This window comes from Pseudomonas medicaginis (assembly GCF_965119365.1).
Lineage (GTDB): Bacteria > Pseudomonadota > Gammaproteobacteria > Pseudomonadales > Pseudomonadaceae > Aquipseudomonas.
Genome location: NZ_OZ221631.1, coordinates 3,778,162 through 3,834,359, shown reverse-complemented (window position 1 = coordinate 3,834,359; position 56,198 = coordinate 3,778,162). Strand labels below are relative to the sequence as shown.

At 55.8% G+C, this 56,198-nt stretch carries 49 protein-coding genes and 11 pseudogenes (2 of these 60 only partly in view); 17 read left to right on the top strand and 43 right to left on the bottom strand.

Going from position 1 to position 56,198, the window contains the following annotated elements:
* The 8 genes and pseudogenes from ACMTA2_RS16785 to ACMTA2_RS16750 form a co-directional block, all read right to left on the bottom strand.
* A protein-coding gene (locus ACMTA2_RS16785) for a methyl-accepting chemotaxis protein (protein ID WP_413795672.1) crosses the window boundary here: on the bottom strand, positions 1–653 show its 5' portion. 112 nt of this gene lie to the left of the window's left edge; only the first 653 of its 765 coding nucleotides appear in the window; the start codon lies at positions 651–653; the stop codon falls past the left edge of the window.
* A 93-nt stretch (positions 654–746) separates the two neighbouring features.
* Positions 747–1,766, bottom strand: a pseudogene (locus ACMTA2_RS16780) (HAMP domain-containing protein); the annotation flags it as partial.
* Positions 1,767–2,083: 317 nt separating this feature from the next.
* Positions 2,084–2,487: pseudogene (locus ACMTA2_RS16775) on the bottom strand (transposase); the annotation flags it as partial.
* Positions 2,488–2,551: 64 nt separating this feature from the next.
* Positions 2,552–3,955 (bottom strand): amino acid permease, encoded by a 1,404-nt coding sequence (locus ACMTA2_RS16770; RefSeq protein WP_208555563.1) that lies wholly within the window; start codon positions 3,953–3,955, stop codon positions 2,552–2,554.
* Positions 3,956–3,997: 42 nt separating this feature from the next.
* On the bottom strand, positions 3,998–4,327 hold the full coding sequence (locus ACMTA2_RS16765; protein WP_413790877.1) for a Rossmann-fold NAD(P)-binding domain-containing protein: 330 nt from the start codon (positions 4,325–4,327) through the stop codon (positions 3,998–4,000).
* 244 nt (positions 4,328–4,571) lie between these two features.
* On the bottom strand, positions 4,572–5,606 hold the full coding sequence (locus ACMTA2_RS16760) for an ABC transporter substrate-binding protein (protein ID WP_208555562.1): 1,035 nt from the start codon (positions 5,604–5,606) through the stop codon (positions 4,572–4,574).
* A gap of 287 nt (positions 5,607–5,893) precedes the next feature.
* The gene (locus tag ACMTA2_RS16755; protein ID WP_208555561.1) at positions 5,894–7,213 is read right to left on the bottom strand and encodes an aspartate aminotransferase family protein; all 1,320 of its coding nucleotides are present in this window, start codon (positions 7,211–7,213) and stop codon (positions 5,894–5,896) included.
* The gene (locus tag ACMTA2_RS16750) at positions 7,210–8,277 is read right to left on the bottom strand and encodes a phosphotransferase (RefSeq protein ID WP_413790876.1); all 1,068 of its coding nucleotides are present in this window, start codon (positions 8,275–8,277) and stop codon (positions 7,210–7,212) included. Before ACMTA2_RS16750 ends, ACMTA2_RS16755 begins: the two co-directional genes overlap by 4 nt.
* A 296-nt stretch (positions 8,278–8,573) precedes the next feature.
* Between ACMTA2_RS16750 and pdxR the strand changes: the two genes are divergently transcribed.
* Entirely contained in the window at positions 8,574–10,040 is a 1,467-nt protein-coding gene (gene pdxR / locus ACMTA2_RS16745) for a MocR-like pyridoxine biosynthesis transcription factor PdxR (RefSeq protein WP_413790875.1), read from the top strand.
* 201 nt (positions 10,041–10,241) lie between these two features.
* Here pdxR and ptrR read toward each other — a convergent pair whose 3' ends face one another.
* On the bottom strand, positions 10,242–11,153 hold the full coding sequence (ptrR, locus tag ACMTA2_RS16740) for a putrescine utilization regulator PtrR (RefSeq protein WP_208555558.1): 912 nt from the start codon (positions 11,151–11,153) through the stop codon (positions 10,242–10,244).
* A gap of 100 nt (positions 11,154–11,253) precedes the next feature.
* On the opposite strand from ptrR, the gene ACMTA2_RS16735 reads away from it, so the two are divergent.
* Together ACMTA2_RS16735 and ACMTA2_RS16730 are read left to right on the top strand one after the other, a co-directional pair.
* The gene (locus ACMTA2_RS16735) at positions 11,254–12,645 is read left to right on the top strand and encodes an aldehyde dehydrogenase family protein (protein ID WP_208555557.1); all 1,392 of its coding nucleotides are present in this window, start codon (positions 11,254–11,256) and stop codon (positions 12,643–12,645) included.
* 181 nt (positions 12,646–12,826) lie between these two features.
* Entirely contained in the window at positions 12,827–13,462 is a 636-nt protein-coding gene (locus ACMTA2_RS16730; RefSeq protein WP_413790874.1) for a LysE family translocator, read from the top strand.
* Between the two features lie 47 nt (positions 13,463–13,509).
* On the opposite strand, the pseudogene ACMTA2_RS16725 reads toward ACMTA2_RS16730, so the two are convergent.
* The 14 genes and pseudogenes from ACMTA2_RS16725 to thrC form a co-directional block, all read right to left on the bottom strand.
* Positions 13,510–13,716: pseudogene (locus tag ACMTA2_RS16725) on the bottom strand (chemotaxis protein); the annotation flags it as partial.
* Positions 13,717–13,783: 67 nt separating this feature from the next.
* Positions 13,784–13,966, bottom strand: a complete 183-nt coding sequence (locus tag ACMTA2_RS16720) for a hypothetical protein (protein ID WP_413790873.1) — start codon at positions 13,964–13,966, stop codon at positions 13,784–13,786.
* Between the two features lie 259 nt (positions 13,967–14,225).
* Positions 14,226–14,475 (bottom strand): annotated as a pseudogene (locus ACMTA2_RS16715) (Lrp/AsnC family transcriptional regulator); the annotation flags it as partial.
* Positions 14,476–14,487: 12 nt separating this feature from the next.
* Positions 14,488–15,249, bottom strand: a complete 762-nt coding sequence (locus tag ACMTA2_RS16710) for an ABC transporter ATP-binding protein (protein ID WP_208555760.1) — start codon at positions 15,247–15,249, stop codon at positions 14,488–14,490.
* A gap of 52 nt (positions 15,250–15,301) precedes the next feature.
* On the bottom strand, positions 15,302–16,012 hold the full coding sequence (locus tag ACMTA2_RS16705) for an ABC transporter permease (protein WP_208555555.1): 711 nt from the start codon (positions 16,010–16,012) through the stop codon (positions 15,302–15,304).
* On the bottom strand, positions 16,009–16,737 hold the full coding sequence (locus ACMTA2_RS16700; RefSeq protein WP_413790872.1) for an ABC transporter permease: 729 nt from the start codon (positions 16,735–16,737) through the stop codon (positions 16,009–16,011). Before ACMTA2_RS16700 ends, ACMTA2_RS16705 begins: the two co-directional genes overlap by 4 nt.
* 52 nt (positions 16,738–16,789) lie before the next feature.
* Positions 16,790–17,554, bottom strand: coding sequence for a transporter substrate-binding domain-containing protein (locus ACMTA2_RS16695; protein ID WP_208555759.1), 765 nt, complete (start codon positions 17,552–17,554; stop codon positions 16,790–16,792).
* Positions 17,555–17,748: 194 nt separating this feature from the next.
* Positions 17,749–18,066, bottom strand: a complete 318-nt coding sequence (locus tag ACMTA2_RS16690) for a DMT family transporter (protein WP_208555553.1) — start codon at positions 18,064–18,066, stop codon at positions 17,749–17,751.
* A 187-nt stretch (positions 18,067–18,253) separates the two neighbouring features.
* Positions 18,254–19,456, bottom strand: coding sequence for a trans-sulfuration enzyme family protein (locus ACMTA2_RS16685; RefSeq protein ID WP_413790871.1), 1,203 nt, complete (start codon positions 19,454–19,456; stop codon positions 18,254–18,256).
* A 38-nt stretch (positions 19,457–19,494) separates the two neighbouring features.
* A complete protein-coding gene (locus tag ACMTA2_RS16680; RefSeq protein ID WP_413790870.1) occupies positions 19,495–21,030 on the bottom strand; it encodes an amino acid permease in 1,536 nt (511 codons plus the stop codon).
* A 101-nt stretch (positions 21,031–21,131) separates the two neighbouring features.
* Positions 21,132–22,550 carry an aldehyde dehydrogenase family protein gene (locus tag ACMTA2_RS16675; protein WP_413790869.1) on the bottom strand — a complete coding sequence of 473 codons (1,419 nt, stop codon included), beginning with the start codon at positions 22,548–22,550 and terminating at the stop codon, positions 21,132–21,134.
* Between the two features lie 2 nt (positions 22,551–22,552).
* Positions 22,553–23,602: a homoserine dehydrogenase gene (locus ACMTA2_RS16670; RefSeq protein ID WP_208555758.1), complete on the bottom strand. Its 1,050-nt coding sequence runs from the start codon at positions 23,600–23,602 to the stop codon at positions 22,553–22,555.
* Between the two features lie 127 nt (positions 23,603–23,729).
* Positions 23,730–24,167, bottom strand: a complete 438-nt coding sequence (locus tag ACMTA2_RS16665) for an Lrp/AsnC family transcriptional regulator (RefSeq protein ID WP_208555549.1) — start codon at positions 24,165–24,167, stop codon at positions 23,730–23,732.
* Positions 24,168–24,181: 14 nt separating this feature from the next.
* Complete coding sequence (thrC, locus tag ACMTA2_RS16660) at positions 24,182–25,582, bottom strand: threonine synthase (protein WP_413790868.1); 1,401 nt, start codon at positions 25,580–25,582, stop codon at positions 24,182–24,184.
* Between the two features lie 240 nt (positions 25,583–25,822).
* Here thrC and ACMTA2_RS16655 point away from each other — a divergent pair, with 240 nt between their 5' ends.
* On the top strand, positions 25,823–26,305 hold the full coding sequence (locus ACMTA2_RS16655; RefSeq protein ID WP_413790867.1) for a DinB family protein: 483 nt from the start codon (positions 25,823–25,825) through the stop codon (positions 26,303–26,305).
* Between the two features lie 59 nt (positions 26,306–26,364).
* Here the strand turns inward: ACMTA2_RS16655 and ACMTA2_RS16650 are convergent, their stop codons facing one another.
* Entirely contained in the window at positions 26,365–27,261 is an 897-nt protein-coding gene (locus ACMTA2_RS16650; RefSeq protein ID WP_413790866.1) for a dihydrodipicolinate synthase family protein, read from the bottom strand.
* 27 nt (positions 27,262–27,288) lie between these two features.
* Positions 27,289–27,984 (bottom strand): B3/B4 domain-containing protein, encoded by a 696-nt coding sequence (locus ACMTA2_RS16645; RefSeq protein ID WP_413790865.1) that lies wholly within the window; start codon positions 27,982–27,984, stop codon positions 27,289–27,291.
* Between the two features lie 159 nt (positions 27,985–28,143).
* Between ACMTA2_RS16645 and ACMTA2_RS16640 the strand changes: the two genes are divergently transcribed.
* Complete coding sequence (locus tag ACMTA2_RS16640; protein WP_413790864.1) at positions 28,144–28,746, top strand: helix-turn-helix domain-containing protein; 603 nt, start codon at positions 28,144–28,146, stop codon at positions 28,744–28,746.
* A 3-nt stretch (positions 28,747–28,749) separates the two neighbouring features.
* On the opposite strand, the pseudogene ACMTA2_RS16635 reads toward ACMTA2_RS16640, so the two are convergent.
* From ACMTA2_RS16635 to ACMTA2_RS16605, 7 genes and pseudogenes are all read right to left on the bottom strand, one after another.
* Positions 28,750–29,257, bottom strand: a pseudogene (locus ACMTA2_RS16635) (tyrosine-type recombinase/integrase); the annotation flags it as partial.
* A gap of 576 nt (positions 29,258–29,833) precedes the next feature.
* A pseudogene (locus tag ACMTA2_RS16630) lies at positions 29,834–30,334 on the bottom strand (AMP-binding enzyme); the annotation flags it as partial.
* A gap of 209 nt (positions 30,335–30,543) precedes the next feature.
* A pseudogene (locus tag ACMTA2_RS16625) lies at positions 30,544–30,714 on the bottom strand (type II toxin-antitoxin system HipA family toxin); the annotation flags it as partial.
* A 153-nt stretch (positions 30,715–30,867) separates the two neighbouring features.
* Positions 30,868–31,893 carry a histone deacetylase family protein gene (locus ACMTA2_RS16620; RefSeq protein WP_413790863.1) on the bottom strand — a complete coding sequence of 342 codons (1,026 nt, stop codon included), beginning with the start codon at positions 31,891–31,893 and terminating at the stop codon, positions 30,868–30,870.
* 87 nt (positions 31,894–31,980) lie between these two features.
* Positions 31,981–32,913, bottom strand: coding sequence for a 2-hydroxyacid dehydrogenase (locus ACMTA2_RS16615; protein ID WP_413790862.1), 933 nt, complete (start codon positions 32,911–32,913; stop codon positions 31,981–31,983).
* 2 nt (positions 32,914–32,915) lie between these two features.
* Positions 32,916–33,671 carry a class II aldolase/adducin family protein gene (locus tag ACMTA2_RS16610; RefSeq protein WP_413790861.1) on the bottom strand — a complete coding sequence of 252 codons (756 nt, stop codon included), beginning with the start codon at positions 33,669–33,671 and terminating at the stop codon, positions 32,916–32,918.
* The gene (locus tag ACMTA2_RS16605) at positions 33,671–34,981 is read right to left on the bottom strand and encodes an MFS transporter (protein ID WP_413790860.1); all 1,311 of its coding nucleotides are present in this window, start codon (positions 34,979–34,981) and stop codon (positions 33,671–33,673) included. The genes ACMTA2_RS16610 and ACMTA2_RS16605 overlap by 1 nt, the downstream gene beginning before the upstream one ends.
* 152 nt (positions 34,982–35,133) lie before the next feature.
* On the opposite strand from ACMTA2_RS16605, the gene ACMTA2_RS16600 reads away from it, so the two are divergent.
* Positions 35,134–36,111 (top strand): LysR family transcriptional regulator, encoded by a 978-nt coding sequence (locus tag ACMTA2_RS16600; protein WP_413790859.1) that lies wholly within the window; start codon positions 35,134–35,136, stop codon positions 36,109–36,111.
* 29 nt (positions 36,112–36,140) lie between these two features.
* Here ACMTA2_RS16600 and ACMTA2_RS16595 read toward each other — a convergent pair whose 3' ends face one another.
* Positions 36,141–36,641 carry an Lrp/AsnC family transcriptional regulator gene (locus ACMTA2_RS16595; RefSeq protein WP_024778535.1) on the bottom strand — a complete coding sequence of 167 codons (501 nt, stop codon included), beginning with the start codon at positions 36,639–36,641 and terminating at the stop codon, positions 36,141–36,143.
* A 119-nt stretch (positions 36,642–36,760) separates the two neighbouring features.
* Between ACMTA2_RS16595 and ACMTA2_RS16590 the strand changes: the two genes are divergently transcribed.
* The 3 genes from ACMTA2_RS16590 to ACMTA2_RS16580 all read left to right on the top strand — a co-directional run bounded on the left by ACMTA2_RS16590 (position 36,761) and on the right by ACMTA2_RS16580 (position 40,457).
* Positions 36,761–37,795 carry a histone deacetylase family protein gene (locus tag ACMTA2_RS16590; RefSeq protein ID WP_413790858.1) on the top strand — a complete coding sequence of 345 codons (1,035 nt, stop codon included), beginning with the start codon at positions 36,761–36,763 and terminating at the stop codon, positions 37,793–37,795.
* 50 nt (positions 37,796–37,845) lie between these two features.
* A complete protein-coding gene (gene ocd, locus ACMTA2_RS16585; RefSeq protein WP_413795671.1) occupies positions 37,846–38,898 on the top strand; it encodes an ornithine cyclodeaminase in 1,053 nt (350 codons plus the stop codon).
* 143 nt (positions 38,899–39,041) lie between these two features.
* Entirely contained in the window at positions 39,042–40,457 is a 1,416-nt protein-coding gene (locus ACMTA2_RS16580) for an amino acid permease (RefSeq protein WP_413790857.1), read from the top strand.
* 101 nt (positions 40,458–40,558) lie between these two features.
* On the opposite strand, the pseudogene ACMTA2_RS16575 reads toward ACMTA2_RS16580, so the two are convergent.
* The 4 genes and pseudogenes from ACMTA2_RS16575 to ACMTA2_RS16560 form a co-directional block, all read right to left on the bottom strand.
* Positions 40,559–40,798: pseudogene (locus tag ACMTA2_RS16575) on the bottom strand (type II toxin-antitoxin system HipA family toxin); the annotation flags it as partial.
* Between the two features lie 823 nt (positions 40,799–41,621).
* Positions 41,622–42,392: a molybdopterin-dependent oxidoreductase gene (locus tag ACMTA2_RS16570; RefSeq protein ID WP_413790856.1), complete on the bottom strand. Its 771-nt coding sequence runs from the start codon at positions 42,390–42,392 to the stop codon at positions 41,622–41,624.
* A complete protein-coding gene (locus tag ACMTA2_RS16565; RefSeq protein ID WP_413790855.1) occupies positions 42,385–43,029 on the bottom strand; it encodes a cytochrome b/b6 domain-containing protein in 645 nt (214 codons plus the stop codon). The genes ACMTA2_RS16570 and ACMTA2_RS16565 overlap by 8 nt, the downstream gene beginning before the upstream one ends.
* A 50-nt stretch (positions 43,030–43,079) precedes the next feature.
* Complete coding sequence (locus ACMTA2_RS16560; protein WP_109755454.1) at positions 43,080–43,691, bottom strand: hypothetical protein; 612 nt, start codon at positions 43,689–43,691, stop codon at positions 43,080–43,082.
* 216 nt (positions 43,692–43,907) lie between these two features.
* Here ACMTA2_RS16560 and ACMTA2_RS16555 point away from each other — a divergent pair, with 216 nt between their 5' ends.
* A complete protein-coding gene (locus tag ACMTA2_RS16555) occupies positions 43,908–44,603 on the top strand; it encodes a heavy metal response regulator transcription factor (RefSeq protein WP_413795670.1) in 696 nt (231 codons plus the stop codon).
* Complete coding sequence (locus ACMTA2_RS16550) at positions 44,576–45,970, top strand: heavy metal sensor histidine kinase (RefSeq protein WP_413790854.1); 1,395 nt, start codon at positions 44,576–44,578, stop codon at positions 45,968–45,970. Before ACMTA2_RS16555 ends, ACMTA2_RS16550 begins: the two co-directional genes overlap by 28 nt.
* A gap of 55 nt (positions 45,971–46,025) precedes the next feature.
* On the opposite strand, the gene ACMTA2_RS16545 is transcribed toward ACMTA2_RS16550, so the two are convergent.
* Positions 46,026–46,532, bottom strand: coding sequence for a nuclear transport factor 2 family protein (locus ACMTA2_RS16545; protein ID WP_413790853.1), 507 nt, complete (start codon positions 46,530–46,532; stop codon positions 46,026–46,028).
* An 81-nt stretch (positions 46,533–46,613) separates the two neighbouring features.
* Positions 46,614–47,372, bottom strand: coding sequence for an SDR family oxidoreductase (locus ACMTA2_RS16540; RefSeq protein ID WP_413790852.1), 759 nt, complete (start codon positions 47,370–47,372; stop codon positions 46,614–46,616).
* 222 nt (positions 47,373–47,594) lie between these two features.
* On the opposite strand from ACMTA2_RS16540, the gene ACMTA2_RS16535 reads away from it, so the two are divergent.
* Positions 47,595–49,052, top strand: a complete 1,458-nt coding sequence (locus tag ACMTA2_RS16535) for an MFS transporter (protein WP_413790851.1) — start codon at positions 47,595–47,597, stop codon at positions 49,050–49,052.
* A gap of 1 nt (position 49,053) precedes the next feature.
* Here ACMTA2_RS16535 and ACMTA2_RS16530 read toward each other — a convergent pair whose 3' ends face one another.
* Positions 49,054–49,914, bottom strand: coding sequence for a LysR family transcriptional regulator (locus ACMTA2_RS16530; protein ID WP_413790850.1), 861 nt, complete (start codon positions 49,912–49,914; stop codon positions 49,054–49,056).
* 117 nt (positions 49,915–50,031) lie between these two features.
* Here ACMTA2_RS16530 and ACMTA2_RS16525 point away from each other — a divergent pair, with 117 nt between their 5' ends.
* The gene (locus ACMTA2_RS16525; RefSeq protein ID WP_413790849.1) at positions 50,032–51,966 is read left to right on the top strand and encodes an NAD(P)-binding domain-containing protein; all 1,935 of its coding nucleotides are present in this window, start codon (positions 50,032–50,034) and stop codon (positions 51,964–51,966) included.
* A complete protein-coding gene (locus ACMTA2_RS16520) occupies positions 51,963–52,616 on the top strand; it encodes a hypothetical protein (RefSeq protein WP_413790848.1) in 654 nt (217 codons plus the stop codon). Before ACMTA2_RS16525 ends, ACMTA2_RS16520 begins: the two co-directional genes overlap by 4 nt.
* A 112-nt stretch (positions 52,617–52,728) precedes the next feature.
* Here ACMTA2_RS16520 and ACMTA2_RS16515 read toward each other — a convergent pair whose 3' ends face one another.
* Positions 52,729–53,436: a haloacid dehalogenase type II gene (locus ACMTA2_RS16515; protein ID WP_413790847.1), complete on the bottom strand. Its 708-nt coding sequence runs from the start codon at positions 53,434–53,436 to the stop codon at positions 52,729–52,731.
* 121 nt (positions 53,437–53,557) lie between these two features.
* A pseudogene (locus ACMTA2_RS16510) lies at positions 53,558–53,746 on the bottom strand (amino acid permease); the annotation flags it as partial.
* A 96-nt stretch (positions 53,747–53,842) separates the two neighbouring features.
* Here ACMTA2_RS16510 and ACMTA2_RS16505 point away from each other — a divergent pair.
* A pseudogene (locus ACMTA2_RS16505) lies at positions 53,843–54,015 on the top strand (aldehyde dehydrogenase family protein); the annotation flags it as partial.
* Between the two features lie 100 nt (positions 54,016–54,115).
* Positions 54,116–54,379: pseudogene (locus tag ACMTA2_RS16500) on the top strand (MerR family transcriptional regulator); the annotation flags it as partial.
* A 58-nt stretch (positions 54,380–54,437) separates the two neighbouring features.
* On the opposite strand, the gene ACMTA2_RS16495 reads toward ACMTA2_RS16500, so the two are convergent.
* Complete coding sequence (locus tag ACMTA2_RS16495) at positions 54,438–55,481, bottom strand: NAD-dependent epimerase/dehydratase family protein (protein WP_413790846.1); 1,044 nt, start codon at positions 55,479–55,481, stop codon at positions 54,438–54,440.
* 698 nt (positions 55,482–56,179) lie between these two features.
* On the opposite strand from ACMTA2_RS16495, the gene ACMTA2_RS16490 reads away from it, so the two are divergent.
* Positions 56,180–56,198 carry the start of a DUF1302 family protein gene (locus ACMTA2_RS16490; RefSeq protein ID WP_413790845.1) on the top strand. The gene runs 1,232 nt beyond the window's last position, so only the first 19 of its 1,251 coding nucleotides appear in the window; the start codon lies at positions 56,180–56,182; the stop codon falls past the right edge of the window.

The following is a 56,198-nucleotide window of genomic DNA, read 5'->3' as shown; positions in this document are numbered from 1 at the left end:
TTGATCTCGGTGATATCGACGTTGATCGATTCCACCACGGCGTTCTGTTCCTCGGTGGCGGTGGCCACCGATTGGTTCATGCTGTCGATTTCGCCGATACGCAAGGTCACGCTGTTCAGGCGTTTACCGGCGAGGTTGGCGATCTCCACGCTGTCCTGGCTATGACGCTGGCTGTCGCTCATGGTGCTGACTGACTCGCGGGCGCCGACTTGCAACTCCTCGATCATGGTCTGCACTTGTTGCGCCGACTCCTGGGTGCGGTGCGCCAGGTTGCGGACTTCGTCGGCGACCACCGCGAAACCACGTCCGGCCTCACCAGCCCGCGCCGCTTCAATGGCCGCGTTGAGCGCTAGCAGGTTGGTTTGCTGGGAGATGCTGGTGATCACTTCGAGAATCTGCCCGATGTTCACCGTCTTGCTGTTCAGCGACTCAATGTTGTTGCTGGAGGCACTGAGCATGCTCGACAGCTGATTCATCGCCACGATACTGCGATCCACCACTTGCTGGCCATCCTCGGCCAGGCTGCGGGCAGCGCTGGCCTCGCTCGATGCCTGGGCGGCGTTGCGGGCAATTTCCTGGGCGGCTGCGCCAAGCTGGTTGATGGCGGCTGCTACGCTGCTGGTGCGCGAGGCTTGCTGGTCGGAGTTGACCATCGACGAGTTGGAAGCCGCGACCACACGCAACGCCACTTCGTTGACTCGCTCGGTGGCCGAGGACACTTCGCGTATCGAGCCGTGAATGCGCTCGACGAAGCGGTTGAACTCAGTGCCGAGGGTGCCGAACTCATCGTTGCTCTGGATGGTCAGACGCTTGGTCAGGTCGCCTTCGCCGTTGGCGATGTCGGCCATGGTGCGGGTCATGACGTGCAATGGCTGGATCAGGATGCGAATCAGCAGGCCCAGCAGGGCGATGATGATGGCCACAGTAATGATCGTCGCTATCACTGCCGAGGTACGGAAATCGCTGAGCATCGAGTAGGCCTTTTCCTTGTCGACCGAAACAGCGATGTACCAGTTGACCGATGACAAGCCTTTGATCGGGGTGAAAGTCACAATGTGGGTTTTGCCGTCGACCTGAATTTCGTTTATTTCGCTGCTGATGGCCGGCGTGTCTTGTGGGTAGATATCCTGGAGCGACTTCATTGCCAGCGCTTTGTCGGGATGTACCAGGATCTTGCCTTCGGAACTGACCAGGAAGGCATAACCCATGCCGTTGAAATTCAGGGTGCCAAGGCTGTCGGCGATCGCCTGCAAAGTCAGGTCGCCACAGACCACTCCGATATTTTGGCCGTCTTTGATAACACTGTCGACAATGGAAATTATCAGTTGTCCGGAGGCCAGATCCATATAGGGCTCGGTTAATACCGAACCGCTGCTGCCTTGCGCGATCTTGTACCAAGGTCGTACACGCGGGTCATAGCCATCGGGCATCTTGCTGTCCGGACGAATGATGAAAGAGCCGTCCTTGCTGCCGAGGCAGGCTCCCCTGAAGGTCGAGGTCACGGCTTTTTGCTCTAGCAGTCTGGCAACGTTGTCGGCATCGGAATTCAGGGCAACCGATTGCGAGAGGTTCTCGATCAGCAGACTGCGCCCGTTCAACCAGGTCTGGATATTGTTGGCGGTCACTCCGCCCATTTCCTGCAGATAGTTTTCCAGGTTTTTACGAATGGCAGTGCGCTGCAAATAGTCGTTGTACAACGTGAACGAGGCAAAGGCAGCAAGGACGATGAAGGCGGCGGCAAGCAGGATTTTATGGCTGAAACGCATATTTTTTTTCATTGCTAGGGGTTCTCGAAGGTCTTGATGTCCAGTGCGCGCGTTTATAAAGGGACGCACGATGGGTAAGATTGAAAGCAAGTGAGTGTCCCGATTTTCCTTAGGGATGCTCCGATCAACTCGTCATCTCTGAGTGACGAGTTGAAAAAGTCGCAGCGCTCTACGGTCTTTGCCGAGAAACACCCCATACCGTCTGTTTTGGCGGGCTTCTACGCCCAGTTCTCCGCGTTAAGCGCGCAATTCGCCCATAGCCACCAGCCGTTTTCGAGCCATCCACAGGTTTGACAGAGCGAACAACGTGGTCAGCTGAGGGAGAGACCCTTTTCCTGCAAATAACCGTTGATGACCGCGAGGATTGCTGGGGCCAACTGGTGCTTTTCCAGCAGGTGTCGGAAGTTCATGATCGTGGTGTCTTCGGGGATCGGCGCGCTCAGCGTCAGGCGTGCGAACTGACGCATGGGCGTGATTTCATACAGCGCCTCTTCCATGGCCGGATCGCTCAGCGAGAACCAGTTCTGCAACAGATGAGTACGCAGCATTGTTTCCAGCGGGTAAGGTTTACGTCCGCCACCGGCCTTTGGTAGAACGGCTCGATCAGCCCCAGCAAGCCACTCCAGGGCACCACCTGATCCATCTCGGCGAGGAACCGTTCGCGGCGGGTCTGCTTGCGCTTGCCCGCATGTTCGAAGTCGGAAAAGCTCATCTGGCTCATGTCTGGCTCGGATCAGGTGGTAAGGGCGTATTTCAGCACGCCTGAGGACTTGCTCGGAGTTTCCTTAGCGATAGTTGCTGCGTAGTTGATGGACGACACCGATCAGTGCGACGAGGATCGCTGCACCACCGGTAGATACAATCAGGATTTGGTATTCAGGCATACAAGCCATGATCACGATGCACGCCAGAATGAATACAATCACTGCCCAGGTAAGCCAAGGATAGAGCCACATTTTGAGCGGGATATCTTGGCTCTGGTTTTTGAGCTTGCGACGCATTTTAAGCTGCGAATACGCAATCACCAGATAAACCAGCAAAGCAATCATGCCGGTAGTGTTCATCAGCGTATCGAGCACATCTTTGGGGCGCAGAGTTTCGCTGAAGTTAATGAACGCTAGAACGATGGCAATCGCGCAAGAACCGATGACGGCATAGATAGGCACACCGGTTTTTTGCCAAGTAATTTTGAAAACAGCCGGTGCGTCACCACGACTCGCGAGCGAGAACAGCATACGGGACGCCGTGTAATGGGCAGAGATCATGCAACTACTTACAGATGTCAGCACGACAGCATTCATAATCAGCTCAGCCCCAGGGATGCCAAGCAGTTCGAGAGTACGGCGGTACGAGCCGTAGCCGGATTCGCCCAGCATCGGGTCATTCCACGGGACAAGGCATACGATCAGGAAGATGGAGCCGACATAGAACAGTGCGACACGCCAGATCACCGATTTAGTGGTCTTGACAATTTGACGGGACGGGTTGTCAGACTCTGATGCTGCGATCGTCGCGATTTCCGCACCAAGGAAGCCGAACATAACCCCGAGCATGGCCCCTGCTACGGGATCAAAGCCATTCGGCATAAATCCATGTTCGGTTAGATTGCTGATTCCGCTAACAGGGCCGAAACTCCAGATATTGAGCACTGCAAGGCTGCCAATTGCCAGGAAGCTGAAGATGGCCACTACCTTGATCAAGGCAAACCAGAACTCAAACTCTCCGTAGTTTTTAACATTGAAGAAATTGATACTGATCAGCACGAGAGTCGTGGCCAGCACGAAAACGTTAACGCTTATGCCGGGGGCCCAGTTGTGCAGGATCTTTCCGGCCACGTAGGCTTCCCAGGCCATGAGGATTACCCAGTAACCCCAATACAGCCAACCGATGGTGAATCCCGCCCAGCGCCCGATAGCGCGGTCGGCGTAGGTAGAAAATGATCCAGTGTCGGGGGAAGAGGTTGCCATCTCACCGAGCATTCTCATGATGAGCATCATGAGAATCCCGCCAGCAAGATAAGCTAGAACTGCCGCGGGGCCGGCACTATGAATGACGCTACCAGAGCCCACGAACAGAGAACCCCCGATAACACCCGCGATAGACATCATCGTCAAATGTCGGGGCTTTAATCCCGACTTCAGGCTGCTCTCCTGGCCCTGATCTTTACTTACAGCAAAACTTGCATCCATCGTACTACTACCTCTGATTATTGTATTGGTAGAAGGTTAAGCCTATACATGCTTTACGCCGCCACCGAGTTGAGCCAGGCAACATTTAAAAATTCCACAAGGAATAACTGATACCCCTTGGAGAGACCAACTTATTCGTGGCACTAAACCTTCGAGAGCAAGCTTGATGTTCTTTGGCAGTTGCTGGGATGCACTAGTTGGCGTTGAAAATCCAGTGATGTGCAGATTGATAAAAATATCAGTTCCACAGGGGCTTTCTGCGAGTAAGGATTCGACAGAAGCTACGTTCAACATCGTACCAGCAATAAGCTCTGCATCTATGGCATACGGCAGTTCAGTCTCCAGCAGGTGCGCACCGCGCCCAATATTCATGAGCGGTACTGGACGTTTGCAACATTCGACAATCTGAGATTAAAAATTCCGCGCGTGGCTGGAGTCAGCGGAATTATGTTGATCAGCATGTCTACATATACCGCCAACTATTCGAGCTCGTTAACTCCAATGGACGTGATATTTAGAGGTTGTGACGTAATGCTCCACCCCAGTAGTTGGAATCCATCTCCGATGGAGCCGACTTTTTTTCCAAGGGATGGAGCTTACGGTGACCCGGTGCTGATTATTTGCTGGCCCAAGACATAAAGCGTTGCTCCAGAGACTCGCCGTTATCGGTCCAGAACTCGACGTCCATTTGCAACGCGTTCTTCATGTTTTCCGGATGCGTCGGCAGCTCGCTGGCAAGCTTTTCATCAAGCAGCGCCGCAACTGCAGTGTTGGTGGGGCCGTATGCCATTTTTTCGGTGTACAGTTTTTGCTGCTCCGGCTGCATGGCAAACGAAATGAACTTATAGGCCAGATCCAGGTTGGGAGTCCCTTTAGGAATGGCCCATTCATCAAATTGGTAGAGACTGCCATCCCACACGATTTTCAGATTGGCCCCGTTCTGCTGAGCAACATGTATGCGGCCGTTATAAGAAGAGCTCATCACGACGTCACCGGACACGAGGTATTGCGGCGGCTGGGCGCCAGCTTCCCACCACTGAATGTTCGGCTTGATCTCATCTAGTTTCTTGAAGGCACGATCGACGCCTGCCGGCGTAGAGAGCACCTTGTAAATATCAGCTGGAGCTACGCCATCCGCCATGAGGGCGAATTCAAGGGCGCCGCGTGCAGACTTGCGCAAGCTGCGCTTGCCAGGAAACTTCTTCAAGTCCCAGAAATCTTTCCACCCAGTGGGTGCGACCTTGAGCTTGTCAGCGTTGTACGCGAGCACATTCGACCAAACGAAAATGCCTACGCCGCATTCGGTCTGCGCGCCGTTGACCAGAGGCTCCTTAATCCCTAGACGCTTGTAGTCGAGCTGCTCGAAGAGCCCATCGCCACAACCCCGCGCGAGATCGTTGTCCTCCACGTCCAAGATGTCCCAGTTCACGCTCTTGGTGTCTACCATGGCTTTTACCTTGGCCATCTCACCGTTCCACTCACCGGCGATCACCTTCGTACCGGTCTCCTTCTCGAATGGCTTGTAGAAAGCCGCTATCTGAGCATCCTTACTAGCCCCGCCGTATGAGATAACCGTGACGCTCTCTGCCATCGCATTCCCCGCGATTGCCAACCCACTCAGTGCCACAAGACCCAGTATTTTCGCCTTCATTGCCGCGCTCCTATAAAGCTGCGAGTAATTGTTTTAGTTAGTAAAAGGCAGAATTGGAGAACAGGAAGATCTCTTAGCAGTGAGTGGAAACCTATTTCCTCACGACCGCTACAACAGAGATCTGGATGGCACTGAAGCAAATAACATCGTTTGCAGAGCCCACCTGTCCCGGTTAATCGCATGCAAATTATCTGGGGAGAAACCACGTACCTCCGTTACTAGAAAGTGATCAAAATCTCCTTCGCGAAGTGGGAGCATCTCGCACCCCACTTCGGCCTTGGCAGCACTTACTTAAGATCACCAAGTACCCTGTCGAGGGTTTCGATGAAGATGTCCGCCTGCTCTCGCTGGAAGATCAGCTGAGGACGAACCTTCAGAATGTTTTCCATCGGACCGGCAGAGCTGATCAGCACGCCGCGCTCACGCAGCCCGTTGACCACCTGGCGCGTGGCGTCAGCGTCGGGGGCTTTGGTGGAGCGATCGCTAACCAGCTCAACCCCTAGGAACAGGCCTGCGCCACGAACGTCGCCGATGACTTCGTAACGCTTGGCAAGCTCCTCGATTCCAGCCTTCAGGTAAGCACCGACCGACGCACAGTTGCGCAGCAGTCCTTCGTTCTGGATGAAGTCCAACACGGCATTAGCCGCAGCACAGGAAACCGGGTTGCCACCGAAGGTGTTGAAGTAGCGAGCGATACGGCCGAACTCTTCGACGACATCAGAGCGCATGACCGCGGCGGCGATCGGCTGACCATTGCCCATGGGTTTACCCATGGTCACGATATCGGGTTCGACGCCGTGGCGCTGGAAGCCCCAGAGATGGGAGCCAGTGCGCCCGAAACCGGATTGGACTTCGTCGGCGATGTACAGCAGGCCTTCCTGCTTCGCCAGGGCGATTGCATCCTTCGCAAAGCCGGCAGGGTCGGACAGAACGCCATCGCTGGCAAAAATGCCGTCGAAGAGAATGGCCGCAGGCTTTATGCCGTTGGCGCGCATGTCATCGATGGCCGCGCGGACATCCTCCGCGAAGACCCGCGCAACATTTTCGACGCCTAGCCGGTAGGCATCAGGTGCGCGGACTTTGCGGACGAACGTGCCCAGCTCGACGCCTGCTCCCAACGAGGGAGAGACAGCAGACACCAGGTCAGTGATGCCGTGGTAGGCGAGTTCGGTAACGATCACACCAGTACCGCCGGTGTACTGCTTGGCGATTCGCAAGGCCAGGTCGTTCGCTTCGCTGCCGGTACAGGTGAACATCACGTGGTTCAAGTAAGACGGGAACGTCGCCAGCAGCTTGTCTGCATAGTTCAGGATGCCCTCGTGCAGATAGCGCGTATGCGTGTTCAACACCTTCACCTGCTCGCAGATCGCGTTGACCACGTGCGGATTGCAGTGACCGATCGATGCGACGTTGTTGTAAGCGTCCAGGTAGCGCTTGCCGTCGGCGTCGTAGAGCCATACACCCTCGCCCTTCACGATGTGCAGGGGGCGCTCGTAGAAGAGGCGATATGCCGGGCCGAGGGTCTGGTCGCGGCGCGCGATGAGTTCGCGCTCTTGCTGGGAGAGATGTTCGGCGTCGGTCGCCGTGAAGCCATTAACCATTGTCATGCCATTGCCTCCATGGAGCAGATGCGAGCGATTTGTTCTTGAGCGAGTCCACGGGGAATGTTTGAGAAGCCACGGAGGCCGACCCACGCGGATGGGGCATTGCGCAAGATGTACGCGCGGTTTTCCGGATACATCGTCGCCCGCCAGTTCGTGATGGCGACGGTCATCACCATGCGTGCAGCAATGAGATCGAAGAGGATCTCCTGCTCGACCTCTTCCAGCGGGCATACGCTGTTGTACGCACCGATGAAGGGCAGCGCCTGGGATAGAACGTGCTCGCCAGCGCCCAGCTGATAGGAGGCGCCCACGGCCAGATCGTTGATCAGCGGCGCATGCACCATGTCGCCGAAATCGAGGATAGTGCGGATGTTCTCCGGACGATCACGTTCAACGATCACGTTGTGGAAGTTGAGGTCGTTGTGAATGACCTGAGCACGGAGACCTTGAAGACGTGGGAGCGCGTAGGTTTCGAAGTTCTCGAGGAACCGGGCTACTAGGCGCCGGTCTTCGAGGTCGGGAATCAGATCTAGCAAACTGCCCATGCGCGAACAGTGCTTGATGTCCCACAGAAGCTCATGGCCGGCAGCCGGATGGAAGAAGCCACGCAGGGCAATACCCAAGCGAGCGAGGTGTACGCCCAGATTCTCCCTAAGGACCTGGCTGGGAGCTTCGATCTTGTTGAGCTGTACGCCCTCGACGAATGAGAGCAGGCGCACCAGGACCTGTTGTCCACCCAGTTCGACCGGAATCTGATAGGTGCCGGACTGGTTCGGATAAACACGCGATACGGGCAGGGTGGGATCCGTGCGCTGGACGTGAAGGAGCGCCTTGTTCTGGAAGTCGGTTACGTTGACGTCCTCTGCTGAGTTGGAAACCTTCAGCAGGAACTGACGGCCATCCTGGCAGCGAAGATGGAAGTTCAGGTCACGTTCGCCAGCGAGCAGTTGTGCCTGGCAGTGCAGACCGAACTGCTCCAACGCCACGGCCTGCGCCTGCTCGTCAGAGGCCTGTGGAGCAGCGGCGGTGAGGACATGATCATTCGGCGCATTGGTTTGAGTTTTCACGGATCGTCACTCTGAATAAACATCGGAATCAGCGGCTGCTCTGCGCAGCGAAAGTGACGATAATGCAGATTGGACAGCACTATTAGATCCAGAACTATCTAACTTATAAGTCCACTTTTAGGCCCCCTTCCAAAAGCATCAGCAGCCTCAAGATAGGCCCGGTCCAGGTCCGGGTTATCGGGGTCAGGATGCACATGAACGTGGGTTCCGGGGCGATTTTGAAATACGGAGCTGACATCGCTCGCTATTGGACTTACCTTTGACGCACAAATACTTGCTGATCTTGGGTCCAGTTTATGAGCGCGCAAATCCACGACTTCTTGGTTGGGAAGCTTGACAGGGAAGGCAGTGAAACACTGCAGAGGCAGATCTATCGCATCATCCAGGATTCCATCCTCGAGGGGAGGTTGCCCGTGGATTTCAAAATGCCGTCCACTCGATCTATGGCCGATCAGCTGCAAATCTCCCGAATCACCGTGTCACTGGCGTACGAGCGACTCACCGAGGAAGGTTATCTCTATTCACGCCCCGGCAGCGGAACGTACGTAGCGGACACTCTTCCGCAAATCTATATACCGGCTAAGAAGGTAGAGAAAGCCGAGTACACAGCAGCGCTGCTTTCGCGCCGCGGCTTAGCAATAACGTCCAGAGTCACTGGCCTCGCCAAGGCCCGTGGCGCCTTCGTACCTGGAGTAGCCGATGCCGACCTTTTCCCCTTTCACATCTGGAAGCGGCTGCAAAACAGGTACTTCCGCAAAAACCACATGGAGCTCACCGGATACGCTGAGCACGGAGGATACCGCCGACTTCGTGAAGAGCTCGCCTCATACCTCTATGCATCCAGGGCGGTAAAGTGCAGACCCGAGCAGATCATCATAACGATGGGCACCCACCAGTCATTGGATCTGGTGGCAAAATTGTTGAGTGATCCGGGTGATAGCGCGCTGATCGAAACACCTTGCCACTGGGGAGCTCCAGTCGTCTTCTCAGCCGCCGGCCTCGCTGCTCACCCCATTACAATCGACTCGGATGGGGCCTGCCTTCCTGAGTTGGCCAATGATATTAATCCCCGCTTTGCATTCATCACGCCATCGCATCAATACCCTACTGGCAACATCATGTCGCTGCAGCGCCGTCGGGAGTGGCTTGCGTTCAGTGATGCGCGGAACATCTGGATACTTGAGGACGACTACGACAGCGAGTTTCGCTACGACACCGAGCCTCTGCCATCAATGCAGGGACTCGATACCAAGCACCGAGTTATCTATCTCGGAACCTTTAGCAAGGTGACTTTCCCTGGCCTGCGCTTGAGCTACTTGGTAGTACCTGAGGCCCTGGCTGAAGCATTTAGCAAAGGGATGACCCAGTTGTATCGCCCAGGCCTTCTCCCCGTCCAGGCAGCTATGGCGGACTTCATCGAGGAGGGGCACTTCGCGAGGCACATTCGGAAGATGCGGACCGTGTACGCAGGAAGAAGAAATCTCTTGCAAAGAAGTCTGCTCCAGCAGTTTGGCTCTAAGATTCAATTCTCCGCAGGCGCTGCAGGAATCCACCTCGCAGTCACCGTTATCCCTAAAGGCATCGCCCGGGAAATGATTCGTCGTGCACCAGAATTTGGCCTAACCTTGAGGGGCTCTTACCAGCTTGATGCAGTCGTTGATGACGACCTTCTAGTGCTGGGGTACGGAGGCATCAAGGAGGCAGATATCGCCCCGGCGGTCCAGCGCCTAAGGCAGCTCTACGACTCGATAACCGCAGAATGAGGTCATAGGCTCATCGACGCAATCACCATCACATAATCAGCGAGTACAAAGGCCACTAAATACGAACGACTAGGCACAGCGCCATTCGAATGTGAATCTTGGCCTGGCCTCAGACAGCGTACGCGCAACGGCCAGCCCTCACAGACTGAGCATCGCGCCAGGAGCGGTCGATATACCGGTATTTAGGGGCACTATTGATGATTATGAGGATGCGGATAGAGGTTGAAGCTCTGAAAAACCATGGCCCGACGCTGTGCATCGCTCTTCGAGCAAACGCACGAACATGGTCAGGCTTTGCGACACCGTCCCCCGGCGCCACACCAGCCAGGTTCGCAAATAGCGAAAGGACTCCGACAACGGCCACACACTCACCGTGGTGCAGCCCGGCATGCTTTCGAGCATGCTGCGCGGCATCAGCGCCAGGCCAGCACCGGAGCTGACACAGGCCAGCATGCCGTGATAGGACTCCATTTCGAAAATCTTGCCGGGCACCGCAGCATCCTTGGCGAACCAGCTTTCAAAGTGATGGCGGTAAGAGCAATTGGAGCGAAAGGCGTAGATGTTTTCGCCGTTCACATCCTGCGCACGGTGGATCGGCAAATGGTTGAGCGGCGCGATCAGCACCATCTCTTCCTCGAATGCCGGCACGCCCTCCAGTGCCGGGTGCAGCACCGGCCCGTCGACAAACGCAGCGGCCAATCGACCCGATAGCACTCCGTCGATCATGGTCCCGGAAGGACCGGTGGACAGTGCCAGTTCGACCTTGGCGTGCTTCTGGTTATAGGCGGCCAACAATTCAGGAATACGCACCGCCGCAGTGCTCTCCAGCGACCCCAGGGGAAACGATCCTTGCGGCTCTTCCCCGGCAACCGTCGCGCGCGCCTCCTGGACCAGATCGAGAATGCGTCGAGCATAGTCGAGAAAACTCCAACCGGCTGGCGACAGGCGCAGGCGGCTTTTCTCGCGAATAAACAGGTCAACGCCCAGATCCAGCTCCAATTGTTTGATCCGCGTCGTCAGGTTCGACGGCACACGATGGATGTGCTGAGCGGCAACGCTGATGCTGCCGTGCTCGGCGACCGCTTTGAAAATCTCCAGCTGAACCAGATCCAAGTCATTCTCCATACGTGAACGATACGATCAGCATTATTCAGTTTTAAGAAACCAAAAGCCACCGTAGTCTGAACGCATTCCCACCCCGCAGGACGATGCCATGACCAACATTTCCAGCCTCACTCATGCCATTTCGATCAATCCCGTCAACGGCGAGCAGATCGGTAACTACCCTTTTGAATCCGAAGCGGCGCTGCAAACCGCACTGTCACGTGCCACGGCCGGGTTCCGTGTCTGGCGCGGCACACCGGTTGCGCAACGCGCGCAACGGCTGATCGCGCTGGCCAACGTCTTGCGCAACAATGCAGAAACGATGGCGAACATGATCACCCTGGAAATGGGTAAGCCGATCACTCAAGCACATGGCGAAATCGAAAAGTGTGCGCAGCTCTGCGACTGGTACGCGGAACACGGCCCGGCCATGCTCAACGCTGAACCGACATTGGTTGAGGGCGGAAAAGCACGCATTGAATACCGCCCACTCGGCCCGATTCTCGCGGTGATGCCGTGGAATTTCCCGATCTGGCAGGTCCTGCGCGGCGCTGTTCCGCTATTGCTTGCCGGCAACACCTACGTGCTTAAGCACGCGCCGAATGTGATGGGCAGCGCTTACTTGTTGCTGGACGCCTTTCAGCAAGCTGAATTTCCTGAAGGGGCTTTCGAAGTCATCAACGTCACGCCGGAAGGTGTTTCCACGGCGATCAAAGACTCACGCATTGCAGCCGTCACCCTCACCGGCAGCATACGAGCCGGCATGGCCATCGGCGCGCAGGCCGGTGCGGCGTTGAAAAAATGCGTCTTGGAACTGGGCGGCTCCGACCCTTTTATCGTGCTCAACGATGCCGACCTCGACGATGCGGTGAGAGCCGCCGTGATTGGCCGTTATCAGAACACCGGGCAAGTCTGCGCGGCGGCCAAACGCCTGATTGTCGAGCAGGGCGTTGTCGAGGAGTTCACGCGCAAATTCGTTGAAGCCACGCAAAAACTGGTGGTCGGTGATCCACTGGCCGCCGCCACGTACATCGGCCCGATGGCTCGCTTTGATTTGCGTGATGAACTGGATCAGCAAGTGCGCGACACTCTGGAGGAAGGTGCTACGTTGTTACTGGGTGGCAAGAAGGCCGAGGGTAGCGGTAACTTCTACGAGCCAACGGTTTTCGCTGATGTCACCGACCAGATGACCTCGTTTAAGCAGGAACTATTTGGCCCGGTCGCTTCGATCATCACCGCACGCGATGCCACCCACGCCATGGCACTGGCAAATGACAGTGAGTTCGGCCTCGCCGCAACGATTTATACAGGCGACGTGGAACGTGCCCAACAGATGGCCGGTGAACTGGAAACCGGTGGTGTATTTATCAATGGTTACTGCGCCTCCGATCCGCGTGTCACCTTCGGCGGTGTGAAGAAGAGCGGTTTTGGTCGCGAGCTTTCGCACTTCGGGGTACGCGAATTCTGCAACGCGCAGACGGTGTGGCTCGATCGGCATTGAGTGCATGGACAAAGACCGATTGCGTTGGAAACCACGCTTTCTAAAGAGCTCATTGTAGCTTACAAAAATAGTCCAAGAAGGCATTAAAGGAGAGTGGTTGAGATTTGGGTGACTGACGGAATGACGTGCACGCTACAAACACTTAATCTACTGACTGGCATGTATCGTCAAGGGGCTACAAATGTCATTTGATCTCCACCACCTCCTGCTTGTATTCACCGCCTACATCGTGGGAGCAGCAAGCCCTGGCCCCAGCAACATGCGCATCATGGGCGTCGCCATGCACCAGGGCAGAAAACCTGCGCTTATGCTGGCAGCAGGTGTAATCAGTGGTTCTTTTTTCTGGGGATCGATGGCCGCCACGGGCGTATCAGCCATTCTGGCCCAATACGCGCAGGCGCTCTTCGCCCTCAAAATAGTCGGAGGAATTTACCTGCTTTTCCTCGCCATCAAAGCTGGCCGCTCCGCCCTCGACTCTGACGAGCGCCTTCAAAAAGAACTGGTTGCCGCACCAACCGTTTCGGGCTTTGTCCTTTACCGGCGCGGCCTGCTTATGCACCTCACAAACCCGAAGGCGCTGCTGGGTTGGATCGCAACCATGACCCTGGGGCTGGGGCCACACGCGACGCCTGAAACAGTTGTGATTATCCTGGCTGGCTGCGCCGTACTGAGCGTCACTATCTTCTGCAGCTATGCGATCGTCTTCTCCACGGCACCGATGATTCGAGGTTATCGTCGGGCACGTCGATGGATCGAAGGCACCCTGGGGTTAGTTTTCGGCGCCGCGGGTATAAAGCTACTGTTCTCACGCGCTTGAACCCATGACATCGCTCGCGGTTTGTCTGGAGTGCGCCGCGCTACGTCCTAAGCTCGAAAACCATCCATCAACTGCTTGAGTCGCGAGGCTTGTCGCTCAAGCTCGTCACAGGCAATCAAGGTAGCCTGGAGATGTTCCACGCCTTCCTGGTTGAGGGTTTTGATCTTGGTGACGTCAACGTTTAACGAATCAATGACCGCATTCTGCTCTTCAGTTGCGGTCGCCACCGACTGATTGATGCCGTCAATGTCGCCGCCTCAATGTCGCTGCACGACACGCGGATTTTTCCTGATAACCCGTTCATGGCATCAATCGTCTGCATCACCAGCCCTCGGCCAGTAGACGGGCATCCGCGGCTTGGAGTGAGGCATCACCGGCATTGCACGCAATTTCCCCCAGGTCGAGCGAGCTGACCATGTTTGCCAGCGTCTCCAGTGTCAGATCCCCGCCTACCACCCCAAGCACCTGGCCGTCGTGACTGACCGGCGTTGCAATGGTAATCATCAGTTGACCCGTCATCACGTCAAGGTACGGCTCGGTCAGGTCCCTCCGGCAGCCATTGCGTCCGTATACCAAGGCCGGGTGCAAGGATCGTAATCAGCGGGTAGATCGTCCTTCTGCCGGATGACGAAACTACCGTCACGACTGCCTAGATAAGTGAGGGTAAATGTCGACAGCACCGACCTCTGCTCCCAAGAGCGAAACGCTGTGACAACAACGAATGATGCCGCAAGCAGTACCTTCTGACTGAACTTCAGTTGTATCCCCTGCCCTCAGCCAACGTCATCAGAACCACCAGAGACAAACCGGGTGATAGCTTGTGCTCGTCAATGAACGCGCCGTAACCACGGATGACTCCCAGCCTTTCCAGCTTGCGAACGCGTTGCTGACAAGGGCTCTCGCTCGAGTTTTTTATAGGTGATGCGCCCGTTGCGGCGCAGCACGTCGACGCTGGCCTCGTCGATACGCCCCAAACACTCAGAGGCCCCGTGGTTCTTTATTCCGCTGTTCATAGCCAAGGCATTTCACTTCAGCCCGTTGGACAGGAACTGCTGCAGGCGCTCGCTTCTGGGATTATCCAGAATCTCAGGTCCGCCCTGCTCTTCAACCAGTCCCTGATGAAGAAACAGCAGTTGGTTCGAGACCTTGCGGGCAAAGCCCATTTCGTGGGTCACCATGATCATGGTCCGCCCTTCTTCTGCAAGCCCCTGGATGACTTTCAACACTTCGCCCACCACTTCAGGATCCAGCGCCGATGTAGGCTCGTCGAACAACATGACTTCAGGCTCCATCGCAAGTGCGCGAGCAATGGCTACCCGTTGCTGTTGCCCCCCGGACAGAAACGCTGGGAATTGATCGGCAACACGGGCCGGCAGTCCTACCTTTTCCAAGTATCGCCGGGCACGATCTTCCGCATCTTTTTTGCTCACACCCAGCACCCGCCGCGGAGCAATGGTGATGTTGTCCAACACGGTCATGTGGCCCCACAGGTTGAAGTGCTGGAACACCATGGCCAGGCGGGTGCGCAATCGTTGCAATTCACAGTCATCCGCCACGCGCAGCCCCATATGGTTTTTAACCATGCGGATCGGTTTGCCATCCAGACTCATGGCACCGTCGTTGGGGGTTTCAAGAAAATTAATGCAGCGCAGGAACGTACTTTTTCCAGAGCCACTGGCGCCGATCAAGCTGATCACGTCGCCTGTTTTGGCTTGCAGGGAAACGCCCTTGAGTACTTCATGGCTACCGTAACTTTTGTGTAGCCCTTCAACAGTCAATTTGTACATGTTTGCAGTCATCCTCTAACGCGGATTGGAGCAGCAGTGTCAGCTACTGGGCTCAGTGAGTCGGACCAAGAAAAGCCAGCCAGTGACGCTCGGCGATTCGAAACAGGCCGACCAGGGCAAAGGTCACCGCCAGGTAAATCAGTGCCGCAATCCCAAACGATTGAAAGGTCAAGAAGGTCGCGGAGTTCGCGTCTCGCGCGACCTTAAGAATGTCCGGAACAGTGGCGGTGAACGCCACCGTGGTCGAGTGCAGCATCAGGATGACTTCGTTGCTGTAATACGGCAGCGAGCGACGCAACGCTGATGGCATGATCACAAACGCATAGAGCTTCCAACCTGAGAGGCCATAAGCTTTCGCAGCCTCAACCTCGCCATGGGCAATGTTGCGAATGGCCCCGGCAAATATCTCCGTGGTGTAGGCGCAAGTATTCAGGGCGAAGGCCAGGATGGTGCAGTTCATCGCATCACGAAAGAACGCATCAAGCGCAGGCTGCGCACGTATTGCAGCCAGGCTATAGATCCCGGTGTAGCAGATCAGCAACTGGATATAGAGTGGCGTACCTCTGAACAGGTAGGTGTAGAACTGCACCGGCCAATGCACATAGAACCTGGGCGACACTCGAGCGATGGACAGTGGAATCGACACGATAAAGCCGATGAACAGTGAGGCACTGAGCAGCCACAACGTCATGGCCAGACCGGTTATCTGCTGACCATCGCTGAAGAAGAAAGGCCTCCAATACTCCTGCAAGAGCTCGATCATTGCACCGCCTCCCGTGAACCCACCGCGTAGCGCCGCTCAAGTAAGCGCAGGACAAGATTTGAAAGGCTGGTGATGACGAGGTACGTCAATGCAGCAAGCACCAGGAAGAAGAACAATTGATAGGTGCTTTTCCCCGCGTCCTGGGCGGCTTTCACCAAGTCAGCCAGGCCGATGATCGACACCAGCGCGGTGGCTTTTAAAATCACCATCCAGTTGTTGCCAAGTCCCGGTAAAGCGAACCGCATCATTTGCGGGAACATCACGAAGCAAAAACGCTGAGTCCGACTTAAACCATAAGCAGTAGCGGCTTCGACCTGACCCCGGGGCACTGCCAGCATTGCGCCACGAAACGTTTCGGTGAAATACGCGCCGTAGATGAATCCAAGGGTGATAATCCCGGCGACAAAGGGGTTGATCTCGATGTAATCCCAGCCCAGAGCGACTGTGAGTACCGTCAACCAGGTTTGCAGGCTGTAGAAAATCAATAACATCAGCACCAGATCCGGCACCCCCCGAATCAGTGTGGTGTAGAGCTGCGCTGGCAGACGTAGCAGTTTGAGACTGGACAGTTTGGCGCTGGCCCCGATCAGCCCCAGCAGCACACTTAACGCCAGAGAAGAAAGGGACAGCTTGACGGTCATCCAGGCGCCTTCGAGCAGCAAAGGGCCAAACCCCTTCAGGCTGAATGCAGAGAGCCCCAGCACGCCTAATAGTGTGTCGAACATGATCAGCAACCTATAGCGATAAGCGCCCATCCAGGGGGTGAGCGCCGGGTGGTTATTTGCCGCTGTAAAGATTCAGATCGCCGAAATGCTGCTTCTGGATCGAATCGTAGGTGCCATCTTCGTGCAAAGCCTGGATCGCTTTATCGAGCAATGCCTTGAGTTCCACGTTACCTTTGGCAATGCCTATGGCGGTTTTGGAGGGAAGATAAGGGCTCTCAACGGACGGGCTGCTTTCGTAATCGGCACCCTGTGGCGAGTTGAGAAAACCTAACTGGGCCTGCAATGCGTCTTGCAGGGATGCATCCAGCCGCCCCGCTACGAGGTCGTAATACACCTGGTCCTGGTTCTGATAGGACTGGATTTTTACGCCTGCTTTGTCCAGAACAGCCTTTGCGTAGGCTTCTTGGATGCTGCCTTGGAAGTAACCGACCGTTTTACCCTTGAGTGACGCTACGTCTGTGCTGAGGCCCGAATCTTTTTTGAAGACGTAGGCCGTGAACCCGGAAAACAACTCATTCGAAAAGTCGATGGCTTTTTCGCGTGTTGGCGTCACTGTCATGGATGAGAGAATGCCATCGAACTTACCGGCTCTGAGGCCTGGGATCAGACCGTCAAAATCGCTCTCGACCCAGATGCATTTGACTTGAAGTTTGGCGCAAATCGAATGACCTAAATCAATGTCAAATCCTTTGAGACTGCCATCAGCCGCTTTCGACTCGAAGGGCGCGTAGTTAGCATCCACGCCAAAGCGCAGGGTTGTGTAATCTTTGGCCCACGCCACATTCAAGCACAGTGGAAAGAGCGCGATAAAACACATTTTTCTTAGCGAGTTCATATGTACATCCCTAGGTATTGTAATTGGATTCAAGGGCAGTAAAGATTTGACAGCTGAACACATAGCTCCGTAAATATTATTATGAGGCGATCGCCTTATCACCAACACTACATCAGCATTGCCACTTCAGAGAACATGGCAAATTGATCAATCTCATGAGCAAAATGCTCGAAACTTTATGCCGAAGCCACTTTCATCATCACCAAGCCGGAAACAATTAAAATCGCGGCAACCACTCGCAGAATGCTGGCTGGCTCTCCGAGGAAAACAATACCAACTAAAAAAGCGCCAACCGCCCCGATACCTGTCCAGATCGTATAAGCGGTGCCTAGTGGAAGACTTTTCATCGAGAACGAGAGCAGCGCAAAGCTGGTTACCAACATGACCAATGTCACGATAGTGGGTATTACGCGTGTAAAGCCCTCAGATTGTTTCATTGAAAATGCCCAAACCACCTCAAGCAGCCCAGCAACAATTAAACTTAACCAAGCCACGATTAAAACTCCTTTAAAATCTCGTTAATGAAAAATCATCTTGCTCAGCTCAAGCGAGCCACTGCATCACATGTTCAAACTTATCCTGAACTTAAAAAAGACCCCCGCGTGCACGGGGGTAAAGACGGGTTGACCAAACCCTGTGCGTGACGCTGTAACCCAACAACTAACTATTAAACCTGTCAGGTCACTTGAACGTTTCATCCAACGCCAGGCAAATATCTTTTATCAGGTCATCAGCGTCTTCAAGACCCACCGATAAACGCAAGTGACCGTACTCTTGAAATTCCTTGGGATACTTGTCGAAGCCACCACGGCCCTCAGCGCCCACATGCACAATGAGCGTTTCATCATGGCCCAGTGAAACGGCAGACGTAATAATGCGCAAGTTCGAAACAAAGCGATTTTGGGTGTCTGGATCGCCTTTCACTGCGAAGGCCATCATTGCCCCAAAACCACGACCTGCAAATTGTCGCTGAGCTAATTCATGCTGCGGATGAGAGGCAAGCCCGGGGTAATAAACATAGGCAATACGGTCATCTGACTCAAGGTAAGCAGCCAGTTTTTCCGCATTGCTCAGGTGCTGCTTCAAACGAAAAGGCAGCGTGACTGAGCCCCGCATGATTAACCAGGCATTGAACGGCGAGATGGTTGCGCCAAGGTCAACCAGTGCGTCGTGCTTGATGTGATTCATCATCTGGGTAGAACCCAGGACCACACCTCCCATCGAGTCACCATGACCGTTAATGTATTTGGTCAACGAATGAACAACCAAGTCTACACCATGCTCACTGGCACGGAAAAAAGGTGGCGGTGTAAACGTTGCATCTACAGAGATCAACGCGCCCTGAGCGTGCGCAATCTCGGCCAAGGCAGCAATGTCCGCGACCTTGGTCGTAGGATTCGCGATCGTTTCAGTGTGCAGCAGCTTGGTATTGGGCCGGAATGCCTGCCGGACAGCATCCAGATCGCCCATATCTACAAACGTTGCCTCGATACCATAGCGCTCAGGCAGAAGCTCGGCGAACAACCGCCATACGGCTTCATAGGTGACATCACTTACCAGTACATGATCACCGCTTTTCAAAAATGTAAAAAACACTGCATGCAACGCAGCTACGCCGGTTGCAAACACAACACTAGACTCAGTCCCCTCAAGCGCTGCGAGCTTTTTCTCCAGGCACACCTGGTTGTGCCCTTGGTTACGGGTATACACAAGACCATCTGGGCTGGACCAATCCATTGTCGAAGGATCATCCGGCAGTAGATAGGAGTTGGCCATGACTAATGGCGTACGCACCGCGCCAGTCGTCGTGTCAATTACGTTACCCCCATGAACAGCCAGTGTGGCTGCAGATAGCGTGGTCAGGTTTTTCTTGTCAGGACGCATGGGTCTATTCCTCCAAAGTGCATTGTCGTTGTGCTTATTCAATTTTGAAGTGGCGTACGCGAGTGGTGGAGGGCCTGGTCAACCGGGACCAAATCCTGGTTCTCATCGAATACCAGTGCACCGGATTCAATCCCACGCACACGGCCGCGTACCATGTACCAACCCGCTACCAGCACCGCAGCGTAGATGGGCAGCGAAGCAATTGAGTACGTCCCAACCGGATAATCCATCGCAATCAATATCAGCACCAAACCAAAGAAAATAAGCGTGGCGTAACCACTGTACGGAGCGAAAGGCATACGAAACTGCGGTCGTTGCAACTCCCCAAGTTGGGCATACTTGAAGAGCTTGATTTGGCACAAAATGATCGTTGACCATGACCCAATCAGCATCACAGCAGTGAGGGTCAACGCAATTTCAAATGCTTCGCCCGGAACAATTGCATTGAGAAAGACCCCGATCAGGGAGGCGACGGTTGTCAGCATGATGCCGGCGAACGGAACCCCTTGACGATTCATCTTCGCCAGAAAACCAGGCGCTGAACCGCTGATGGCAAGGGACCTTAGTACTCGACCGGTTGAATAGATGCCCGCGTTCAAAGACGAAACGGCCGCCGTGATGAGGACCATATTCATAATGGCATCCGCGCCCTTGATTCCCAGTGAGCCAAAAAAGGTTACAAAGGGACTTACACCTGCTGAATAGGCTGTATGCGGGAGCAGCATTGCCAACAGCAGTATGGAGCCTACATAGAAGACAATGATGCGGAATACCACCGCGCGAATGGCCTTAGGCATGACTTTGGCGACATCCTGGGCTTCACCCGCGGCAGTACCGACTAACTCCACACTTCCGTAGGCGAATATCACCCCTTGGATCATGATGACTGCGGGCAAAAGCCCTGCAGGAAACCATCCACCATTGTCGGCGATGAGTTGGAAGCCAACTTCATGTCCCGGAAGTGGCGTGCCAAATAGAACCATATACGCGCCTATACCCAGAAATGTAGTCAAGGCAGCCACTTTGATCAGGGCAAACCAGAATTCGAGTTCCCCGAAAATCTTTACCGACACCAGATTAATTGCGGTGACGAGGGCTAACGCGGCAAGTGCAAGCAACCACTGCGGAATATCGCCTATAAAGGGTAGATAGGCCTTGAAGAAGTTCAGGTAGAGCGCGATGGCAGTCAGGTCAGCAATAGCGACCATCACCCAATCGGTCCAGTACATCCAACCCACTGTAAACGCCCATTTTTCCCCATAAAATTCTCGGGCGTAAGAAACAAAAGAACCGGATGAAGGCCTGTACATCACAAGCTCGCCCATAGCTCGAATGATGAACCAGGCAAAGAAACCACATATTGCGAAGACAAATACCAGAGAAGGCCCCGCCTCTGCGAGACGCGCCCCGGCGCCCATAAAAAGCCCACTGCCGATCGCACCACCAATGGCTATCATCTGAACCTGGCGCGGCTTGAGCACTTGTTGGTAACCCGATTCCTCAGTGCTGAAGTCTGTTCTTCGAGCAACACGGGATGCCTGCTCGGGTGCTGGATTAAAATCGCTAACACTCATATCTGTTACCTTTTTATTTTTATTCTGAACGCGACTCTTCAAGGCAGAAGAGTCTCGCCAAGGGTCGCACTGAAGCGTCAAGCCCCGCAGGAGCGACGTGTTTAGTTCCCACTCACGCCGTTAATGCACACCACTTTGGGTTGCGTCATATCTTCATAGGCGAAACGCACACCTTCGCGGCCCATGCTCCCGTACTTGAAACCACCGAAAGGCATTGCGTCGAATCGGTAGTCCGAGGAGTCGTTGATCATCACGCCGCCCGCTTCAAGTCGCTTGGCTGCCTTCATCGCAACATTCAAATTACTGGTGAAGATCCCCGCATGCAGGCTGTATTCAGGTTCGTTGGCAAGCTTCAGGGCCTCGTCCAGGGAACCGACGCTCTGAAGTATCACGACAGGACTGAACACTTCCTCGCACCACAGTTTGCAGTGGCGGTCGACGCTTTCCAGGACAGTGGGCGAATAAAGCGAACCGTTACGTACATTGCCGAACAGCAACGCCGCGCCTGTGGCAATCGCTTCATTCACCACGTCTTCAGCGCGCTTGGCTGACGCCTCAGTAATCATCGGGCCGACATCAGTCTGATCGTCGGCAGGATTACCCACGATCAACTGGCTGGTTTTCTCAACGAAGCGTGTCTTGAACGCTTCGTAGAGTGGCGCCTCGATTAAAATCCGCTGAGTACCAATGCAATTCTGCCCGGCCGCCCAAAAAGCCCCCGACACACAGGCATCGACTGTTTCATTCAGATCGCAATCAGCCATCACGATAACCGGGGCATTTCCGCCAAGGTCCATCGCCAGCCTCTTGAGCCCAGCCGTGCGCGCGATTTGCTCTCCGGTAACGAAACCGCCGGTGAAAGACACCATACGCACCGCACGGTGCGCGACCAGGGCCTTGCCCAATGCAGCCCCACCCGTGGCGACTGTTACAACAACAGGCGGCAGGCCCGCCTCGATCAGGCAATCCACCAGCTTGATCGCCGAGAGCGGTGTGAGCTCGGATGGCTTGAGAACAACCGCGTTCCCTCCCGCAATAGCAGGGCCCAACTTATGGGCGACCAGATTGAGGGGGTCGTTGTAGGGTGTGATCGCAACGATTACACCCAGGGGCTCGCGAGTGAACCATCCCTGGCGTGATTCGGATCCGACATAAGCATCGAAAGGGATCACTTCACCCGCATTCCGCTTGGCTTCTTCCGCCGACAACTTCAACGTATTGACGCAGCGCAGTACCTCCTTCCTTGCCTGCTTCAGCGTTTTGCCCGACTCCGCCACAATCAGTCGGGCAAAGGCGTCCTTATCACGCTCAACCGAGAACGCCGCCTGTTCCAATATGCGTGCACGTTCATGTCGTGGCAGGTCCTTGGCAATCAACGCCCCCAAGATAGCCGTGTCGACTATTGTGGTGGCGGATGAAGCAGGTATGTCGACCACCTCACCCACCTTGCTACCGTCAAACGGGCTACGCACAGTAATCGTTTTATAATCAGCAGCAATTGAGAGACTCAAGCTATTCATGATTACTTACCTGACTGGGTTTTGTGCTTGTGAATGCTCACAATATCAGCGAGTAAAGCGAAAGCAGTTTCAAAGCGACCTGCACCCGCGCCCACCACAGTTACAGGACCAAGAATGGCAGTATCGAAGGTTATGGCGTTGGTAGCTCCACTCACACCGGCAAGCGCGTCAGTGGATGGCAATAACTGAGGGCTCACAGAGGCAGAAATGGAGCCATCACTCAGCTTTTCTGCGCTGCCGATAAGCTTCCATCGAGCACTGGTTTTCGTAGCCTCGGCAATGTCCGTGGCGGTAATCTCAGAAATACCCTTGCATAGAACATCGCTAGGCTTGAGCTTTGAACCGAGTAACTCGTTCGCCAAAATGACGACCTTTAGACGAACATCATGCCCTTCCACATCTGCTGTTGGATCTGCTTCGGCGTAACCTAGCTCCTGGGCCTTCGCAACAGCGCTGGAGAAGTCCAGACCCGTCTCCATACTGGAGAGGACAAAGTTCGACGTACCGTTGAGGATCCCTTTGAAACCGCTGATTTCCGAACCTAAGAGAGACTCCTTGGCCAACCGGATAACTGGCGTTCCACTCATGACTGCACCTTCGAACTCAAACCGAGCACCGGTGCTATCGGCAAGCGCTTTCAGACTTTGCGCATGCAGCGCCACTGGTCCTTTGTTGGTAGTCACGACGCTGATACCCTTCTCCAGGGCCCAACGGCAGAATGTGGTGGCTGGCTCACCGTCCACAGGATTGGTAAATGTTGCTTCAGCAACGATATCTGCGCCAGCAAACCGAATGACGGACTCGTTGGCAGGTTCATCACTGCCGCCTCGCAGAGCTTTGAGGCTGCCTTTGGTAGCAGGCACCGCAACCAGCTCATGAGCATCCAGACCGTCCTTGTTGATAACTGAGCCAAGAAAGAGATCACTGACGCCGACAATCTTCAATTTAAAACCCAGCTCATCTGCCCAACGCGAATTCTTCTCAGCGATAAGCTGAGTCAGCGCGCGGTTGACGCCACCGAAGCCAAGCAGAGCAACTTTATATTCAGTCACGACAAAGATCTCATTGTTATGTTTGGTGCTGAAATAGTAAGTCGCCAACCCATTTTCACGAATATGGCAAACAGAACGTAATTGCGAGCAAAATGCTCGTTCGACAGCGCACTTTGCTTTACCCGCACTACTTGGAGCAGGACAAAACGAAGGAAGTCACAGTATTAAGAACGCCTGGCAGCGCTGAGATCTCACTCCAGACCCTGTGGATACGATCTGAACTCATCGCCTCTACCGTCAATACAATATCAAGGTCACCGCTCATCACATTGCATGAAATAACCTCTGGCATTGCTATGACAGAACGGACAACGTCAGCATCACGCATTCTATCTTTACGATAAACGAAAATTAAAGCGTTGATAGGCCCAGCATCCGTTGAGGGCATTCCTTTAATGATCGTATAACCCCTGATATACCCATCGCGCTCCAATCTTTCGATTCGCAGCCTGACGGCATTCCTCGACAAGTTAACTTTCATCGCAATATCATTGTGAGCCAGCCGCGCGTTACGCGTAAGCTCTTCCAATATTTTCTCATCAACCTTATCTAACACACGCTTCATCTCTAACTCCAAACTTATAACGAGCGAGACTCCGTGTCTGTGGACAACGTCCCGATGAGCTGCTTAAGTGCGCCAACATCGTTAGGGATTAAAAAACATCGATAATCAAGTCCCGGAAGAGTGCCAATCCCTTTGAGGACACCCAGCGCATCTGTTTCATCAACTAGTGCAGAACTCTTGGAGGGATGTGTCGTCGCCAGGCAGATCATCGGGATAAGCAAGCTACGCCTGCTGGCACGCGCCGCTCGCAATCCGATGGCCGTGTTGGGACTGACCAGATAACCACTCTGCGCAAACACCTCATGAATGGTCCGAAAAGCATCTGCGTCCTCCACGGCCAGCGAGTCGAAAAGCTTACGCGCCTCCAACCATTCATCTTGATCTAACTTAATCGAGCCCTCACCCTCTAGCAACTCCATATTCCTAGCAACTTTTTCTCCGCGGCGATTAAGCATACTCCACTGCATGCGTTCAAAGTTTGAGGCCAATGAGACATTCATACTAGGCGTATTAGTAATGCGAATTTCTTTTCGGCTATAGAGATTATTTTGCAGAAAGTTATGCAATCCCGCATTGGTATTGGTGGCAACAATCAATTGCCGGATCGGCAACCCCATTTCCTTGGCAATATAGCCCGCGTATAACGCTCCGAAATTTCCGGTGGGCACACTGAAGGCTACTTCTCTGTTGGGTGCACCTAATTGAAGCGCTGAATAAAAATAGAAGGAAAGATGCGCAAGCACTCGCACCCAATTCACAGAATTGAATGATATTAGTTGCTGCGTTTCATTATTGTGCTTGAAGAGCTGTTCGCAGAGGCGATGACAATCAGAGTAATCCCCTTCCACAGCAACATTAACTATATTTTCTTCATCCGTACTCATTAAGCGACGTCTATGCTCTTCCGTTATTCCTCTCGAGGGATGAAGCACAATAACGGTCACGCCTTGCATACCAGAAAAGGCTTTTATTGCAGCAGCGCCTGTGTCCCCACCAGTGCAGCCTACAACAAGCGCTTTCTTGCCAGATCTCAACAGTTCGCGCCCAACCAGGCGAGCCATCAATTGGAGACCAAAGTCCTGATAGACGCCAGCTGGCCCATGAAATAATTCCAATATCCACTCATTACTCGCCGTTTGGTAAAGAGGTGCAACCGCTTTGCTTTTGAAGCAGTCAAACGTTTCCTCGATAATCTGAGACAACTGATCTTGAGGTATCCAATTACCTAAAAACGGCTCAATCACGTGACGTGCCAGCTCATGGAAAGGAAGCCATTCCAGCTTGGATAGGTCCTCCCCTTTGAAGCGAGGAACCTTGAGAGGTACGAATAACCCTCCATCCGGGGCATACGCCCCCATGAGCACGTCGCCGAAGTCGAATGCTTTGCCGGGTGTCCGCGTACTAACGTATTTCATAACCTGAGACACCCTCTCGCAATCTCTGAGCTAGCCGCCTCTCCGGCAGCGCCCTGCTGAAAACCAACACCGCGATTTAAATCGCTTGTCATCCAGCTTCCATCCATTGACTATAAAAGTCAATATAGTGACCATTGCATTTGTCTGCTGACTTTTTTCAGCCAAACGCAACGAAGCCTTTGGCGCTACCTCGCCAGGTAGCGCAGGACATCTGCCAGTTTAGAAATCAGGGAGAACACCATGTGCGCCAAGAACCTTCTGCATTCGCTTTACCAGTACAAGGCATGGTCTGAGAAGGAGCTATTCAAATACTTGAAAGCCTCGGCGGGGAAATCCTATCCAGAGGAAATGGCGAAAGCGATGTATTGGCTCAGCCACATCAACATCGTCGACCAGTTGTTCATCGCCAGACTGAAAGGAAAGCCGGACGAATTTGACTCCGTCGTGACTGACCAACCGCAGGACTTGATTCAGCTTGAAAAACAATTCTCCAAAGCGAATCAATGGTTTGTCGAATACACCAAAGCAGTCACGTCAGCAGAACTGGCCGATCAAGTGACATTTACTTTCAAGGACGGAAATCCTGGGAACATGACTAAGGAGCAAATACTGGCGCATGTGCTTTCCCATGGTCTGCAACATCGGGGGAGTGTCGCAACTATCTTGCCAGGCGAGATCCTGCAGGATCACAAGGACCACTTCACAACGTTTTTGAAACGCTAGAAACCTGTTCGCCTGCCTCATGATTGGCAGGCGCCCTCTTTCCAAGTAAGAAGACAGGTTCAGCTCAGCTCCAGCTCGTCGATCACAGCGGCAATTTGCTTACGCCCTTCGCCACTTATAGTTCTGAGCGGCAGGGGCAGGCTTGGATGCTGGGTAAACCCACGAATCTCTGCAGCAGTCGCCACGACACGAAAGCTGCCGCCAAATTGCCTGAACAAAGCCCAGAGTGGCTTTAAGCGCTCAGAAAGGCGTGCAGCCTCGTTGGCATCACCTGACAATGCCGCTCGCGTAATCGCTAGCGCTGTCTTGGGGAAAAGCCCTCCTATGACGGAGTACCAGGCCTCACAGCCAGCATTCATGCCCACAGCTGCAAAGACATCACCACTCACGCCGATCGTAACATTACTTGGAATCAGCCCCCGAAGACGCTCCACACGAGCCTTGGCAAGATGGAGAGCCTCAGGAACGCCCGGGATTTTGATTGAGCTCACATACGGCAGTTGGGCAATGCGCCCGTGCAGTTCGTCAGTAAATTCAAAATGAGTGGTGCCGGGATTGTCATAGACACATAGCGGAACTGAGACGTTAGCCGAAACTGTTTCATACAAAGAAAAAACATCTTCCGCACATAGCTTCTGATAGGACACCGGCAGTAGAAGCAAGGCTTTGACCCCCACCTTTTGTGCATCCTCGGCCAGCAATAGCACGTCACGCGTGCGTAGCGATCCGATGCTGACCATAACAGGCACATTGCCCGCGGCCTCTACCGCGAGCTGCGCAACTCGAGTGCGCTCAGCCCGAGAAAGATACGCATAGCTACCAGTAGAACCGAGTGCACCGATGGAGTCGACATTGGCGGCTGCCAGCTGCTCAACAAGACGAGTAAATGCGTATTCATCCACACCTTGCTCATTCATAGGCGTCAATGGAAATGCGCTAAGGCCGGTAAATTTCATTCATGACTCCATGGTTTCGTCTTTTGACTAATTAGATCCAGGACCAATCAGTGAGCTTTCAATTTGAACACCTGGCATCATCAGTTGCAGGCCCTCGATAAGCTTGTCGCCTGCTTCTGTCAGCGCTTCAAGAGGCATCGCTGGCAAACTTTCCAGAATGAACCACATGTGTTTTGCATCAGCACCAAGGCGGGTTCTGACACCTTGCCGCCAATTCCAACGGCGACATGTCACGCCTTTATCGTCCCGCCATACCACCTCGCCGGCGTCTGGATACTCGTGAGCTAGAGCGCCTTCTTTCATGGTGTCAAAAGGCTCGCTACCGTCTGCGACGACGAGCCGCGGCGCGCCCACATAGGCGTCTATATTTTCCCCGCCCACAGGAATCGCATACTCGATGCTGATGGCATTGTAGAGGTCAACGATGGGATCCAGGCTCGGTACGCTGCCGTCTCGTAGAACACGCTTGCGCAATGCCTCAGCTGAGCAAGGCGTGCGTTGTGGCTTAGCCCCAAACTTTCGGAAGGTCTCTGCCCATGCTGCCAGATGCACGTCTCCCCAGGTGGGTCCGCTTGACAACACTGCCTGGCAAGCGCGGTCCAGGGCCGCTTGAGCGACATCAGGGCTGGTGAGGGGCGCGGCCTTCACAACGATACTCAGCGCCCGGAAGCCCGGTGCCAAATCTGCAACAGATTGGTCAATTAACGGCAATACGGACAGCATCAAAATCTCCAGTGATCTACATGTCGCTTCATGCTAGTCATTGGCGACTAAAAAAGTCAATATATCGACTCTTCCAATCAGATCCCGCTACCGAGCAGATTGACGACACCAGTAGCAAGCGTCGAGAATCCTTTCAACTTCCTCTCATGACCATCAATAATGCCCCTAAACAACAGTATATCGACCACGCCCGGCGCCGATGCTCAGACTGTGAGCCTGGCCGTTGCGCGTACGCTCAAACAGGCACGAAAGAATCAAAAGATCACGTTGGACGAGCTATCTCGCCGCTCAGGCGTGAGTAAAGGCATGGTCGTCGAAATTGAGAAATGTACGGCTAATCCGAGTATTGGCATCCTGTGCAAAATCGCCGCAGCGTTGGGGCTTTCTGTTGCAGACATCGTCAATGTGACAGACGCCCCTGCCGCCCACATTATCGACAGTCAGGAGATCCCTACACTCTGGACCGGCGATCTGGGTGGGACAGCTCGGCTGCTTGCAGGAACGACTGGACCCAACATGATTGAACTATGGCGCTGGGAAATGTTTCCGGGTGAGTCCTTTTCATCCCAAGGGCATCCTCAAGGCACGCTTGAGTTGTTTCATGTGGAGAAAGGGACGCTGAAATGTGTGGTCGGGGAAACAGAATTAGTCATCCCGGCAGGCTGCTCTGCTGTGGCAAAAACAGATGTTGCGCACTCCTACGCCAATGCGGGTAGGTCCAAGCTGATCTTCACCATGTCGGTCACTGAAATACACCAGTAAACGAGTCCGGCATTTGGTCGTTAAGGCCTTGCGCTGTTCGATCCTGCTCAGTAAATCCAGCAGTCGTGATGATTGATATCGTAGATGGACCGCCCACCCAGTTGGGGCAGGACGTCTTTACTGAAGATTCTCAAGATCTGCGAGAGCGTGCTCTGGCGCCCTTCCTTCAAGCTGAGCCTGCGAAACTCTATCCACTGATTGAACACGACCTCGAAGGTGTGCTCCTTCGCAGTATGAACAGCAAGCCGCTGTTGTTTACGATGCTCATAAGGGTTGATGCCTTGAGCGACCAAGGCGTGCGCATCGTCACGTCATGTACGCGCTTTTTTGAGGGAGATTTGTGGGTAACAACCCAAGGACATGCGCTTCTGCTTGCCTGCCCAGTAGTAGCGGAAGAGCCAGACTTTTCCCCGCTTGGCCGTCCCATTGAGCGTGAGGCCATCACTGTCACCGAGGTGTAGTCGTTACCAGTGATTCGGGCATGCCGAACTGTCATTTCTGAGAGTGCCATCGCGAGCTCCTGAACAGAGTCGGGGCCAGATGCTCATCTCGCTACACAATCTGCTCCAGCATTAAACCAATTCAGTGCTCGTCAGAATCCTGGACTCAATTCTGGACTTAAACGTACCAGATAGTGCTGGATTTCAGTGGTTCCCGATGGAACGAAAAAATGGCATAAATGCCATTATTTCAATCACTTGCAGAATTCATTGGAACTCTGTAGCGCTATCTGGAGCAGGAAACGAGACTGAAATCCGCGCTCTTTCTCCTTGAAAGCATTGACCTTTTTGTTCGGTCCACGCTTTCGATGTGTGGGATGTTTACGCCGACGCTGAATTGAGCCACGTGCCGAGGCAAGACGGCCCCATCTCCACACCTTCAAAAATCCAGCAAAGGCAAGGATTCGCGAGTAGCCAGACTGGGCCAGTGAAATCTCAGCAACTGGGGCCCAACAGCCAAGGCCAGTTGTTTGAACATTATCGGCATCACAGGCACCTTTTATTTTTGTTGTATGCAAGAGGACCCACCGCCTGAGCTTCTGGCAGTGTCTTTATCCAACCGTTACGAAGTTTTTACATCCGAAGCTTCAACAACCTGAGGCAAGCCGGACAATCGCCTCCCGGCTTCCCGCTTGTTCGCGAAGAATGAATTTCTGGATTTTCCCGGTCGCCGTTTTCGGCAGCGCCATGAACACGACCCTGCGTGGGCATTTAAACCGCGCCAAACGTTCCTGGCAGAAGGCAATCAGTTCCGCTTCATCAGGCGGCGTTGCGCCGACCTTGAGTTCGATGAACGCACAGGGCACCTCGCCCCATTTATCGTCGGGCTGAGCCACGACGGCCGCGTGCAACACGGCCGGGTGGCCATGAATCACATCTTCGATTTCGATGGAAGAGATATTCTCCCCGCTCGAGATGATCACGTCCTTGCAGCGATCAGTGATCTGCACATAACCGTTCTCATGCACCACTGCGACGTCGCCCGTGTGGAACCAACCGCCGCCAAACGCCTTTTCATTGGCACGCGGATTTTTCAGATAGCCCATCATCACCGTATTACCGCGAAGCAACAGTTCACCTGTGGTTTGGGGACCCTGAGAGTCTTTAGGTTTCGTCAGGCAGGCTGTTTAGCTGATCATTTCTGGCTTTTCATAGGCCATGGAGATCCATTCACTTCCAGACGATTGCTACATTGGGGGCATATTTGAGGGCATGCTTTGGATGGTTTGAAAAGGATGCCCCCAGGCTGAGGTTCAACAGCCACCTTCTCGAAAAAGTCATACGCTGCTGCTCCGAAGCCGCCGTCTCCATGAAGTACTTTCTGTACTTCGACGGCAAGCTGCTCCAGCGGGATATGGACTTCAGACTCCTGCCCTTCTGGTGCCAGGGGCTCAAACGTCATGGCCCCCATTGCATTGCAACCGATGTAGGCCAGCCGTTCCAGTGAACCGATACACGCCGTAGTGAGCCGTGCCCAAATACCCACCATGATTGGGTTGCGCCCGATCACTACTGGAGAAAAACGCCCGGCATTCAGGGTTGCGGTAACCCTTGTTGTTTTAGGTATTGTTCGGCAAGCCCGGGCTGGAAACCGTGCGGGTTAATCAGCCCAGGCGAATGACTATCCGCGCGAAGCGGTCAAGCCGTCGAAGAACCGCGCGGCGTTTTTATCGAGAGTGGCGATGTCGTAACCGCCTTCCTGCACCACTACGCACGGCAGGCCCAGCGCCTTGATTCGCTGCCCCAGCATCCGGAAACCTTCATCGCTAACGGCGACCTTGGACTGCGGGTCGTTTTCGTAGATATCAAAGCCTAGCGACAGTACCAGTACGTCCGGGGCGAAAGCGCGTAAGGCAGCCTCTGCCTGGTCCATGCAAGCGAAGAAATCCGCCTCGCTGGAGCCGTGGGCCATCGGCAAGTTCAAGTTGAAACCCTTACCTCGGCCAGTGCCAGTTTCGTCGTCGAAGCCGGCCACTACCGGGTAAAAGTTAGTGGGGTCGCCATGGATCGAGACGTAGAGCACGTCATCGCGGTCGTAAAAAATCTCCTGGATGCCCTGACCGTGGTGCATGTCAGTATCCAGCACCGCGACTTTGGCGAAGTTGCCTCGTAACACTTGGGCAGCAATCGCCGCATTATTCAGAAAACAGAAGCCGCCAGCGCCTTCGGCACGGGCATGGTGTCCCGGTGGACGGCACAGTGCGTATGCGGCGTCATCGCCTTCGATAATCGTCTGGGCGGCGGCTACCGCACTTTGCGCTGACCAGTAAGCGGCCTGCCAGGTGTATTGGCCAATCGGGCAACTGCCGTCGGCCAGGTAGCGGGCGGTCTTGCCCAGGATTCCGCGCAGCGGATTGCCCTCGCGGATGAAAATGTTCGACATCACCTCATCGCCCCAGTCCTCAGGCACCTCGTGCCATTGCTGGTAAGCGCTGCTCAGGTATTCCAGATATGCCGGGCTGTGCACCGCGGCCAGTGGCGTCAGACCGGAGTCGGCAGGTTCCAGCAGCGGGTAGCCGAGCTTCTTGACCACCGTCAGCAGCGGGTCGATACGCGCGGGGATCTCTAGCGGCTCGCGCATTTGCCCACGCGACAGGTAGGAGCGTGGATGGTGCAGACGCTGTGCCGGATGGAAAAATGTTTTCATGGATGACCTCATGCCAAGACAATTCAGAATGCACACGCCTCGCGCCGACAACGCAGCACGCAACGCAGTGATTAGTTCTCTGTCCGCTCAATAACCCTGTATAGGATCGACCAGATTCTTCAATGCCAGTCCCGCCGTCAGCCGCGAGACGTTGTCGGCGACCTGCTGGGCGATGCATTGATCCGAGGCGGCAGACGCCATGTGCGGTGTCACCCATACCCCAGGGGTGTGCCATAGCGGCGAATCCGCAGGCAGCGGTTCCTGTTCAAACACATCAAGCAAGGCGCCACGCAGTTGCCCGCTGGCCAGGGCCTGTTGCAGGTCCAACTGATTGAGGTGCTGGCCACGCCCGCAATTGATCAAGGCACTGCCTCGTGCCATGTACTGGAACACCTCGCAGCCCAGTACACCTTGTGTGGCGGCGGTCAGCGGCAGCAAGTTGACGAGCACATCCAGCTCCGCAAGAAACTCCTGCATCGCGGACGCTCCGCTGAAGGTGCTCACACCGTCGATTACCCGAGGCGTGCGAGCCCAACCGCGCACGTCGTAGCCGGCCTCGGCCAGCCGCGTGGCCACCGGTGCCCCGATCGCTCCGAGGCCCATCACACCGACCTTGAAGCCTTGCGCACGGCGCTGCAGCGGACGCTGCCAGCGTTGCGTGGCGTTGCCGGTTATGACCTGGTCGAAGCAACGGTGAAAGTGCAGCACCCCCCAGTGCACGTACTCGCTCATACCCTGGGTGTGATCTGGGTCGACAACCCGACATACCGGCAACGCGGGGTCGCGCGAAGGGTCGTGGGCCAAATGGTCGACCCCCGAGCCAATCGAATACACCAGGCGCAAATTCGGTAAGGCCCCGAGGCTGCCCGCTGGCGGGAACCAGCACACCGCGATCTGGGCCTGCTGTGCGCCTGGATCTTCAGGGCGCAGCACCTGCAAGTGCGGCGCATGGCTGGCGAACAGCCCGGCCAGCCAATCGGTCAACGCCGGGTTCTGGCACAACAACACAAGACTGGCCATGGTCAACTGCACCAATCGGCGCGCTGTTCGTCGATCAGACTGAGCGCGGCCTGCCAGGCCAGATCAATGATCCCGTCGATCCCGTCACGGCCGAACTGCGCAGCGGTGTGGAGGCATACGGCTTCGTCCAGGACGTTCAGCGCCACCCCGGCGGACATCGCCTGGATCTGCGCCTGGCAGGCGCGCTCCAGGAAGTAGATCTCGTGGAACGCCGCCGCCACGCTGCCACCGGCCGCGAGCAGGCCGTGGTTACGCAGGATCATCGCTTTGTGCGAGCCCAGATCGGCGATCAGCCGTTCGCGTTCCTCTAGCGATAACGCGATGCCTTCGTACGTGTGATAAGCCAAGTTGCCGTAGAACTTCAAGGCGTGCTGGGTCAGCGGCAGCAGGCCGTCGCGCTGGGCCGCCACTGCCATACCGCTCGCGGTGTGGGTGTGGATGATGCAGTGCAGGTCCGGGCGCGCTTCATGGATGGCAGAGTGGATGACGAATCCGGCGGCGTTGACCTTGCCACCGTTGTAGCTGCTTTCGACCAAGTTGCCTTCCAGATCGATCAACACCAGATCGCTGGCGCGCATTTTTTCGAACGCCACGCCGTAACGGTTGATCAGAAAATATCGCTCCGCCCCCGGTACACGCAGGGTGATGTGAGTGTCGATCAGGTCGGTCATACGGTAGTAAGCGATCAAGCGATACAGCGCTGCCAACTCGCAGCGCGATTGCCATTCGATCACTGACATGGCGAGGGGTTTGCTCATCATGCAACTCCTTGGCTAGTGGACAGGCTGACCGGGTTGGCGTTGACGCTGCGCAGATGTGCCAGCCCCAACACCCCAGTCAGCGACATCAGGGCCAATACGCTGAAGAACAGCGCCAAAGGCACCCATTGCCCCGTGAACTGAGCGGCGATGAAGGTGCCTATCATCGGTGTCAGGCCTCCGGTCAAGCCACTCCCGAGTTGATAGGCTATGGAAATACCCGAATACCGCACCCGTGCCGGGAACGCTTCAGCCATGTAGCCTGCAATCACCGCATACAGCGCCGCCAGCAGGATCACAGCCAGGGCAATGCCGGTCGTCATGTAGAACAGGTTGCCGGTCTGTACCAACAAGAACATCGGATACGGCACCACGATACACAACGACGCCACCCACCTGAGGAACCGTCCTTCACCCAGCCGCTCGGCCAGCAGTGCCGAACAGGGTTGCGAAAGGAACTGCAGGATGGTGACAACAAACAGGCAATCCAGGATCGTGGTTTTGGCGATGCCCTGATACTGGGTGACGTAGGTGATCATGAAGGTGTTGGTGAAGAAGAAACCGCCCGAACCGATGGTGACGGCCAGTGCAGCGAACAGAATGTTCTTCCAGCCAGTGCGCAGCACTTCCATTACCGGGCTGTCAGAGGTCTGGGCGCTCTCCTTGACCTCGGCGAACTCTGGCGACTCAGGCACACCGAAGCGAATCGCCAGGCCGACTATCATCAGCACGCCGCTCATCAGAAATGGAATGCGCCAGCCCCAACTCATCAGGGCTTCCTGTTCCATTTCACTGATCAAGCGAAATGCAATCAGCGCCAGCAACAGGCCAGCAGGGCTGCCCCATTGGGCGAATGAAGCAAAAAACACTTTGCGTCCCTTGGGTGCATGCTCGCTGGCCATGAGTACCGCGCCGCCCCACTCACCGCCGACTGAAATACCTTGCAGAAGCCGTAGCAACACCAGGCCGACGGGCGCCCAGATGCCTACCTGGGCGTAAGTGGGCAGCAAGCCTATACCGGTCGTCGCAACGCCCATCAGCACGATGGTCACCAGCAGCATTTTCTTGCGGCCCAGGCGGTCACCCAGATGGCCGAATACCATCCCGGCGAACGGCCGAGCGATGAAGCCTACAGCGAAGCTGCCGAACGCGGCCATGGTGCTGAGCATCGGGTTTTCACTGGGAAAGAACAGCTGTCCCAACACCAATGCCGCAGCGAAGGCATAGATGTAGTAGTCATAGAATTCGATGGTGGTGCCAATAAATGCGGCGGCTGCGGCACGCCGTGGCGTGGAGGTTTTGCTGGTCATCTGAGGCTCCCGAGAATCATTGTTATAGGCAGGAGATAGGTCATGCCTGAGCATGAAAATCGCACTCTCACGGTGCATTGCTGGATGGTGCGCCAAGCCCTATGCTAGGAAAAGCTTCTAATCTAAATACTTGAGTATAAGCCTGGGCAATAATGACACTCTCATCGTCTGGTTTTCAGCGGGACCCCGAAGCAAAGCGTTTTCTCAATGATCGCCTGGACTGGAACCTGTTGCGCACCTTCCTGGTTATCGGCCAGGAGGGCAGCATCAGCCGGGCCGCTGCCCGTCTGCACTTGAGTCAACCGGCAATCAGTCAGGCGCTCAAAAGACTGGAGGAGCAACTTGCCAGTGAGCTGGTAGTGCGTCGCGGGCCTCGCATCACGCTGTCCAAGGCCGGTGAGGAAGTCATGCAGATCGCTGCAGAGATTTACGGCACGATCTCCCGTTTAGGCCCGGCGCTGGATGCGCCTGCCGAGTTGGTTACGGGTAAAATCAGGCTGCTGACCATCAGCCGTATCCAGTCTCGCAGCTACGATGAATTCCTGGCGCAATTTCACAATGAGTTTCCTCAAGTGGAACTGGAAGTTGATGTGCTGCGCAGCTCGGATGTGATCAGCGCGCTGCTTCAAAAGACCGCGTCTTTCGGTTTGAGCCTGTGCCGAACACCGCAGCCCCGCCTCGAACAGCGGGTGATGCTGGAACAGCGATATGCGTTTTTCTGTGGGAAGCGCCATCGGCTGTTTGGTCGCAAGAACCTGACCTTGTCAGACCTGCAAGGCGAAAATTTCGTGAGTTTCACCAGTGACCAAATCGGCGGCAATTTATCGCCGCTCACAGTGTTCAGGGATCAGCAAGGCTTCACTGGGCGCATTGTTGCGTCCTCGCCCAGTCTGGATGAAATCTTGCGTTTGGTCGCTGCCGGATATGGCATTGGCTGCCTGCCCGAACACATTGTCGCCGCTGATGTGCAAGCCGATGAAATCTGGCGCCTGCCGCCCTGGGAGGGCGTCAGCGATGTGAACGTCTATTTGCTCTGGAATCGCGAACAAAAGATGACCCGCGCCGAGTCAGTCTTTCTGGAGCGCTTCCAGCAGATGCTTATGACGACGGACGTGGCGGGAAGGTTTTAGCGCCTTGTTCAACCCAGCACGTCCGATATTCAATCCTTGCTCAATTTGGGTATGGCCATACGGCTACCCGCTTTGATTTCGCGCAGAGCCAGACTCGACTGAATAGACGCGATACCGACCTGGCGCCTCAGCACTTGCTCGATAAAGTCGCTATAGCTATCAAGATCCTCGGCCAACACTTGAAGTACGTAGTCGGCATCTCCGGTGATCTTGTGGCAGGCCAATACCTCTGGCAATTGCGCAATCACTGCCTCGAAGGCGTCCGGAGCGTGATCGGCATGGGTGGAAAAGCGAATGTGCACGAATGCCATGATATCCAGCCCGAGCATTCGCCGATCAAGGTTGGCTTGATAGCCCTTGATGACACCCGCCTCCTCCATTCGCTTGCGCCGCCGCCAGCACGGAGTAAGGCTCAACGACAGCCGCTCACTGAGTTCGGCATTGGAAATGTTCGCGTCCTCCTGCAACAACTCAAGAATAGCCAGATCGGTTTCATCGAGACTGATGCGCTTGGATATTTTTTTCTGCATGAGGCCACTCCTGAGTAAAAACGCCCGAATAATCCACCGAACCACGAAAACAAAGCAAAGAAAGTGCAGCCCGGCCGGAACAGAATATTTGCACTGGCTCACATTAACGGATGCGCAGAATGTTTACAGTTTTCAGTGATTCCCACCGGTTGCACCACGGCACCGAATTGAAAGACGGCGTGCTCAAACCGTCTTTCGAACAGCCGAGTCGAGCCGACACTGTGCACAACCGTGTCAAACAGGTCGGCCTTGGTCAGATCATCGAACCCCGCGCTTTTGACCGCTCGTGTTACGTCAACGCGCACAGCGAGCGCTACGTCAGTTTTCTGGAAAATGCCTGGAGCGAATGGTGCGAAACCGGTCGCACTCACGACGCCTTGCCGCTGGTATGGCCGGTGCGCGATCTGGCCGGCGAAGAGGTGCCAACGTTCATCGACGGCAAGCTCGGTTTCTATGCCATGGACGCCGGCTCACCCATTACCGCGACGACCTGGCACGCCGTGAAAACCAGCGCCGATATCGCCCTCACCGGCCTGGCCCTGCTCGATGAAGGCCACGACAGTACCTTCGCCCTGTGCCGCCCGCCTGGCCATCACGCCGCGCGCGAATACATGGGCGGTTATTGTTACCTCAACAACGCCGCCATTGCCGCGCAACAGGCCATTACCCAAGGCGCCAAACGTGTCGCGGTGCTGGACGTCGACTTCCATCACGGCAACGGCACGCAGAACATTTTTTATCAGCGCAGCGACGTCATGTTCGTGTCGCTGCACGGCGAACCAGCGGTGTCCTACCCGTATTTCTCGGGCTACAGCCACGAAGTCGGCGCGGGTGTCGGCGAGGGTTACAACCTCAACTATCCCCTGCCGAAGAACACCACCTGGGAGAGCTACCGCAACGCCCTGCTCCACGCCTGCAAAAAACTCCAGCAGTTCTCACCTGAAGTGCTGGTGATTTCCCTGGGAGTCGACACGTTCAAGGACGATCCCATCAGTCACTTCCTGCTGGAAAGTGATGACTTCATTGGCATCGGTGAACTGATCGCGAGCGTCGGCTGCCCGACCCTGTTCGTGATGGAGGGCGGCTACATGGTCGATGAAATCGGCATCAATGCCGTCAACGTACTGCACGGTTTCGAGAGCAAACGCAGCTGAACCACCCCGCGCTCTACAGCTTTTTAATGTCTGGATCGGAGAATAAGAACATGACGCTTTTTATAGATGTCGATGATGCTGCACGCCTGTTTACCCAAATCGGTATCCGCCGCGCCATCCGCGAAATGGCGGGCTACATCAAAGCCGACTACGCACGCTGGGCGCAGTTTGATAAGTCACCGCGCACGGCAAACCACTCAACAGACGGCGTGATCGAGTTGATGCCGACCGACGATGGCCAGCAGTACTCGTTCAAATACGTCAACGGCCACCCCAACAACGGCCAGCAGAATTTACTGACGGTCATGGCCTTTGGGCTTCTGGCGGATGTGCAGAGTGGCTATCCCACCCTGCTCAGCGAACTCACCCTGACCACCGCCGTGCGCACCGCAGCCACCTCCGCGTTGGTCGCGCAATCGCTGGCTCGCCCCGGTGCGACCTCGATGGCCCTGATCGGCAACGGTGCCCAAAGTGAATTTCAGGCGCTGGCCTTTCATGAAATGTTAGGCATCAACGAAATCCGCATTTTCGATATCGATCAAGAAGCGTCCCTCAAACTGAAACACAACCTCGCGGCGTTCCCGGACATCGAAGTGATTCTGGCCCGCTCGGTGAAGGACGCCGTCAAGGGCGCCGACATCGTCACCACAGTCACCGCCGACAAAGCCTACGCAACCATTCTGACGCCCGAGATGATTGAGTCTGGCATGCACATCAATGCGGTCGGTGGTGATTGCCCGGGTAAAACCGAACTGCACGCCGACATCTTGCGCAACGCCCGGGTCATCGTCGAGTTCGAGCCGCAAACCCGCATTGAAGGCGACATTCAGCAACTGGAAGACGATTCCCCGGTGATCGAGTTTTTCCGGATTGTGCAAGGCGAAGTAGCCGGACGCGAAAACGATATGCAGGTGACGGTGTTTGATTCGGTGGGCTTTGCCTTGGAAGACTTTTCGTCATTGCGCTATCTCAACGACCTGGCTCAGGCACAGCAAATCGGCCAGCGCGTCCACCTGGTCCCGACGCCGGCCAACATCAAAAATCTCTTCCAACTGCTCGATCCGCCACTGGCCAAAGCCTCGCGTCTACGCACCGTCAGTTGATCGGTAATGGCCGCCTTCGCCACTTGGCGAGGGGGCCATTCACCCTCCAGGCATCGTTTTGATTAGCCGCTGCCTCTCTAACAAGAACGCTCGACATCTACTTTCTGCCAAAACTCAAAAACATAAAATCAAGAGGTTTTGTAATGAAATCGAACCCTTCCGGGCTGCTTGAACAGCCCGCGCTGCAGCGCACGCTCAGCAATCGTCACATCCAGTTAATGGCCATGGGCGGTGCCATCGGGACCGGCCTGTTCATGGGGTCCGGGAAGATTATCGCCCTCTCCGGGACGTCGATCATCCTCATCTACATGATCATCGGTCTGTTCGTGTTTTTCGTCATGCGTGCCATGGGCGAAATGCTCCTGTCCAACCTCAGCTTCAAAACCTTTGCCGACTTCGCCGGCGCCTACCTCGGCCCGCGCGCGGCGTTCTTTCTCGGCTGGTCGTACTGGCTGAGCTGGAGCGTAGCGGTGATCGGCGACGCCGTCGTGGTCGGCGGATTCTTCCAGTACTGGTTCCCCGATGTGCCGGCGTGGATACCCGCCGTCGGCATGCTGGCGACACTGTTCGCCTTGAACGTGCTCACAGTCAGGCTGTTCGGTGAGGTGGAGTTCTGGTTCGCGATCATCAAGATCATTGCCGTCATGACCCTGATCGGCGTCAGCACCGTGCTGATTGCCAGCTCCTTCGTTTCCCCCAATGGCGTCACCGCATCCCTGAGTCACCTGGTGGACAAACAGGCGGCTTTCCCTAACGGCTTGCTTGGCTTCTTCGCCGGATTTCAAATGGCGATCTTCTCCTTCGCCGGCACCGAGCTGATCGGCACCGCCGCCGCCGAAACACGCTCGCCGGAGAAGACCCTGCCCAAAGCCATCAATTCCATTCCGCTGCGGATCATCCTGTTCTACGTCCTCGCGCTGACCTGCATTATTGCCGTGACATCGTGGCAACAGGTTTCCCCCGTCAAAAGCCCTTTTGTTGAACTGTTCCTCGTCGCCGGGTTCCCCGCAGCGGCTGGTATCGTCAACTTCGTGGTACTGACCTCGGCGGCCTCATCGGCCAACAGCGGCGTATTTTCATCGAGCCGCATGCTGTTCGGGTTGGCGAATCAAGACAACGCCCCGGGTATTTTTCGGCGTCTATCGGGCAACAGCGTGCCTCTGCTGAGCCTGGCCTTCACTACGGTATTGATGCTGCTGGGTGTGCTCGTGCTGTTCATCGTTCCTGAAGTCATGACGGCATTCACCATCGTTTCCACCGTGTCAGCGATTCTGGTGATCTTCACTTGGTCGACCATTCTCGCGTCTTACATTGCCTACCGCAAAAAGCGTCCTGAGCTTCATGCCAAGTCTGCTTACAAGATGCCAGGCGGCGTCCCAATGGCATGGTTCTCAATGGCTTTTTTGGGCTTCGTTCTCTGCCTGCTGGCATTAAGACCTGACACCCGCGTTGCCCTGTTGGTCATGCCGGGGTGGTTCATATGGCTGGCAATTGCTTATCAGTTAACACGTAGGAGGAAGCCTGAAACCGCAGTTGAATCGGCAAGTCAATTCGGTTGAGCCGCTCTAACGGGTCCTCTGCGCTGGAGATACCGGTTGGCATATTCGTTCGGAGAACGGTAGCCCACACACCCGGCGCGAGCGCCCGCTCCTCCCGATCCTCAACGGCAACCGCTGCCCGCATGACCGCGGTGTAACCGAGCTACGTTCTGATCGATGCGGCCCTGGATCGTGTGCAAGGTGTCTCGAGTAATTGCCTGTGGGTATAGGTTCTCGGCGATGCTTGCAAACCGGTTCGCCACATCGCAAATGCCGTCAATCACTCTGCCTGCAACGTCCGGGGGCACCTCGGCTTCCTCGGCAAGCCGAAGCATTTGCGTGCGGGAAATCGACAGGCACTGGAATCACCAGCAAGACCATTGTTTGCTTAGAAATCCTAGCCCGCGGCGAAACAGCTATCGAGAACCGTCAGTTTCCACCCGCCCTTGCTCTGAATCTGACGGGTCGAAAAAATGGCTCTCGGCTGAAGAGGGCTTGCGACGGCGCAAAATCCGAATGTGGGGCGATCGCAGTGGCGCTCGCACAATCTCAATCGGTATCCAGGTGAGGGTTATCGCGGACAGAGCCACTGCGATTGCGAATGCATTCAGTCCCCCTCCGCCGATAACGTCAGAGGGGAACTCGCTTTCTTCGCCACCAGACGTACACGTGGTCCGGTCATCAAAAGACTTCAGGTAGAGCGGCCTACCCTCTTCATCCAGGCAGCTCTGCTCGATAACGCCACGGGTAGCCAAAACGCCTCGAACGGGGAAGCTGAAGTCCGCAATATCCAGGCCACTGGCTCGCGTACCTGGCACTGATCGACCGGGTCTGCTCGGAGCACTGTCCGCACGCTTGCGCCATGCCAACATTTGAAGCATTGCCTCCACCTCCGGTCGGCGTGACACGTTCGTGGTCGAGTCCGATAGCACTTGTGCGCTCGTTGTATCCGGCTGCTGCACAGGTGACCTGGACTGAGCCTGCAAGTGGGAGTGGAAATCCGCTCCATTGGTAGGAGCTCGCATTTTGTTTTCTGAAGGCGGCAACACGGTTGGCGCTGGCGGTACCGCAGAAATTCCGGTCATAAAAGCACCTCATACCAGAACTGATGTCATCACTCACTCCGATGCTCCTGGCGTTGCCATGCACTACCAGGACGGAACTGGGCTACCTCGACCTGCCTCATCAGATCCCGCTGAACCAGTTATATCCCTGGTCTTCCCAATACCCGCCCGGGTTGTCGTTGCTCACGAAAATTTCGACAACATGCTTGGGGTTTTTGAAGCCCAACTTGGTGGGTACTCGAACCCTGAGGGGATAGCCGTACTCGGGCGGCAATGCGACGTCAGCGTAATCCAGTGCCAGCAGTGTTTGTGGGTGCAAGGCTGTTGGCATGTCCAGGCTGGAGTAATAACGATCAGCACATTTGAAACCGACAAATTTCGCTGTGGTGTCGGCCCCTATGTGTTCCAGGAAGGTTTTGAGCGGTACACCTCCCCATTGCCCGATGGCGCTCCAGCCTTCAACACAGATCAAACGGGTGATATCGCTACGTTGTGGCAGTTTGCGTAAGCTTTCGAGTGTCCAGGGTGCCTTGTCCCTGACCAGGCCGGAGACGGCGAGCGAGTAACTCGCCAAGTCCACTTCAGGGATATCGTCCTGACCATAGAATGCGTTGAACGGAAATGGCGTGGTGATCTGCGCGCTGGTGAAGGTCGGCGCCAGTTTATGCCCGCTGAACAGCCAGGCCTGGACCCGATCGTTCCAACGCGACATGGCCCAAAGGACCTTGTCGACCTGATCGCCGTCCTGCAGGTTGCAACCGGTCAACATCGACATCGCGCCCACGGTCAAACCGGCACGAAGGAAATGGCGGCGCTGGATATTTTCCAGGTCAAGCTGTTGCGCAGGTTCAAGCCTGATGCGCTGAACAGTTCTTTTTTTGCGTTCAATCATGGCCTTTTTTCCCGGTTTCCAGAGACCGCACACCACCTGTAATCATTGGCAGCAGGGTCCTGGGCACCAGCATTACCAACGCAAGATGAATCACGACGAATGCAGCAATCATCGCCATCGCCCCGAAATGTACATAACGTGCAATGTCATAGCCGCCCAATAGCGCGACCAGCTCTTGAAGTTGAACGGGTTTCCAGATCGCCACGCCCGAGATAACGACGAGTGCGCCTGCCGCCAGCACCATCCAGTACATCAGACGCTGCACTGCGTTATAGACGCCCTTTTCATGCACCAGCCGTAAGCGTAAAGCGTCGGTCAAATCATGCTTCAACGCGGCGAGCCCGATGGGCAGCAACTCACGTTTGAAATGCCGACTGGCGAACCCATACAGCATATAAATTGAGCCGTTGATCAGCAGCAGCCACATGAATGCGAAATGCCAGGCCAGCGCCCCGCCCAACCATCCGCCCACGGTCACCGCCACCGGAAACCTGAAGCTGAACAGTGGCGAGGCGTTGTAAATAGCCCAACCGCTCATGAACATGCAGACCATGCAAACGGCGTTGAGCCAGTGGGTGAGGCGAACCGGCCAGGGATGAAGCTTTTTCTGTCTCACGTGTTTCCCCTTGGAAGCCATCCATGTAGCGGAGCGTTGCCAGACGGCAGCGCCCCAGCCTTTTCAGGTGATTACATCGGTGGTTGGAAGCCATCCTTGCCAACCGCAATGCCGCGCGCGGTGGTTCCATCTGCGGCCGGGAACACGACAATTTTCGTACCTTTGACCAGTTCATCGGCTTTGCCCGGCTCGACGTAGGCGATGGGCACGTCATCCGGTACGACGATCTGTTTCTCGCCGCCCTTGTAGTTGACGGTCAATGTGCGGCCGTCAGCTTTGGACAGTTTCCCCACGGTACCGTTGGTCATGGTGCCTGTGCTGCCATCCGCGTTCTGCCAGCCGTAATGACCTTCGCCACTGCCCTTGAGGCTGGCGTCGAATACCGTGACTTCCAGCGCCTTCAATGTTCCGTTGGCCTGCGGGATGGCCGCCGAGCCAATGAAACTGTCGGATTTGATCGAGTCGATATTGGCCTTCGATACCCGGTTGATACCGGTCTTGTCTGTCAGTCCGATAGTCTGCTGGGCGCCGGAGCGGACAGTGAATGTCAGAGTATTGTTGCTGACGCTTTCCACCGTGCCACGCAGCGGTTTGATTACCGGCATGTCGGCCGCGGTGGCAATGACGGCAGCACTGAGCATCAACAAACCGAACGTGGTAGACAGGGCGTGTTTGAGTTGCATGGCGACGATTCCTCATGGGTTGATGTGCCGCCATCCTCGTCCGCAGACCGGGACGTCACGATGACCGCCCAATGACATTTTTGTCATTCGCCAGCCCCTGCCCATGAATGACAGAAATGTAACCGACTGCGCCCGCCCATCCCGTTACACTGCACAGCCGAGATACCGATGTCGCGGGCTGAATCCCGTCATGAAGAGACCCGAGCGCGCCTCACGATGCATATCCTGCTGATCGAAGATGACACCAAAACAGGTGAGTACCTCAAAAAGGGGCTCGGTGAGTCCGGTTACAACGTCGACTGGACCCAGCATGGTGCCGACGGCCTGCACATGGCCTTGCATACAACCTACGACCTGATCGTGCTGGACGTCATGTTGCCCGGGATTGACGGGTTTCAGATCATTGAGCTCTTGCGCGCCCGACAAGACGTACCCGTGCTGTTCCTCACCGCGCGCGACCAATTGCATGACCGCATTCGCGGCCTGGAACTGGGCGCCGATGATTACCTGGTCAAACCTTTTTCGTTTACCGAACTGCTGTTACGTATCCGCACCATTTTGCGTCGCGGTGTAGCGCGCGAAGCCGACCATTTCCACCTCGCAGACCTGGAGCTGGACCTGGTGCGCCGCCGCGTTACACGCCAACAGCAGGTGATCGTGCTGACCAACAAGGAGTTCGCCCTGCTGCATCTGTTTCTGCGCCGGGCAGGCGATGTGCTGTCAAGGACACAGATCGCTTCGGAAGTCTGGGACATGAATTTCGACAGCGATACCAACGTGGTGGACGTAGCGGTCAAGCGCCTGCGCAACAAGGTCGACCAGCCCTATCCGATCAAGCTGATCCATACCATTCGCGGTATCGGCTATGTCTGCGAGGTGAGGCCATGCGGTCCCGACGCCAACCCTCTCTGACCCTGCGATCGACCGTGGCGTTTTCCATGGTAGCGATGCTGGCCGTGGCCGGTGCGGGCGTTTATCTGTATCAGACGATGAAAGCCTCGGTATTGGTATACAGCGATCATGCGGTCATGGGCCGTCTGGAGCACTTTCGCAAGCTGCTGCACTACGAACTCGCCATCGAGAAACTGCGCGACAGCCCGCAGATTTTCAAGAACATGCTCGACAGCGAAGACGACATCTTCATCATTGAAGAGCCCGGGCAACCACCGGTAATCCAGGTCAATCCACTCAACGTCACGCTGCCTGAACTGCCCGTGATCGGCCAGGACACAAAGCTGAGCGTCAGTGACCTGCGCAGCGGCGTGACCGACTCGGGAACCATGCTGCGCGCCGCAAGCGTCGTCACGACGTCGGGTGGGCGCGAAGTCCGATTGACGGCCGCGCACCTCATGGGCAAGGAAATGGCGATGCTCGCGGCGTATCGCGAACGTATCTACCTGGCCGTTGCCCTTGCCTTTCTAGCGACAGCGTTGCTGGGTTACCTGGTGCTGCGTCGAGGGCTGCGCCCGTTGCGAAAAATGGCCGCCCATGCGGCAGCGATAACACCCGAGCGTCTGCACAGCCGCATGGACAGCGCCGATACGCCGGTTGAGCTGCAACAACTGAGTGACGCCTATAACGCGATGCTCGATCGCCTTGCCCAGGGTTATCAGCGATTGACGCAATTTTCCGCGGACCTTGCCCATGAAATCCGCACGCCGGTGGGGTCGCTCATGGGGCATTGCCAAGTCGCGCTACGCCAGCGCCGCAGCGAGGATGACTATCAGGCATTGATCGCTTCGAACCTTGAAGAGCTCGAACGGATCTCGCGCATCGTCGAAAGCATTCTGTTCCTTGCACGCGCCGATGAAGCGCACGCCGTGGTGGAGCGCCAACAACTATCGCTGCATGACGAATCACAGCGCATTGCCGACTATTTTGAAGGCTTGGCTGAAGAGCGGCGAATGACCGTACAGATAACAGGCGATGGCAACGTGCTCGCTGACCCTTTGCTACTGCGCAGAGCCTTGAGCAACCTGGTGGCAAATGCCGTTCGCTATGCCTACGAGGGCACCGAGATTCAGATGCGGGTGATGGAAACTCCCGACGGAGCCCGCATCGAAGTGGAGAACCAAGGGCCTGTGCTGAGTGACGAAACCTTGGGCAAACTCTTCGACCGTTTTTACCGCGGCGATGCGTCTCGTCACCAGAACTCTGACTCCTACGGCCTTGGCCTCGCCATCGTCGTGGCAATCATGCAACTGCATGAAGGTCACGTGCGTGTCGAACAGCCAAAGCCCGGGATTATCCGTTTTACGCTGTCATTCCCTGCTGCTTGAACGACATCAGCGGGCATCGCTTGTCGTTCGCGCCTCTCACTGAACGTTAATCATGTCATGGCTTTGAAAGCGTACTCAGGCTCTGATGTTGGCTCACTGCGTACTTTTCATCGCCCGCTATGGGTACCCAATCTTTCAACGGTGTCAGGAAATGCAGTTCAAAACGACGTGACAGAAACGCCCATTTTCCGTCGCGACGTGCAAACCTGTCGTGGTACAGCCCACTGACCTGAACCGGACCTTTTTCAAGGTCATGGAACAGGCAATCCGCAGCCACCGTACCCACCGCGCTGTCACCTTTGATTTCAAGCAGCGGGTTGGCCATCCAGTGATGCATGTGTGGCATCTGGCGCCAGCTGTTTTGCGCCATCGCCAGGATTTCGTCACGGTTTCCGGCCTGGCCGAAACCCGGTAGATCCAGTGTTGATTCTTCGTGCCAGATTGCGCTCAGAAGCGACGCGTCAATGCGGTCGAAGGCATTGGCGTAGGCGCTGATCAGCCACTCGATGGCGGCTCGACTTTCAAGAGCGTCTATCCGGGTGGTCAGTGCTTCAATGTTCATGATGAGGGTTCCCCTGCTGAGGCTTCGCAAAAGCGACGAAGGCAACCCTCTGCGAGGGCTGCACTAAGGTTGAGCAAGTGTTCAGATCTGCGACAGGCCGCCATCGACCATCAGCTCCACACCGTTGACATATTTCGCATCGGCGGATGCGAGGAACAGCGCCGACGAGGCGATTTCTTCAGGTTGGGCCATATACCCCAGCGGAGTGATCTGCTCGACGTGTTGGCGCAGCGCGGCAATGTCGCTTTCGCTCATCTTCAGGCCGTTATCCATCAGAGGCGTGCGGGTGAAGCCAGGGCTCAAAACATTCGCTCGAATCTTGCGGCCTTTGAGTTCGTTGGCCCAAGTCCTGGCGAAGGAGCGTACTGCGGCCTTGGAGGCGTTGTAGAGGCTCAGTCCTTCCATGCCATTGCTGGAGCAGATAGAGGCCGTCAGCACGATCGAAGCGCCATTTTTCAACAGTGGCATTAACGTCTGAACGGTAAAAAAGACCCCCTTCACGTTGATGTCGAACATGTTGAAATAGGCGGCCTCGGTGGTCTCGCCCAACGGGTTCTTTTCACAGATACCCGCGTTGGCAAACACTGAGTCAAGCTGATCGTTGCGCGCCTCAATCGTCGCCTTGAGCTTATCGAGATCAGCTTGGCGGGCGACATCGGAAATGACCGCGACCGCTCTATCGCCAAGCTTGGCCACCGCTGCCTCCAGCGTGGCTGCTGAGCGCCCGGTGATGTAAACGCGCTTGGCGCCCTCTGCAATCAAACCCTGCGCAATCGCAAACCCGATCCCGGTGGATGCGCCGGTGACGACGGCAATCTGATCAACGAATTTACCTGACATATCTGACTCCTCAATCTCGGTTGTGTGGCTCGATTGGAGCCACAGTGCTGCCATTTTGCGAGGAGTCAGGGACTGAGCGGCACTGCCATAAATGAACATTGGCCGTTCATTTATGTGCGGCGTCAGGGAAGGTTTGATCGTTTAGATTGGAGTCAGCTGATTCAGAGTATGACCCGCAATCGAGAATATTCTGGAACCGAAGGGTTCCAGGAAGGAGACCTTATGCCTCAAAAAGAAATTGCCCTCCCGGAACCACGGCGCTGGTTGATGTTTGCCATCTTGTTGGTCGGTGCATTTTTACCGCCGCTGGATTTTTTCATCGTCAACGTAGCGCTGCCTTCAATTCAGCAATCCCTGGGCACCGCTTCCTCCGCCGAACAGTTGATCATCTCTTCCTATGCGGCGCTTTATGCCGTGACACTGATCACCGGCGGACGACTTGGAGACATCTTTGGCCGCATGAGAATGTTCTTCGTTGGCCTGATTGGCTTTGCCATTGCCTCACTGATCTGCGGTGTCGCCGAGTCACCCTGGGTGTTGATCGCCGGACGTTCGCTGCAAGGCGTGACGGCAGCCATCATGGCGCCTCAGGCACTCGCATCAGTACAGGCGATATTTCCCGACTCCGAAAAGCCCTTGGCACTGAGCCTGTATGGCGCGGTCTTTGGTCTGGCATCGGTAGTCGGCCAGGCACTTGGCGGAATATTGATATCGCTCGACCTGATGAACTTGGGCTGGCGGGCGATATTTCTGGTGAATTTACCAATTGCATTGCTGGTCATTCTGATCGCCATTCCCGTAGTCAAGGAAACCCGGGCGCAAAAGACAAGCAAGCTGGATCTGGGCGGAACGGTCCTATCCATGGTGACGCTTGCGGCGCTGATCGTTCCACTGATTGAGGGGCGTGAAGCGGGCTGGCCTTTCTGGGCCTGGCTGTCGCTTGCGGCGGTGCCACTGCTGGCCTGGCTGTTCTGGCGCTACGAAGCCCGCTTGCATCAAGCGCAAGGCGCTCCGTTGCTCAACCCTGCTGCACTGCGCGCGCCCGGGCTGGGCCGGGCATTGCTCGTCGCGCTGACCTTCTACGCGATCGGCGTATTCTTCCTGCTGTTTTCCATTTATTTACAGGGAGCACTGCATACGAGCCCGCTCAGTGCAGGTCTGGTCTTTCTGCCATTCGGCGCTGGTTTCTTGCTGGGGCCGCTCGCCACCCATCTGTTCCGGCGTTTGCTGGGGGCTTATGTGAATCCCTTCGGAATGGCACTCGAAGTGCTGGGGTTCGTGCTATTGGCCTGGCTCGTGGCGCACACACCGACGGCCGTCACGCCCTCTGCGCTGTCCCTTGCCGTGATCCTCTTTCTGATCGGCTTCGGACAAGGACTGGCCCTTCCGACATTGATGCGCATGATCACAGGACGCGTGGCACCGGTGTATTCCGGCATGATTGCGGGCATCACCAGTTCCACCCTGCAAATCAGCACATCACTGAGCGTGGCGATCATCGGCGGCATTTTTTACACGCTTCTGGGCACGAACACGGACGCGGCGGCCATCACCCACGCCTTCACCGTCGCCATACTGTGCATCGCTGCCTGTCTGGCGGTAGGCGCGGGACTGAGCCTGACCCTGGCGCGCCAACCTGCTGCAGAGCTGCAAACGGCGGCCATGCGCCCAGCAGAGTGAGTCAACCGCCTGCCTCATTGCCGATCATGATGGAGGCAAGGTCGGCAAGAGCACGAAGGCTGTCCATCTGCCGCATGTCCTGGTGGTAGCCCATCCATATATCGCGGCCCGGTGGCGGCGCGTGCGGATCAATCAGCCGCAGCGCCGTTAATTGGTCGCCCAGGGCGCGGGGCAATACGGCAACGCCCTGCCCCTGCGCGCACATTTGCGCCTGGACTGTGCGGCTGCTACTGGTGAACACGGTACGCGCCAGAGGGTAACGCTGCTGCAGCCACTGCACATCGGGATAGTGAGACTGGGCAACGCTCATGGTGATCAAACCAACCCCTTCGCCCTGTGGCTCGGGGTCAGCAGTTCTGACGGCGGTGTATAACCCATAGCTCAGGGAGATCAGCTTGCGGTGAACGATATCGGGTTCGGTGAAAGGGACGATTCGAAACGCGATATCGGCGTCGCGACGAGCCAGGTCAAACAATCGATGCCCAGCGATAACCTCAGGCACGATCAGAGGGTAACGTCGCCCCAGTTCACTCAGGACGGGGGCCAGCACATAGCAGGCAAACCAGTCAGCGCAAGAAATGCGCAACACACCTTCTGGCTGTGCGCTGTCGCCCGCCAGTCGCCTTTCGATGGCCAACGCACTTTGCTCCATTTCCTGCGCCAGGCTGAGCAGCTTCTCTCCGCTGTCGGTCAGTACCAGACCTTGGGTGGTACGCAGGAAAATGGGCTGGCCACTGGACTGCTCAAGCACCTGCAAGCGCCGCCCCACGGTCGGATGGCTAACACCCAACAGCTTGGCGGCAGCACCCAATGACCCGCTACGGGCAATCGCGAGAAAGACCCGCACATCACTCCAGTCCATGCTTTGCCCCGAACAAAAATGAACAGTGAGAGTGCAGCAATGGCAGTGCCGTAGCAATCCCGCGCCCGACATACTTGTCCGCATTCACCTTCGTCGAATACCAACCGGGGGCTGCAAATGAACATTGGTTTTATCGGTGTGGGAAGCATGGGCAGAGCGATCATTCCACGGCTCGTCCGGGCTGGCCATCACGTCTCGGCATGGAACCGCAGTCACGCTGCGATCATGGAACTTGAAGGCATCAGCGTTCTCGAATCGCCGGCCTTGGCATTTCAGCAAGAGGTCGTCATCAGCCTGCTGGCCGATGATGCCGCCGTCAGGGAGGTGCTGCTGTCCAGCGCAGCTCTGGAAAACGCAGACAGGGCTTGCGTGCATATCGTGATGTCGACTTTGTCGCCTTCGATCATGGTGGAGTTGCAGGGCATACATGATGCAATCGGCATTGAATTGATCGCGGCGCCGGTTTTCGGTGTGCCTGCCGTGGCGGCAAATGGCAAGTTGAATATCCTGGCGGCCGGATCGCAGGCAGCTGTCTCGACGGTCCAACCGCTGTTTGACCTACTCGGGAAAAAGACCTGGTATTTGGGCGATCAACCTGAACTGGCGTGTATCGCGAAGATCGCCGGCAACATGATGATCACTCAAGCCATCCAGTCGCTGGGCGAAGCAACAGAACTCGCTCAACGCCATGGACTGAGCCCCTCGATGTTCGTCGACCTCATGACCCAGACCCTGTTCGCCTGCCCCAGTTATCAACGTTATGGGCAGAACATCGTGAACAGACGTTTTGAACCGGGTTTCAAACTGTCTCTTGGCCTCAAGGATATAAATCTGGCTATTGATGCGGCACGTCTCAAGCGCCTGGAACTGCCTGCAGCCGATGCCGTGCGATCGAAAATGACATCCGCAGTAGCCCGAGGAGATGGGCATAAGGACTGGTCGGTTTTCGCTACGCAGACAGTTACCCAATCAACCGATCATGCCCAGCAACCCTGGCGAAGCGCACCGATAAAACGTACGCGGCGTGGCAACTTCTGGGTGACCGGAGCCCGCGTTACCCAGAACGGTAAAAGCTTTCAGAAAGGTCCGATGTACGTAGCCTGGGAATCCCCCGAGCACATCACTCAACCCTATCCCGTGGTGCTGGTGCACGGTGGCACGCTGCAAGGCACTGAATGGCTGGATACACCCGATGGTCGCCCGGGCTGGGCCCAGCGGTTCGTCGAAGCAGGCTTCGTAGTCTTTCGCGTCGACAGACCCGGCCACGGGCGATCGCCGTATCACCCCGACATCATGGGACCGATGGGGCCAGCGTTTTCCTATGAGCGCGCCCGCGAAGTCTACTTTCCAGAGGGAGGCGCAGAAACGCAGTGGCCGTTTGAGCCGGATGACGAAGCAGCGTTTGACGCCTTCATTGCAGCCTACGGTCCTATGCCGGCTGACCTCGCAGCTTCGCAGGCTCTAGACGCGGATCGACTGGCCGAACTGCTCGACAGAATCGGTAAGGCCATCATCGTTACGCATTCCGCTTCCGGGCCCAGTGGCTGGTTGGTCGCCGATCGTCGACCCGACCTGATCGCAGGGATTGTGGCGGTGGAGCCTATGGGGCCGGTATTTGGCCACACACCGGGTATCGGCAGCCTCGAATGGGGACTGACCGCCGCTCCTTTGACCTTTGATCCGCCTCGCAAGACGGCGGAGCAAGTCCGCACGGCAGAACCATCAACCCTGAAAATTCCCGGGTTGCAGGGCGTTCCGGTAGCGCTGGTGACAGGTGAGACATCAGCGTTTGCTGCTTACGCATCCAGCATCGTCCCTTTCCTGCGAAATACCGGTGCCAACGTTCACCATCTGGATCTACCGGCGCTCGGTATTCACGGCAACGGCCACGGATTGATCTATGAACGCAATTCAGATTCGGCTTTCAAGGTAGTCACGCAGTGGCTGGAGAAATCGTTAAGCATGCCCGATCCCGCGTACAGCGCCGGCTCAGGCTCTCCGTCCAATCATGAAGGGACCAAGGATGGGTACAAGACGAGCAGAACCGCATGAAATGGCCAACGATAGATCAAATTCGCAGTTTCACTGTTTTACCCTCTGACTACACATGGGATTACCTGAAACGCGAGGAGATCGATGTAGCGATAGTTTTTTTCCAGACGTGGTTTCCCTCCATTAGGGTGGGGTTGGGGAGCCCTTTTCTGAACCAGCAATTTTATGAAGACAACGTGGTGCTCGAAGACGATCTGGAGCGGGGAATGTTCGCTATCGTGGTCCGCCAGAATCATGAAATCGTCGCGATAGCAACGTGGGAAAAAATTGACGGCGCTGATGTCATCTTCGGGCGAGTGGGCGCGGTAGCCAAACATCATAGACAAACCAAACTGGCTGTAGCTGCCCAAGACCTCGGAGAAAAAATGGGAAGGTCCATGGGCGCGGGCTTGATCTATGGCATGGCGACAACCAGCGCTCCGTATATGCAACAAGCATTGGAGCATGCGGGTTACAAAGCCGTAGGAATAATGCCTGGCTTAGACCAAGAGGAAACGCAGCCAGGAGTCGTGCGCAGGGTGTACGAAGTTATCTACGCAAAACGACTCGCACCCGACTCCAATTTTCTGATTCCTTTAGTACACAACCTTACACCTACCGTCGCTCGGCTTTATGCAGAAATATTTCAAGCAACAATCAAGGTTGACTGAGACACAAGCATTTGGCGTCCCGTCGCACCCGGAGTTTGCCATGGGCGCCATTGCCAGCGGTGGCATCAAGCGCTTGCTGCTGGTGGTTTCGGTTGAACAGTCCCTCAAGCAGCTAGAGCTTATGTTCAAGATCGATGAAACTATCGGCCTGCCAATCCCAATCCTGGGCTTGGGTGGCATCGGGCGCAGGTGCTCCGCCATATTCCATGGGCCGGTCGATATAGGCCGTCATCAGGCCGCAATCCCTGGCCGCCGCAAGATCGCTGTGGTGGCAGGCCACCAGGCAGAGTTCAGCGGGTTTGATGTCCAATGCCCTGGCCGTGGACAGGTACGCCGCAGGATCCGGTTTGTAGGTTTGCGCGAACTCCGCTCCCAGTAGCGCGTCCCATTGCAAACCGTTGTAGCGGTTCATAGCGATCATCAAGGCCACATTGGCATTGGACAAGGTCACCACCGTAAAGCGCCGACGCAGCAGGGCCAGGCCCTCCGCCACGTCAGGCCAAGGGTCCAGGCGACGCCAGGCATGGGCAAGCGTGTGCAATACCGCGGGGTCAACCTGGTCGACTTCCAGGCCGTAAGCCGTCAACAACTGGACCAGCGTCTCGTAGTGCAATGTGTCCAGGACAACAAAGCCGCCATGCCCCTTGATGCACTCGCGCAACGCTGGTGCATACAACCGGCGCCATTGCATGGCAAATTCCGCGGGGCTGACAGCGGGCAGGTAGGTCGACACGAATGGACTCGCCTCACGTGCGATGCCTGAATGCCAGTCAACCACCGTGCCGAACACATCGAATGCCAACGCTTGTGGAAGCGTCATCGCAAGACTCCTCAGCTATTTATGCTCCAGCCTGGCACTCCGGCCGCCGAGGCACTGGAGCGCGGGAACCCAATGAGCTTAGCCTGATCCTTCTCCAGCGCCATCGATACTGCACGAGCACCTAGAGCTTGTGACTGCCCAGCACCAGATACCGCTGCGGTGCCGCCTTGCGCAGTCGCGCTGCTAGGAACACGCCAACCAGCAGCGCTGCGGGGATGATGGCGCAGAGGCCGTATGACAAGGCCTTGCTCGCACGCGTCAGCACATCGGAATGCACCACCGCGATAAACAGCACCGCCAATAGTGAGAGTCTTTAGGCGTCGTCGGGCAGGCTGTTCATCTGATCATTTTTGCCTTTCCACAAACCATGGAGCGCCATTCACTTCCAGTGAATGGCTACATTGGCTGGACAAACGACTTGAGCAAAGCCCAGCGCAGGGTGCCCGCCATCTAAGCCTGCACGATGCTGGATCCAGCGGAGCCTTTTGGCGGCAAAAATCCTCGGGGATAGGCCGGCAGTTCGGCAGCGCATTCGTTGATGATTACTTCGAGCCGAAGTCGGTGATGATTCGCTACTGAGCCCAACCTCGACATTTTTCGATTTTTATGTGACGGCTTTTGCAGCTCTGGCGATCAAACAACGCTAGAGTACTTGCTGTCTCACATAAGGAATTGACAGATGTTCATTGGACGACTCGCCGAACTGACCGGCTGCACCCCAAAAGCCATTCGACTGTACGAGCAAATGGGCCTGATCAGCGAGCCAGAGCGTGAGGGACGGTATCGCCTCTACAATGCTCATCACTTGGAAATCGTCCACCTGATCCGCAAAGCGCAGACTGCCGGGTTCAAGCTGGCCGAGATGAACCCGCTGATTGCCGCAAAAAACAAGTTGAAATCCTTTCCGCTGGCATTGGCCAACCAGGCAGTCGACGACAAGCGCCAGCAAGTCCGGGACAGGATCGCGGAACTGCAGGCACTTGATCTTCACTTGATTGAACTTAAAAGCGAGATGAACTCAATGTTTGCGCCTCGCCCTGTCGCAGGTCTTCATAAGGTTGATGCGCCTGCCTGTACAGATAAGCAAACGCTTGCCTCAAGGCCACTTCAGGCGGCCGAGGGTTGAATCCCAATTCGTTTTTCGCCTTGGTGATGTCGTATTCCTGCGCCACGTTGTGAAACAGGCGCACCTGGCTCAAGAGTAACTGGGCGGGTTTGCCAACTCGTTGCGCCCAGCGTTCCTGGAACCACGCCACGCCCAGCAGTAACCAACGTGGTGCTGAAGCAGGCTGGCGATACCCCGGCGCTTGGGTGTTGGCGGCCTCGATCAAATCGCTGAGCGGCGACGAACGCTCATTAGCCAGGATATAGCGCTGCCCTGGCCGCCCCTTTTCGGCGGCGAGTATCATCCCCTCGGCCACATCGCGAACATCCACGAAGTTGAAACGAAACCCCGGGTCAAAGGGCATCCGCCGCTGGCGAACCGACTGAAGAAATCCCATGGTATCGGTGAGGTGGCCAGCATTGGGGCCAATCATGGCCGAAGGTAATACCGACACCATGTTCATCCCCAACGTCTCAGCGCACTGCCAAGCCGCCTGCTCGGAAAGTATCTTCGATTTGTAGTAGGCGTTTTCGCTTTCCGTATTCCAGTGCGCCTCATCCAGCGCCGTACCATCATGACCGACGGCGGCCACCGAACTGACGTAGACCACACGCTGGACACCCGCCCGTGAAGCGGCTTGCAGCACACGCTGCGTGCCTTGAATATTCGGCTCGACAATCTCGGCCTCCGGGTCGCGAGCCCAGTGCTTGAACACAGCGGCCACTTGAAACAGCACCTGCACCCCCTCCAGCGCCTTGTCCAAAGCTGCACTGTCTAGCAGCTCGGCATACACCAACTCGCAGTCCAGCCCGACAAAGGGTGCGTGGTTACAGATGTCACGAACGCCGGCTCGGACCCGATAGCCCTGATCGAGCAGCGCTCGCAGCAAGGTGTTGCCCAGATGGCCATTGGCACCTGTCACCAGACATAAACCTTTCACAGGAACTCCTTTATTGGCGGCGCGCCAGAGTGGACGCTGGAAAAAGCATACGAGGTGTCCCATGGGGCAGAGTCAAGTATCCATTGGCACGTTAGTTTCAGTTTTAGATTTATGCACCCCTGACACATTTAGAAATATTTATAGTGGGTATTGAGCAAAGTATTATTTGCGGGGCAGTTATGACACGAACGTTCCAAGTTCAAAAGAACACCATACAAACCGCGGCTTTGATCATCTGTCCCTTAGGACAGATGACGCGATTTTAAAGCAAAAACATTTCGAAGCACTCTTGTTGAGTTAGGTAACGCACACTGATAGCATTTCGACACCGCTGAATTATGCGATTTTTCACCGTTTACGCATGGACGCTTCAATGACGCCGAACACACAACTTCCCCCTCATCACCACCTTCTAGGTGAGGGTGAAAAAATGAGCCACGGCAGAGATCGGTTAATTACATACATCACCGTGATCACGTCATATAGCTACGGCCACCTCTAGCTCAACTACAAAACACCACACTCCAATAAGCCTTCGATGCACGCACTCGACGCCTTGCAATCCGTGCGCAGACTTCATCGGCACGTATAATAATATTAGAGCTAGTTCTAAGGCCCCCATGTTAAAATCGCTCACATTCTCAGCATCCATGCTGCCTATACTGGTGTTCGCTGGAGAATTCAACTCGGACTCAAGAGTGTCGTATCAGACGGCTG

Excerpts from the sequence above, each read along its gene's own strand:
- ACMTA2_RS16770 (WP_208555563.1), bottom strand. The coding sequence starts at position 3,955 with ATGGATGCAAGTTTTGCTGTAAGTAAAGATCAGGGCCAGGAGAGCAGC.
- ACMTA2_RS16765 (WP_413790877.1), bottom strand. The coding sequence starts at position 4,327 with ATGAATATTGGGCGCGGTGCGCACCTGCTGGAGACTGAACTGCCGTAT.
- ACMTA2_RS16760 (WP_208555562.1), bottom strand. The coding sequence starts at position 5,606 with ATGAAGGCGAAAATACTGGGTCTTGTGGCACTGAGTGGGTTGGCAATC.
- ACMTA2_RS16755 (WP_208555561.1), bottom strand. The coding sequence starts at position 7,213 with ATGACAATGGTTAATGGCTTCACGGCGACCGACGCCGAACATCTCTCC.
- pdxR (WP_413790875.1), top strand. The coding sequence starts at position 8,574 with ATGAGCGCGCAAATCCACGACTTCTTGGTTGGGAAGCTTGACAGGGAA.
- ACMTA2_RS16735 (WP_208555557.1), top strand. The coding sequence starts at position 11,254 with ATGACCAACATTTCCAGCCTCACTCATGCCATTTCGATCAATCCCGTC.
- ACMTA2_RS16730 (WP_413790874.1), top strand. The coding sequence starts at position 12,827 with ATGTCATTTGATCTCCACCACCTCCTGCTTGTATTCACCGCCTACATC.
- ACMTA2_RS16720 (WP_413790873.1), bottom strand. The coding sequence starts at position 13,966 with ATGATTACCATTGCAACGCCGGTCAGTCACGACGGCCAGGTGCTTGGG.
- ACMTA2_RS16710 (WP_208555760.1), bottom strand. The coding sequence starts at position 15,249 with ATGTACAAATTGACTGTTGAAGGGCTACACAAAAGTTACGGTAGCCAT.
- ACMTA2_RS16705 (WP_208555555.1), bottom strand. The coding sequence starts at position 16,012 with ATGATCGAGCTCTTGCAGGAGTATTGGAGGCCTTTCTTCTTCAGCGAT.
- ACMTA2_RS16700 (WP_413790872.1), bottom strand. The coding sequence starts at position 16,737 with ATGTTCGACACACTATTAGGCGTGCTGGGGCTCTCTGCATTCAGCCTG.
- ACMTA2_RS16695 (WP_208555759.1), bottom strand. The coding sequence starts at position 17,554 with ATGTGTTTTATCGCGCTCTTTCCACTGTGCTTGAATGTGGCGTGGGCC.
- ACMTA2_RS16685 (WP_413790871.1), bottom strand. The coding sequence starts at position 19,456 with ATGCGTCCTGACAAGAAAAACCTGACCACGCTATCTGCAGCCACACTG.
- ACMTA2_RS16680 (WP_413790870.1), bottom strand. The coding sequence starts at position 21,030 with ATGAGTGTTAGCGATTTTAATCCAGCACCCGAGCAGGCATCCCGTGTT.
- ACMTA2_RS16675 (WP_413790869.1), bottom strand. The coding sequence starts at position 22,550 with ATGAATAGCTTGAGTCTCTCAATTGCTGCTGATTATAAAACGATTACT.
- ACMTA2_RS16665 (WP_208555549.1), bottom strand. The coding sequence starts at position 24,167 with ATGAAGCGTGTGTTAGATAAGGTTGATGAGAAAATATTGGAAGAGCTT.
- thrC (WP_413790868.1), bottom strand. The coding sequence starts at position 25,582 with ATGAAATACGTTAGTACGCGGACACCCGGCAAAGCATTCGACTTCGGC.
- ACMTA2_RS16655 (WP_413790867.1), top strand. The coding sequence starts at position 25,823 with ATGTGCGCCAAGAACCTTCTGCATTCGCTTTACCAGTACAAGGCATGG.
- ACMTA2_RS16650 (WP_413790866.1), bottom strand. The coding sequence starts at position 27,261 with ATGAAATTTACCGGCCTTAGCGCATTTCCATTGACGCCTATGAATGAG.
- ACMTA2_RS16645 (WP_413790865.1), bottom strand. The coding sequence starts at position 27,984 with ATGCTGTCCGTATTGCCGTTAATTGACCAATCTGTTGCAGATTTGGCA.
- ACMTA2_RS16640 (WP_413790864.1), top strand. The coding sequence starts at position 28,144 with ATGCCCCTAAACAACAGTATATCGACCACGCCCGGCGCCGATGCTCAG.
- ACMTA2_RS16620 (WP_413790863.1), bottom strand. The coding sequence starts at position 31,893 with ATGAAAACATTTTTCCATCCGGCACAGCGTCTGCACCATCCACGCTCC.
- ACMTA2_RS16615 (WP_413790862.1), bottom strand. The coding sequence starts at position 32,913 with ATGGCCAGTCTTGTGTTGTTGTGCCAGAACCCGGCGTTGACCGATTGG.
- ACMTA2_RS16610 (WP_413790861.1), bottom strand. The coding sequence starts at position 33,671 with ATGAGCAAACCCCTCGCCATGTCAGTGATCGAATGGCAATCGCGCTGC.
- ACMTA2_RS16605 (WP_413790860.1), bottom strand. The coding sequence starts at position 34,981 with ATGACCAGCAAAACCTCCACGCCACGGCGTGCCGCAGCCGCCGCATTT.
- ACMTA2_RS16600 (WP_413790859.1), top strand. The coding sequence starts at position 35,134 with ATGACACTCTCATCGTCTGGTTTTCAGCGGGACCCCGAAGCAAAGCGT.
- ACMTA2_RS16595 (WP_024778535.1), bottom strand. The coding sequence starts at position 36,641 with ATGCAGAAAAAAATATCCAAGCGCATCAGTCTCGATGAAACCGATCTG.
- ACMTA2_RS16590 (WP_413790858.1), top strand. The coding sequence starts at position 36,761 with ATGTTTACAGTTTTCAGTGATTCCCACCGGTTGCACCACGGCACCGAA.
- ocd (WP_413795671.1), top strand. The coding sequence starts at position 37,846 with ATGACGCTTTTTATAGATGTCGATGATGCTGCACGCCTGTTTACCCAA.
- ACMTA2_RS16580 (WP_413790857.1), top strand. The coding sequence starts at position 39,042 with ATGAAATCGAACCCTTCCGGGCTGCTTGAACAGCCCGCGCTGCAGCGC.
- ACMTA2_RS16570 (WP_413790856.1), bottom strand. The coding sequence starts at position 42,392 with ATGATTGAACGCAAAAAAAGAACTGTTCAGCGCATCAGGCTTGAACCT.
- ACMTA2_RS16565 (WP_413790855.1), bottom strand. The coding sequence starts at position 43,029 with ATGGCTTCCAAGGGGAAACACGTGAGACAGAAAAAGCTTCATCCCTGG.
- ACMTA2_RS16560 (WP_109755454.1), bottom strand. The coding sequence starts at position 43,691 with ATGCAACTCAAACACGCCCTGTCTACCACGTTCGGTTTGTTGATGCTC.
- ACMTA2_RS16555 (WP_413795670.1), top strand. The coding sequence starts at position 43,908 with ATGCATATCCTGCTGATCGAAGATGACACCAAAACAGGTGAGTACCTC.
- ACMTA2_RS16550 (WP_413790854.1), top strand. The coding sequence starts at position 44,576 with ATGCGGTCCCGACGCCAACCCTCTCTGACCCTGCGATCGACCGTGGCG.
- ACMTA2_RS16545 (WP_413790853.1), bottom strand. The coding sequence starts at position 46,532 with ATGAACATTGAAGCACTGACCACCCGGATAGACGCTCTTGAAAGTCGA.
- ACMTA2_RS16540 (WP_413790852.1), bottom strand. The coding sequence starts at position 47,372 with ATGTCAGGTAAATTCGTTGATCAGATTGCCGTCGTCACCGGCGCATCC.
- ACMTA2_RS16535 (WP_413790851.1), top strand. The coding sequence starts at position 47,595 with ATGCCTCAAAAAGAAATTGCCCTCCCGGAACCACGGCGCTGGTTGATG.
- ACMTA2_RS16530 (WP_413790850.1), bottom strand. The coding sequence starts at position 49,914 with ATGGACTGGAGTGATGTGCGGGTCTTTCTCGCGATTGCCCGTAGCGGG.
- ACMTA2_RS16525 (WP_413790849.1), top strand. The coding sequence starts at position 50,032 with ATGAACATTGGTTTTATCGGTGTGGGAAGCATGGGCAGAGCGATCATT.
- ACMTA2_RS16520 (WP_413790848.1), top strand. The coding sequence starts at position 51,963 with ATGAAATGGCCAACGATAGATCAAATTCGCAGTTTCACTGTTTTACCC.
- ACMTA2_RS16515 (WP_413790847.1), bottom strand. The coding sequence starts at position 53,436 with ATGACGCTTCCACAAGCGTTGGCATTCGATGTGTTCGGCACGGTGGTT.